The following is a 53,607-nucleotide window of genomic DNA, read 5'->3' as shown; positions in this document are numbered from 1 at the left end:
CAAAGGCAGGTATGGTGCGGTCATCATCGCCGTGCACAAGCAGAACAGGCGTCCGGTTGCTCCCGCCAGTCACTCTGAAGGGAGGAAGCAATCCTGCAAATGAGACCAGAGAACCCACCTGCCAGCGGCCGGAAGCGACAGCATCAAGTGATACGATGGCGCCCTGCGAAACGCCGACAAACGCCACGCGGTCTAATGAATTCTCAAACCCTTCCCTCGTGATGATCTCGGTCACCGTCGCGTCGAAGGCCTTTCGCGCTCGGCAGATCCTGTCCGGAGCGAGTGGGTCGCCGTGAATGCTGAACCATTCACGGCCATACTGGTGACGGAACGGCGCGTCGGGCACTACCACCCGAGCCTCAGGCAGAGAGCTCTGATAGGAGCTTGCAAGAGGGATGAGTTGCGCCGAGGAGGCGCCGATGCCGTGGAAGAGCATTATGAGAGTCTTGTCGGCGTGCATGTGGACCCCAATGCAAGGTGAGAGAGTAGCCGAGGGCGCTCGACCCTTACGGGGAGCGCCCTCTCACCCCGGGCACAACCGTCGACGCACGACGAGGGGTCGATGCGGAAATTGTGCTTGCTCTAGGGCGGCATGATTTAGATGGTGCTTATGCAGCTTGACCGCAAGATCGCACACATGCGTCATTTGGTGGCTGCCATCCGGAGCGCGGGTAGTGAATCTGTCTCTGAACTGAGCCTCAGCACGCCATACCCAAAGTGGTAAAACGCATGACCGTACTCAAGAAAAGGCCTGCTGCCGAACGCAAGAATGACCGAAGTTAAGTCGGCGCCCTCAAAGAAAATGCGATGACATCTGATGGGGGCACAGGGGGCGAAGGCTCACCAGAAAATTGCATCAAGAATCCAGCGGATCGCGTGCTTTGGGCATCTACCTTCCCGACCCCTTATCACCTAGCAGTGTTGGAACTTGAGCAGGCCTCCGTCATTCAATTCGGACCACCGCTTGCCTGGGCACATCTGTGTTAGGCGTGAACGCAATAATTGCGCGGAGAGCCCCGTGAAGCAGAGCCCGCTGCACGTTACATTGCAGACCGAGGTTGCCAGTTGGTTTCATTCACTTGATCCAGTGCGGCCGGACGACATGATAGGACTGTGGAAAGGCGTCGGACTCTCCTCGGGACATCCACTCGACGGAGTGCTGGAGAACTTGCGCTGGTTTGGGAAGCGGTTTCACCCCGATCTGAGGGCGGACGCCCTGCTGTTCGAAGGAGAGCATAACCGGCTCGTTCCGGTCGATCCCAGATTCGTCCCTATCAGGCTCGTAAACAGGCTCGCTGCATTCGGCCGATCCACGCCTGCACGAAACCTGTTCTCGCACGTCAGGCCGCGGGTGCGCGCCCACGCAACGACAGCCACTTTGCGGCCTCTCAGCAACGCCGGTGTAACGACCGCCGCAATGATTTACGATCGGCAGCCGATCACCGACTACTTCCGACGGGTGAATGAACACGAGATTGCAGGGATGATGGTCGTCGAGAGCGATCCGCGCAGGTACTTTTTCCGGCTGACCAAGGCCGAGGCCGGAGCATGAAGAAACCTGTTCTCGAAACTCCGGACGGCCGCCACACCATCGTCAGAGGCCGTTTGTGGAGGAAGTCGAACCCGGATCTTCCGGAAGACGAGCAGAAGCGTCTCGTGTACGAGCTGATGGCTGCCCGCAGGGCAGTGCTATAGCACCTTCCATGCTCTTCCGGCCAGCCTTTCGCCACCGGGCTCAGGTGCTGCGCCTTTCTGAAGCGGCGGTCAGCTCCGCAGACTGTAAGAGACGCGTTCGTCGCAGCGGCGAGGGACGCCGCCCTTCTTCAGTGAGGGATGGAGCGCTCGCTCGCATTTAGCACGCTCGCATAGCTTGCCGGAAGATGTACGGGAACTTTAAATTGAAGAGGCTGTTAAAACCGAACTCGTGGCAATGAAGGAAGCTTTGACATGATCGACACAAAGACTCACGGCATCATCGACTACGTAACCGGCGCTCTCCTGATTATTGCGCCTTACCTCTTCGGATTTGCCAACGGCGGCGTACAGCAGTGGCTTCCGCAACTTCTGGGGGCCATGATAATTGTAATGAGCTTGATGACGAAGTACGAGCTCAGCGCCGCCAAGGTGATCCCGTTGAAGGCCCACCTCTCTGTTGACGTGCTGGGCGGTGTGCTCCTAGCGGCATCTCCTTGGCTTTTTGGCTTTGCCGACGCAGTCTGGTGGCCGCACCTGCTCGTAGGCCTGATGGAGATCGTTGTGGCGCTCATGACGAAACGAGATCGCCCGCAGCGGCTCTAACCGCAGCTCATATCAGGCGCCGGCTCCCTACGCGCAAAGCAGCTCACGACAACCTCCGTACGTCGTTCGCAGGACAGAGAGATGCCACGTCAAATTGAGTTCGCGGGGGCGCCGGCCGAATGCAAGCTGCTACTGGATAGGCTGCATGATCATCCAGGAATTGCTCGGATCACACTACACTCGGGTGCATCCAGAGTTCCGCAAGGAGACGTACTCATTATCGAGGCCGCCAATCAGGTGGCCGGTGAAATCCTGAATCTGTTTCGCGAATTGAACCTGCTCCATAGCGGCGCAGTGAGCATCAGTGAGCCGAACGCCACGATCCGAGCACAGGCGTCCCAGACCATCAGCGAGGAAGGTAACGACGCCATATGGGAAGAGACTGGTGCAATGATGCGTCAGGACACCAACCCCTCCTTTAACTTCATCGCGTTAATGGGCCTGTCTGGCGCGGTTGCCGCCTTCGGGATTGTCTCGGATACCATCCACATTGTCATTGGCGCGATGTTGATCGCGCCGGGCTTCGAGCCACTGTTGCGGGTGATTTTCGGGGTGCTGGGCGATCGCCACAGCGTGACGGCAGGCCTCAGGGCAAACGCTTACGGATACCTTGCACTCGCAGCTTCGGCCGCTGTCGCGACTCCTGTAGCGCTACTAGTAAGTGGCACAACGGTGGAGCAGTTGGCAGCCGGCCACTGGGCGAACTATTGGTCCAGGATCGATGCGAGCGGCACAGCTACATCCCTTGTTGCCGGCTTCGCAGGGTGGATCATCGTGTCCTCACGCATGAAGGTCCTCGGCACCGGTGTGATGGTAGCCTTGGCCTTGATCCCTGCCTTGGCGCTTGTCGGCATGGGGTTGGCGACAGGACTTCCGCATCTGGTTCTCGGCAGAGCGTCGCGGTGGACGGTGGAGGTGCTCTGCGTCTTGGCCGGAGGTGGCTTGATCATCCTGCTCAAGCGCAAGCTCTTTTTTCAGCCCGCTTCTGAGGGATGACGCTTCACATAGCCACATCAGGCCGCGGCTGCGATTGTTTCTGGTCTCGCCTCCCGTTGTTTCGGGAGTGGAGGCGAGTTGGTCATCGGATCTCGGGGTTCGGATCGTGAGCTTCAAGTCGCTGTGCCGGAGAGGCTGGAGAGGACGCCATCGTCGCCGCTCGTCCGTCGACGTTCTCGCCATCCTCCATCTGCTCCGGCAGCACTCCCTCGCGCACGACTCGCTCCAGGAACAACTTCGCCTGGCTGACCGCATCCGTGCGATTGACCTCTGCTTGTTCGCCGCTGAAGCGGACGGCTAAGACGGCGCCGCTGTCGAAGACGTATTCAACCGTATGCCCTGCCGTACCGCTTCCTTCGGCTATGGTCTGAATTCCGGTGATCTTCAGGTGTCTCCTGTATCCGCCGGCCAGTCAGCTTCGCGCTTATAATAGTTTGTTGTCGCCTTAGCTGAACTGACCATCGCTGCCGAATGTTTCGCGCGCTGAGCATTTTCCGAGATGGAGGGTCCGCTGCCGTACATTCCCTTTTGCCGTGGCTCAGCGCAGGAACCCACGGCGCTTCCAGCGGTTCGCATGGCCTTGGAGATCAAACTCATGCCCAGCACATCACACGACCCGACGCCCAACCCGGCTCAGATCAGAGATGACATCCAACGGGGGCTAACTGGCGACAAGCGACCTGGCTTCGATCCGGCCATGGCGCCACTCGAGACAGACTCAGAGGCTGGCGGTGTGCCGCTGTCGCCCGAGCAGATCGAGACCGCCACCACGACACAACGAAACCAGGGCTCCCGCCTGAAGTCCCGGAACTTCGATGTCGCGATGACCTCATCCTTCAATGGGACGCTCGAACGCAGACCTAGCCTCCCAGCCCTTCTCCCGCTTATCGCCGTCATCGTGATCGGCGCTGCAGTTCTGCTCGGGGCATTGCTACGATGATGCTCGGTTCCCTAAGTCACGTGATGGACACCCCTCGCCTCAAACCCAACCGGCCCGCCTCCTCCCCAATCGGCGCGGGACCCGCTGATGGCAGAAATCGAACATCATGAGCGGCGGGATCAGGTTGCGGCGGTCAGCCTCACATAATTCAAGCCGCCATATCGTCATAATCGGAGGTGGGTTCGGCGGACTAGCTTGCGAATCCTGTTCGTGGGCGCAGGTGTCTCCATGCAGGTTGGCCTGCCTTCCTGGCAGGCATTGACGGAGTATATGGCCGACGAACTGGAGCTGGATCGCGATCTTCTTTCGAAACCAGACGTCCACTATCAAACAGTGGCGGAATACTACCGCCTCAGGGGCGGAAACATGGACCTGCTCGGCCACTGGTTGCGAGACAATTGGAGCGCTTGCCAGGAGCAGGGTTGCTAGATCGGCTGCCCACGAACTGTTGGTGAGCCTCGATTTCCCATCATCTATACGACCAACTACGATCGGAACCTGGTGCCATGTCTGCCTGAGGCGATACAGCAGAAGCCGGATATTCATGTCGGACATGCTGTAGCCGATGAACAGAACGGTCTTTCCCAGCGCATCGGCGCGGAACCTGACGTCGAGTGGCGTCTCGAAGGATAGGCGCTCGAAATGATCGGATTCGGCGAGGACGAGAGAGGCCGGATCGTCCAGGTCCCCGTGAAACCTGATGATCTGCGTCACCCCCTCCGACACCTCCGTCAGATCCCGCGCATTGGTAATCTTCGCGTATGGCTTGCCGTGATGTTCGAAAGCTGCTTCCAGGTCAGGCTTCGCCGAGGATCGGCCTCCGTCCTTCATCTTCATGCCGCGAGGGAACGAGGTGCAGGAGGCCGTATTGAGGCATTGGGGAATATCGGTTCTGCGTGACGAAACAGAGGAGCCTGGTCGTGCATTGATCAATTTCCTGAGCGGCCTCGCCTCAGAAGTTGCCCTGCTGGATGCAGCGAGAAAGGAACCTTTGAATGATTGAAGGGGAACGGGAAATCTGGCTCTGCCTCTCCGGAGGCAATGCGCTCGGCGCCTACCACGCCGGCGCTTACGAGTCTCTGGCCGCTGCGGGAGTGACACCGACGCGCATCGCAGGAGCATCGATTGGTGCGATCGTGGGAGCCCTCATCGCTGGCAACGCACCGGAAAATCGTGTTGGCCGGTTACGCCAATTTTGGGACAGGGCAGCGCAACAGCAGACAGTGCTGCCTCTCTTCAGCTTCCTGACACCCCGTATGGGCGAGTGGTTGTCGTTGTTGCAGACGATCGCCTATGGGCGGACGGGCCTGTTTCGCAGGATCCTGCCGAACCTGCTGCCCCTCTTGCCTGGCACCCACTCCCCTCCATACCTCTTCGACACGTCCCCGCTACGCAAGACGCTGTCGGACCTCATTGACTTCGGCCGCTTGTCCAACGGCCCCGTGCGACTTCTTGCTTCCGCAGTCGACATGGAAACGGGCGAGGACGTCACCTTCGACAGCCATGCGGGCGGAATCGAGGTTGATCACCTCCTCGCGAGTGCTGCCTTCCCCATTGCATTTCCACCGGTCAGGATCGGTGAACGTATTTATGTCGATGCCGGCGTCTCCGCAAATCTGCCGATCGAGCCACTATGCGAGGGCAGCAGTCCGAAAGATGTTCTTTGCGTCGCTCTTGACCTTGTGACAGCGCATGGCAAAGCTCCACGCTCCCTGGATGATGCCGTAGGACGCGCGCATGATCTGATCTTTGCGTCACAGAGCCGACATGCCCTGCAAAGAGTGATGCGCTCGAAAACATCGGCTTCGTCTGGCGGGATCACCATCGTCTATCTCTCCTATGACGGTAGCGGTCAGGAGATCGGCGGCAAATCGCTGGAGTTCTCCACACACTCCATCCGACGACGGTGGGCCGCCGGGAAAGCAGATATGCAAAAGGCGCTAGCCTCACTCGCGGATCTACCGACGTCGCCGGGCTGTTCGATCCACCATTTGCGCGGAGGCAGCCTGCAGCTACGGGATTGAGGAGCGGCGCGCCTGGTCGAGCAGCTCGACGTACGGAGGAACCGGCAGCGGGCGCACAAACATTCTGCGTCCGCTGCCGGTTGTGGATCAGCAAGAGCTCCCGTGAAGTCTCAGCCGATCATGCTCGTGATGCCCTTGAGCATGCGAGATGGCTCTGGACGCCGGTGACGCCGACGATCGACGCTCCGCGAGCCATCGGGTCATCGCCGCTGCGGGCGTACTTCTTGTGGATAGCTAGAAGCTCTTTCTGGCCGTCTCTACTGCCTTCTTCAACTCGCCTCGGTGGGATCGGCCATGGACGATCGTCCGGCGCCCTTCCCGAGCGTATCGCTCGGCATAGCCCTGACTCTGGCGAGCATCCTGGTTCTTGTCTCCTTCCTGCACTTTCTGGCCCGTTCGATCGTCTCGGAGACGGTCATCAAGCGCCTGGGGCTCGAGATCTCGGACATGCTATCCGAGCTCCACGGACCCGCAGAGGATCGTAACCATGATCCGGAGCAGTTCCTCCCCCAGGGCTTCCACCAGCGCGCCCACTTCTTCGGGCCGCGCGTGGACGGCTTCGTCCAGAGCATCGGCCTCGACAGGTTGGCTGCGATCGCCCCGCGCAGAGACATCTTCATCGCCTTTTCGTTCCGGCCCGGCGACTATGTCATCACGGATGGAGGGGGAATCGGCATCTTCCCGGCCTCCCGCTGGTCGAAAGATCTTCAAGAACAGGCCTGTCAGGCAGTGGTTGTTGGATCCAGGCGAACGTCCACGCAGGATCCGGAGTTCGCCATCCGCCACCTCGTTGAGATGGCGGTTCGAGCGCTGTCGCCGGGCATAAAACGATCCCACACGCAGTCGCCGTCCTGGCGCAGTTATCCGCAGCCCTGGCCCACCTCATGCGACGGGCCCTCCCATCGTCGGTCCTAACTGGACCGGCAGGAGAACCGCGCCTCGTGCTGCCCCGCCCCACCCACGACACACTCGTCGGAGCGGCCTTCAATCAGATCCGCCAGAACGCGGGGGGAAGCCTTTTGTCATCATGCACCTGATCGAAGCCATTGAGCGCATCGCAGACCATGCTCAGCTTCCACAACAATGCGATCTTTTGGACCAGCATCTGTCGGCCGCCGTCGAGGCTACCGGTAATGTCGGCACTCTCGATCAGGAGACCCTGGATTCTAGAGCCGAAGCCGCACGTGCAGCAATCGCAAATGCGAGGGCGCGAATGTTACAAAGTCGCGAGCTTGAGGTCTAGCCAGCACGACGCTGCGGCCTCAGCAGCAGGTACAAGAAAGAGATAAGGAGCATCTGGGAACTCGGGAGCGCCAGTCTTGTTCGCTAGCTGCAAAACGAAGGAGGACCTAGCTTTGGCCAACAAGACACTCGACGACCTCTTTTACGAAACACTCCGGGACGTCTATTACGCAGAACGGAAAATCATCAGCGGGCTGCGCAAGATGGCGCGGGGCGCGCAGGACGAGCAGCTCAAGGCTGCATTTGAGAAGCACCGGGAGGAGACGGAAGAGCAGGTTGAACGTCTGCAGCAAGTGTTCGAGCTTCTCGGCAAGCGCGCGCGTGGCAAGACCTGTCCTGCCATCGAGGGCATCATCGACGAAGCTGAAGAGATCATGGAAGAGTTCAAAGGTTCGCCTGCCCTGGATGCCGGCCTTCTCGCGGCAGCCCAGGCTGTCGAGCATTACGAGATCAGCCGCTATGGCACTCTCAAGAGCTGGGCAACCCAATTGGGTATGGATGATGCAGCGAAGCTGCTGGAGACGACGCTGAACGAAGAGACGAAGACCGACGAGTTGTTGACGCAGTTGGCGGAACAGACGCTCAACGCAGCCGCACAACAGGCCGCGGGCTGAGCTGGCCGGCAACTGCAGACCGGCGTCGGTATGTGCTGGACGCCGGCCTCTTGCCCAAGCTCAATGGATCTAGTCCGCGGAAGAAGGCGCGCCGTCACCCAAGATCAAGCGGCGATATTCCGCTTCCGGCACACCGTAAGCATCTCCGGCGATCTGTCGGAGACTGGCGCGATCACGAACGATGACGAGGCTGCGTTCCGCCTTGATGCAATGCATTCCTTCCAGAACGTGCAAGGCGTCCGTGACACTTGGGCGACGCACTCCCAGCATCAAGGAGAAGAACTCGTGTGTCAGCGGCAGCTCATCGCCCGCCCTATCCTGCGCCATCAAGATCCAACGCGCGAGCCGCTGCTCCACCGTGTGTTTTGCATCCGCGATCGCGGTTGCCGCAATCTGCAACATAAAGACATGAATGTAGAAGAGAAGTGTGCGCCTTAGCGGGAAGCATGCATCCATAGCGGCCTGAAGCTCAGAAGACGGAATTCGCAGTGCCTGCCCGTCAATCTGCATGAAGGCGCCATGCGGCGTCACATCAACGCCAAGTGCCACCGACGCTCCTGAGAAGCCTTCGCGCCCGACACATCCTACCTCAAGACGTTTTCCAGAGGTGGTGGCGATCTCGGACGACAGCCCCGCCTCGAGGAAATAAACATAGGGCACAGGTAGATACGACTCAAACAGAACGTCGCCGCGCTTCAGTTCGATCCTCTCGAGATGAGCCGAGAGCGTCTCCATCTCCTCGGCAGCAAGCCGCTGCAGTAGAACATTGCTCGTCTTCATGGTCATTCACTGTCCCTGCCTGTCGGGTGGAGCTAGGGCGCTTCGGATGCAGGGCGACCGGCTTTCCTATGCTTTCGGGTCGAGCACCGATTTCAACGGAAGAGTGTCGACAAGAGTGGCTTGTTCATCCTTGATCTCAATGGTATCTCCATCAATCGGTTCACCATTAAGAAGGCGCGCCGCAAGAAGTTCGCGGGCTGCGAGGACTGCTTCTTTATGCGCCTGTTCGGGTGATGCGAGTTCCACCCCTTCGGGATCCATGGCAATCTCTTCACCGCGCCGGATGTGAAAATAATATCTTGGCATCTGCCTCCCCTTCAACGACTATAGAACTGCAACGCCCACTGTAAAGCTTCGATCGGCTGTGAGATCGGAGCGGCAGATCCCCACGGAACACCTACCACGCACTGGCAGCATCCTCAGCACGACCTCCTGACCCTGCTGCTGAACGTGCGTCAGGTCATGTGCCAGCTAGCTTCCTCGTAACGAGCGGTGCCGTCGCCTTCAGCAGCGGGAATACCGACCTGCGCCATAAAGGCCTGATGCATTGTCACAAACAGATGCTTCCAATGGTTGGACGAGCCACGATCCAAGGTCGGCGACGCTGCCAGAGTGATGCCACCAGTCGCACCGCCCGATCCTCATCGGGATGAAACCGTCTCGCCAGACGCAGCAGATCCTCCCTGATACCCTCTCGCCCCGAGGTGGTTCTTCTCGAGTTGGCGTCGGATGGCGCTTCCAATCGCTTGATGATCACCTCCGCTGTGTCGTCGCTTAACAACTCGGTACAGACGAGCGTTGCAGTAGGATACCGGACGGAACGCAGCTATTCGATGGCCGGCAATGCCAACACCGGAATCGATCAGAAGACACCACATCATTTCGAACCGGTCTCCCTCAGCCGGCGCAGCACTTCTCCTAGAGCCGTCGTCAGCAGGACGCCCGCGGCCAACACCCCTAGGCTGTGCCAGATCACCTCGAAGCCTCCAAGCGCAATGAGCAAGGCTGTGGCGGCGGCAGAAGGATACTGCCTTCAGTGGAATCTGGCTCCTCGGGTTCGGCCAATTGTGGCTCTCGTCACTGGCGTCGCGGTACCAGCGGTAGAAGGCTTCGTAAAGCGTCAGGCCCGCCTTTAACTGTTCCAGATCATCCATCAACATGCGCGACAATCCAAGGATGCAGCCAGCAGACCAGCGGCCTCCGGAGCAAGCTGCGGCCGAGCGGTTTCGGCACCGGCATGATCCTGGCCAGATGAAGCAGGGGCTCCGACGTCAGGCAAAACTCCTCGACCATCACGTCGAAGAAGGGACACTGAAGATGGTAGTTACCATCCTGCTGCGCTCGGCTGACGCGGTTCAGGTGTACTTGCTTTAAGATGCGTCAGGTCAAAGATGAATTTGATGCCGCTGCTGGGAAAGGGTTCCGCTAGCTGATCTGCAAATCGCCTTACTCGTTAGCGTGATGGGCGGCAGAAACCTAGTTCAAGTCGAACATTTCCCCGCCAGAGCACCCTCCACGGCCTTTAGAAGGCGTTTCTCCTCGTAGGGCTTGTCGAGTACGTCATCGAACATGTCAGGATGTGCTCGACCAATGCTTGCCTGTGCGCCACTGACCAGAATGATGGGAATGGCAGACAGCTCCTCATCAGCCCGCAATGCCTGCGCGAGTTCCAGCCCTGTCATCAGCGGCATCATGAAGTCGGTGATCACGAGGTCCGGGCGTTTCTCCTTGACGAGAGACAGTGCCGCTTGGCCATGTGGCGCCGCTTCCACTTCATGGCCAGCATCTTCCAGCATTATGGTCAACACTTCAGCTATCAGGAATTCATCTTCGGCAATCACGATCAAGGCCATGTCAGATGCTCTCCGTTCCTAGACATGACATGGTCACGTTGCAAGGGGTGTCGCCATTCCTGTAGTGGCGTTGACGACTGGTGGGAGCGGAACATCGATCCTTATACCCGTGTTCCCGAAGCTGACTTCATAGATCGCTGGATCGAAGGCACTGTCTCGGACCTTCAGGACTGACAGCGCTTTCTTGTAGCGAGACCTGGTCTCGATGTGGCGCAGCATGACAAGATTATCGATCAGGCTGGAGAGTTCCGATCCTGGTGCCGTCAGCGTCGGACCGAACAGATCGCGTAGTTCCCAGGTCGCTATGGTCGTGACCTCAAGCGCCCGCAGTTCATTAGTCAGAGCAGAGAAGTATTCTGTCATGCGCGGCTGATGTACGGCTGCACGTTGAAAGCCTCCCAGGCCGTCAAGAAAAAGCCTCTTTACCTTGCGCCGCCTAACCGCCTGAAGAAGCTGGTGCCCCAGCTTGTCCAGCAGGTTCTCAGTCATGGGCTCCCAGATGAATTCCAGATCACCGGCCTCAATAGGGCTGTCGATGTCTACTCCCAGCGCTCTGGCCTTCGCCCTTAGACGCGCTGGGGTCTCGTAGAAACCAAAATGCAGTGCCGGTTCATCCTTGCTCGCCTTGGCAAGGAAGCTGAGGCCGATAGCGGTCTTGCCTGCTCCAGAAGGCCCGAACACCAAGGTTACAGAACTTGCCGGTAACCCGCCGCCCAGCAGGTCATCCAGCCCTCCGACACCTGAAGCTACTGCCGCCGACGAAGGTCCATCTTGGACAGACGGGCTTCGCAGAGCCGCTTCAAGGCGAGGGTAGGCAGTCAAGCCGGATGATGTGATTTCGAACTGATGGACCCCTCCAAGCGCCGCACTGCCCCTGGATTTCTTCACCTGAAGACGCCTAACTGAACGTACGCCAGGAACTTCCTCGTGGAGTTCGATCACCCCATCAACCATCGTGTGTTCCGGGCTGTCGTCCGCAAACCGGGTGCTGGTCAGGAAGAGGACGCTGCATCCAACGAACGCGGCCTGGCTTTGGATTTCGGCAACAAAGGTCTTCACATCCAGCGGCGAGTCTGCCCTGTCTCTGGCATTCAACAGTCCGTCGAATACCAGCAGCGTCGCCCCTTGTCGGGCAATCTCCTTGCGCACCAGTTCAACAACTGCCGAAAGACCGTCGTCACGAAGCGTCTGAAACACGCTCACATAGGATATGGTCACTCCGAGTTGACTGCGGTCGAAGAAATCGAGCGTCCCCAGCACCTGGAACAGCCGATCATGGGTCTCCGCCAGCAAGGTTATGTACAGGACTTTGCGTCCTTCTCTGACGTTTGAGAACGCCACCTGGTTGGCCAGGATGGTCTTCCCCGCTCCCGGCTGCCCCTGAACGATATAGGACGCGCCTTCGACGAAGCCGCCACCCAATATCTGATCAAGACCCTCTATGCCGCTGATGATCCTCGGAAGAGATTGTGTCACGTTGATTTCCCGCCTGTTCCCGCACTACACTAGGGTGGCGAGCCTGTTTTGCAACGGTCCCGCCTATCTTTCCCCCAGCGCCTGATTTATGTACTGCTTATTCACTCATTCAGCGAAGAGGGCCCAGACCAATGACATCTTCGCGCAGCATCCGTGATGCGAGCACGGTCTCTCCTAACGAGACGGGCGGCAGACGCGTCTCTGGTGCAAGCGCCCTCGCTATCGCGCCTTACGACCCTAAGGAACTGCTGGCGTCAATCGTTCAGTCCTCTCAAGACGCCATCATCAGCAAAACGATCAACGGTATTATCACGAGCTGGAACCGTGGAGCCGAGCAGCTCTTCGGTTATCAGGCTGAAGAGGTGGTTGGAAAGCCGATCACGATCCTTATTCCTGAAGATCGACTGGATGAAGAACCTGCCATTCTTGCAAAGCTCCGCGCTGGGCAGAAGGTTGATCACTTCGATACGATACGTCGGCGGAAGGATGGCTCGCTCATCGACATCTCACTCACGATCTCCCCGGTAAGAGACACCGACGGCACCATAGTCGGTGCTTCCAAGATCGCTCGCGACGTCTCCTCCAGGAAGAGGGAAGAGGAGCGGCAACGCATGATTCTGGGAGAAATGCACCACCGGGTGAAGAACCTGTTCGCTCTCACCAGCGGCTTGATCACGATCGCATCGAAATCCGCCGCATCGCCAGCCGAGCTGGCCGCTTCGATGAGAGAACGGCTTGCGGCACTGGCTGCTGCGCACGATCTGACTATGACCAGCCTCGATGATCCACAAGAGCACGCCCAGAGCACCACCCTGCTTCAACTGCTGGAAAAGGTCGTGGCTCCGTACCAGGACGAATTCCGCCAGCGCATTTCTTTGGCTGGCCCTGATTTCCCTGTAGCACAGACACATACCACCAAGGTTGCGCTTTTATTCCATGAATTGGCAACCAATGCCGCAAAGTATGGCGCTTTCTCCGTGCCGGAAGGCAAGGTAGCCATCACAACGGGGGCCGTTGAGGATCATGTCATTCTTGTCTGGGAGGAGACGGGCGTGCCTGCCATCGATGGACCCAGGGCCTCGCCGGGCTTCGGCACAAGATTGATCGAGTCTATCGCCAGAGGTTTCCCTGCAACCGTCAAGAGGGACTGGGGATCGAATGGCTTGTCCATTACATTCGAGGTCAGTGTACTTAGCCTTCAGTCGGGAACCGATTAATCGCGACAAGCTGCTCGACGGGCGACCCCACAGAATGCGCAGCCGCTGCTTGCGCGATAGCATCTAGCGCCTGAGCCCCTGAATCTATTGTCGAGGCGGAGAACACAAATGCTCGCTCCTGACAGCGGACCAAGGGTGGAGCATTTGAAGCAATAGTTTATGATCGCATGTCTAGTTTAGCGTAGGAAGACTGCCACCACCAGTCTTCCACGCTCCGCGAACACTTTAAACCCTATCGGCCACCTAGCCATCGGCACCTTCAGACCGTCTTTTCCCTCGGTCCAAGTGAAACGACCTTCGCGTTCAGCTTCAGGCTCTCCAATATCGTATTTCCAAGGGCTTCTTCGTTGAACGGCTTCTGCACCTTCGGGTACTGCGACACCTCCGCGGACACATCTGCGTATCCAGTGGCGACAATGATCGGCACCTCGGGCGATTTCACCCTAATCGCCGCCGCCAGTTGCGCCCCTGACATCCCTGGCATCGCGTAATCAGTCACCACGCAATCCAGCTTCTCGGCGGCGTGAACAACCTCCAGTGCCTGGAGCGGCGACGTCGTAGCCACGACGTCCGCACCCATCTCCTCAAGCATCGACTGCGTGTTCCATAGGACGAGCGCATCGTCGTCGACCACCAGAACCCGGCATCCCTTTAAAAGCGAGGTCCGGTCCTTTGCGGGAGGGGATGCGCCGACGTCATGGGCGGCCAAGTCCTCCTCCGCGACGGGCAACCAGACCTCCATCGTCGTGCCCTGCCCTTTCTGGCTGTGAATGACAAGTGTTCCGCCGGATTGTTCGGCAAAGCCGGCCACCATAGACAATCCCAGCCCAGTGCCTTTCCCGACGCCTTTGGTGGTGAAGAACGGCTCTTGCGCCCGCAGAAGGGTCTGCTCGTCCATCCCCTCCCCTGTATCGACGACTTTCAAACACACATAATTTCGAGACCTCAAGACCGCCGGTGGGTTTGATTCCTGATCTGCGGAGATCGTAATCGCGCCCTCGCCTGCCATCGCATCGCGCGCGTTGACCACAAGGTTAAGCAACGCCATCTCCAACTGGTTCGGATCGGCTTTGACTTGCGAGAGCGAAAGGGGAAATTCCGTCCGGATGGTCATCCTCGGACCAAGCGAGCGCTCCAGCAGTTCCTGCATTCCCTTTACAAGGGCGGGGATCTCCAAGGCACGAGGTTCAAGGTTTTGACGGCGAGAGAATGACAACATCCGCTCAGTCAATGCAGCGCCTCGCTTGGCTCCCTCCATCGCGTTGTCAACAAGACGTTGCATTCGTTCGTCTGGCGGCATGCGCTTCTTCAGCATCCCAAGACTGCCTATGATCACCGCAAGAAGATTGTTGAAGTCATGTGCAATACCGCCAGTCAACTGGCCAACGGCTTCCATCTTCTGTGACTGCCGGAGAGCGGCTTCGGTGCGCTTACGCTCCGTAACGTCCACCAGACCGCCAACGGCCCATTTGAATGCTCCATCAGGAGCGCGTTCGACCGTCGAGGTGGATAGGACGTCAAGGAATCGACCGTCCTTGGTGACGAAGCGATATTCCTTCTCCCGGAGTTCACCCTCCGCCACGAGGTGCGGCCAATCTTGCTGAACGCGCCGGCGTGCCGATTCCTCCGCCATGAAGTTGATCAGCGGCCGCCCCAGAACGTCATCCCGGCCATACCCCATGAGCGCCAGCCACTCGTCGCTCACCTCCTCGATGTGTCCCTGCTCGTCCAGCGCATGCAGTGGAAGCGGCGTCCTCCTGTACAATGAGCGGAACTGCTCCTCGCTCGCCTTCAATGCGCGTGCCTCGTTTTCAACCAGAACGGCAAACCGCCGATCGAAAATGGCAGCGACGATCGCCGACAGAAGGATCAGGAAAGTGATTGCGGCGACCGAAAGCGCGAGAGCACTCTGACTTACGAAGGAACTGGGGTCGGACCCGGCAAGCATCTCATGTGCGCCGAACGAGGCTGCCTGCATACCTGCAAAATGCATTCCTGATACGGCCAAGCCCATGCAGCACGCGGCGACGCCCTTTTCAATGAAGCGCGTGCTACGAAAGGCAAGCCACAGAGCCGCGATAGCTGCTCCGATGGCAATGAAGATCGAGACGGAAACCCAGACGGCGTCATAGCTCAAGGTCGCCTGCATCCGCATGGCCGCCATTCCAGTGTAATGCATCACCAGAATTCCGCTTCCCATGAACAGGCCACTTAGGACGAGACGCATTGCCCCCGTATGCGGGCGACTGACAACCGCGAAACCACCTCCGGTCACAACTATTGCCACCACCAGGGAGACGCCGGTCAGCGCAGGATCATAGGCGATCTCCATCCCCGGCAGCAGGTAGGCGAGCATCGCGACGAAGTGCATAGACCAGATTCCGCCGCCCATGCAGACGGCGGCAGTTGCCAGCCAGGCAGAAGACGCCGCCGAGGACGTGGAGGCTTTCACCCGCGTTGCAAGGTCGAGCGCGGTGTAGGACGCCGCTACTGCGATCAGGATGGAAAGCACCACCAGGAGGAGATCATGTGTGCCTGCCATTCAATTCTCCAGCTAAGGGGCCTCTAGAAGAATTAGCAGACACTTGGATATCACTCCACTGGCAAGGCTAAATCCTCCAGCGCGGTGGCCGCCAATCCTGCAGACCAACCTGGCTTCATTCCGGTTCCGTTGAGGAGGATTTCAGAAGGATCAAGGGGACCGCCGCGAGGATGACCAGGACGATCACGGTCGACAAGATGGCAGTGGCCTCCAATCCTAGTCCCGCTAATACGCCGATCCCTGCCGTCGCCCAGATATTGGCAGCCGTCGTAAGCCCTTCGACCTGACGTCTGGCTGCCCGCACCATGATCGCACCGGCGCCGAGGAAGCCGATGCCTTGCACGATGCCCTGCAGTACCCGCGACAGATCTGCGATCTCCATGCCGCTCTGCAACGGACCTATGACGAACAGGGCCGCACCGACGGCCACGAGCATATGGGTCCGCACGCCGGCGCTTCTCCCCTTGCGCTCACGCTCGTAGCCCAGGGTTCCCCCGAGCACTGCGGCGACGACGAGTCGTACGGTGATGAGAGTTATGGTGGACGCATCTGGAACGTCCGAAAACTCTTCAACGAGCGTCGACCAGATTTCCTCTCCCACGGCGGCGTCCTCGTGTCATTGCAATTTTGGCCATCAGATTGACGTGCGATATTCAAACTGCGCCGACAATTTCAAGATGAAGGCTGTCGCGAGGTCCCCCCACATAAAAACCGCCAAGCCGGCGGCAAGACCGAAAGCCGGATCGGCGCGGCCGACGTCGTGGACAAATTGCAAGCGGACGAGGAGAAGCGGCTGGGCTTCAAGTGCGAGGGCAACGATCTGCTGTCAGTGTCGCGTCAAGATACGGTTTTCAGCAGATCGTGAGACGTCTGGTGTTTGCCAACCCCTTGAACCGATACGTTGGTTACCCAGATGAGGCGTAACCCGCTGGTCCGGGCCCCTCTGGCGAAGCTTTCGGCGCTATCGAGATGTCGGACCGTTCCGACAATAAGCCGAATCCGAGGAGTTCTTCTTGATTTCCGACATCGCCGCTTGGTTGTTTACTCTGTTCGTACTAGATCCCGTCCACGCCGAAGTGCGCGAGAGGTTGGAGAGAGCGCGCCTGCCGGTTGAGGCGGTCCAGCAGTCCCAGCAGTGTCTCTCTACGCACGGTCCTCGGCTTATCCAGCAGGCGGGAGAGGATCCGGTCTGGGCTGTCGGCACCGCCATCGGCGTCGCAACGGGCTTGAGATCGCCCGCACAGCTTCTGGACATAAACGACCCCAACTGCCAGATCCTCACGGAGCTTCTTGCGAACGAGGGCGGAGAGACGTTGGAGGGCTGATACATGGCGGCCCGCGAGGGGCATGTAAGATGCTCCGGCGGCGTTGCCCCCTTGACGCTCCGTAGGCTCGCCGGGGAAGACCACGGGCGCAACGGTCTGACGTTATGCTGCTCCTGTCGCTGCCTGGATGATCCCAATACCTGGTCCCTTCGGGCTGGTGTTCGGATCCGCCTTGACCATTGTCGCCCTTCAGTTCGCCTTCGGCGTCCGCCGCCTCTGTCTCCCGTCGCTGTTCGCAACCGCTGTATCTCCGCCCAAGCCTTCGAGTCGCTGCAACATCATGCTTCTCCAATGGTCGGGAAAGGCGAGCGTCTTGTGCGGCCAGGACGGATGAGAGGGCTGACGCCACAAAGATTACCCGTTTTTCTCGCCCGGGGTCTGTCCAATGGTGGGAGGTCATCGCCGTAACTGGCAGACGCCTCTTCCGACGCTCCAGACCAAGACGCCTCGCCTTGGTCTCCTCCTCCGTTCCCTTGCGCGCCTCGGCCCGCTTCTGCGTTCCTCAGGCTCGCGCCATCTCGCAGCTTCTGAAGCCGCGACATGAGAAACTGAGACGAAAGGTCGATCGGGTAGAAATAGGATCCATTAGCCACCCATTGCACGTGGCAGGCGCTTCGTAATCCCTTCAGTCGGTCGGATATTTGTCCGCACCCGAACCAAAAGGGCACGCAAGGCATTCGATGCGACCGCGAGATGATGGTGGAAATCGCCCGAGAGCGCTGAGCAGGACGCCGGCGCTATACCTTTGCCTCCGGCGACTTGCTACCCGAAGCTGATGTTCCGGCCCGAAACCGTATCGCCTGCCCATCAGCCCAGGAGCGGGCATGGGCTTCGAAGGCAAACTGCCGCTCAACCACTGCACCCTTCTCAACAAACCGGACTATAAATTGACCGTCATGCTCAACCACGTCCACTGGATGTTCCCGCATCATAGCACTCCCCCCAGAAGCCGAGCGTGACGTTTGCCGAGCTATACTTTCGTCTTAGATAATATGACCATTTTCCAGCCTCCTGGGATAGTGCAAGATCTCGCATCGATAGGCTCGCAGGCAAGAGGAAGGACGCCCTTGCTGCGATGCAGTCTCTGAACGGGCAACCTTCTGCTGTAGCCAGAGTCGTTTTGCAGCGCCTACAATTTGCACTTTCCGGGCACTGACAAGTGTCCGGGAAGCGCCTCCCAGAACAAATAGAGGCCAAAGGCCTATCTCAAAGTGATCGCGGTCGATCCTGATGACCCGCTCGCGCACTCGCCAGGGGCGCGGCCTGAGACACTCAGCATTTTCGCCGGCTGCGACCGACGTGCCGTGCCAGCAGATTCGCATCCCATTTCCGTAGCCGCCGACGCCCGCCCTCACCCGTTCACGCCGCTCCCGCCCTCTTTGCGCCGCGGCTGCTGCCACGGCCATCTCCCCTCGATTTCAACTTCCAGCGAGAAGCTGAGGAAGGTGCGGATCAGCACGATGCCGGCCAGCACGATCAGGCTGTCGAGGGTAGGTTCGATGGCGACCGTGTTGATGATGTCGGCGGCGACCAGGAGCTCGAGGCCGAGCAGGATGGCGCGCCCCAGGGTCGAGCGCAGTTCGTGGTAGACGCCCTCGCGCCTGCGGTGGCGCAGGAAGTTGATGCCGGCGACGATCGTGCCGACGACGATGACGAGAACGCCGACGGCCTCGATCGCGCGGGTCGTCACATGCAGGGCTTCGGAAAAGAGTGCGTCCATGAAAATACCTTTCGCTCCTATCTGAACGGGAGAGGCGACGATCGGTTTCCGGCCGATGCTTGAGAGCGGAGAGCCCATGGCGCCCAACCCTTTGCGGTTGCCGGATGCGCGGCGGGCGCCACCTTGCCCCTCGCGCTTATCAACGCAGACGCGACGGCTCTGGCTTCCCGGCTGCCTTACCACCGGCTTCCTCGGGCTGGACGTTGCCTGGATCTCGTTCCTCAACGAATATGCCGGCAGCGAAACGAGGCGGCCAACCTGCACCACTGGGCCGTTTATGCGCTTTACGTGCTGTTTTCGGCTGCGGCGCTATCGATGGCCTGGTCGCTTTTGCGGGGGGAACATCGGACGGCGATGCGGATGCGTCTGCTGGCGCTCATCTGGATCCTGCTCGGGCCGATCTATTACCTCTGGTATCCGCCGCCAATTCTTGGCGCTGTCGAGCGGGTGCTGGCGCTGCTGATGATCGGCGGCCACTTCGCGCTGGTGGCACAGGCGCTGCGTCACCGCGCTGCTGCGACTTAGGCCACACCCGTCTCGCAGATATTCCACGCACGAAAAGAGGCGGCTGACACCGTCAGCCGCCTCGGATGTTTGAGATCTAGGGCTGCCTTAGCGGCCGCCGAGGGTCACGGTCTGGTCGTCAGAGAGTTCCGGATATTGGCCAGTCTGGAAGTTCGACATGCCGTCGATCCGCTGCTCCGTGACGTCCGGTGCCAGCAGAGTTTCCTGGTCGCTCACATAGAGTGCCGAGAGCGGCACTGCTGCCCGGTTTTCGCCGAGGCCGAGGAAACCGCCGGACGTGACAACAGCATAGAGACGGTCGTTGATCGTGACCACATCCTCGATGTCACCGAGATTGTTGCCGTTGGCGCCGACGATATCGTAGTCCTTGATGTCGGCGACAGTCAGCGGAACTTCGCGCGTGGCGTTTGCGCCGACAGCGGTATCTGCACCCTCACGGGCCTCCCGCGGCGCAATCGCTGCAGTATTCTGTTCGTCCACTTCGGGGTTGGCTTCGGTGTTGTTCTGAGCCTGGCGCATCTCAGCGTTCTGGTTTTCACCTTCGGCCTGATTGGCGGCCTGCTCCTCGAAGCGAACATTCGGCTCGCCTTCCGCCCGGTTGACGCGAACCTGCGCTTCTTCCGCGCTATAGCGAACGTTGGCCTGCTGCTCGGAGTCCTGAATGCGAACAACCGGCTGACCGGAACGCTGAACCTGCACATTGGCCTGCTCACCGTCCTGCTGCTGGCGGCGCACCTGCGGCTGGCTCTCGCTGACCTGAACCTGCGGCTGCCCCTGCTCGACTTCAACCTGCGGCTGAGCCTGACTGACGTTTACGTCCGGCTGCGGCATGCGCACAGTGATCTCCGGCTGCGGTATGTCGACCGTCACGGTCGGCGCCGGCTGGTGAACGATGATTTCCGGCTGACCCTGCTCCACAGCGACGCGCGGATTGGGCTGGCGTACTGTCACGTCCGGCTCGGGAACCTCGACGCGGATCGCGGCTTCGTCTTCGACGACCACGTCAGCGTCACTCTGGCCCTGGTGGCTCATATTAGCCATCTGCTGCTCGACGCGGTCGAGTGCCTGCTCGGCCTGGTCCGGGTTCTGCTGTGCGAGCGCCTGTTCAGCCTGCTGCAGCGGCTGGCGGATCTGGGTGGTGTTCTGGTGGTTCTGCTGCTCGCCGAGCTGGCGTCGCGCTTCGCGAACAGCCTCGCGGGCGGCTTCATAGTCATTATTGTCAAGCGCCCGCATGGCGGCCTGGATGTGCTGCTGCACCTGCGACATGCCCTGTGCGTTCTGCCGCTGCTGCATGGCGTTATTGTTCTGCGTATTGGCGCCCGTTGATTGCTGTGCGAGCGCGCTCGCAGGCATAAGTGCGGTACCCGCCATAAGGGCGGCGACGTAGATCATCTTCATGGACGTTGCCTCTCTCTGTGCTTTGATTGTTCGTGTCCGTGCCGGTTCAACTTCGACCCGTGGCCGCGCCGTGCACACCCTGTCAAAGCGCTGGCGGCGCCAACAGTTCCCAAAAAAACCATAATTCTTGTCCGGATCTTCAACAGCATCATCAATGGCTTCTTCATCAATCCCCATGTGGTACATGAGGATTGTGCGACGTCGCCCGCATGGTGGCTGCGTCATCTATGCCGTCATTTGGAAATGGGCCTGCGCGGCACGTTTTGGGGGGGGACGCTGGGGCTGCCCGCGGGCGGCGGCCGCAGCGTCTCAGCCCGTCTTCGTGGTCGCCAGGAGCATGGCGGCCATGAAGGCAATGGCGATACTGGCCCAGACGAGCACCGCGGGCAGGGAAAACAGAAGCGGCAAAGCCAGCATCACCACCGCGAAGCCCGCATCGAACGCCAGATGCGCCGGCATGGTAAGCATCGGCTTCCAGCCCAACTCATAATCGGTCGCCAAGGCGTAGACGATGGCAAACAGGCCAAGCAGCAGGAATGCATAAAAGCCGGCGCCGTTTGCGCCGGTAATGAAAGCGAGCAGGATCATGCCGGCACCGACCGTGTAATCGGCAATTCCATGGATGAGCGTCGGCACGAAGCGCATAATCGTTCTCTCCCTCGGACCTGCGTCCAACCGCAGGAGGTCGTCAGGGTTCCAGCTTCGACAACGACGCCATCCGCCGCCATCCGAAAAGGGCCCGCGCCCCGCTGGCATCCGATCTCGCCATAGCCTTATAGCACTTAGGGGCTGGAAGGTTGTCAGCGGCGGAACGGGATGACGCTTGCTTCGGCCTCAAGAACCTGCACGGCAGCGGCCAATGCCTGGCGCAGGTCTTGCGCCGAAAAAGGCTTGGCGACGAGGGGCACGCCGACATCGGTGCCCTTCTCGATTTCTTCGCTATAGCCGGTCATCAGCACCATGCCGAGCCGGGGATAATGCCGGCGCACCCGATCGCGCAGCTCGAAACCGCTCATGCCCGGCATCATCACGTCGCTCAGCACCAGATCGATATCGCCGCGCTCGGCCAGCAGCGACAGCGCCCCATGCCCGGAGCTTGCAGTCACCGCCGCAATCCCCAACTCTTCGACCGCAAGCCGTGCTGCAGCCAGCGAGGCGGGCGTGTCGTCCACCACCAGGACGCGGCGCGGCAGGCGCGTCGCAGGCATTTCCCCGCTGTGTCTCGTTTCCGCCACGCCCTCAGCGCGCGGCAGATAGATGGTGATTGCGGTACCCCTACCCTCCAGGCTGTCTGCCGCGACCGCTCCGCCGGACCGCTCCGCAAAACTGTAGACCTGGGTCAGCCCAAGCCCGGAGGCGGCATCCCCCTTCGTGGTGAAGAAGGGCTCGAATACCCGGTCGACGATCTGGCGCGGGATGCCATCGCCCTGGTCCGTCACGCAGATCGCAACCCCCGCCCCCTTCAGCCCAGCCGCCTCGCCTGAAAGGCTCTCGACGTTGCGGGCAGTGACGGAGATGGTGCCGGGCACGGGCATGGCTTCGCGCGCATTGGTGACGATGTTGATCAGTGCTGCATCGAGTGCGCCCGGATCGACATTGACCGGCCAGAGATTGCGCGGCAGCACCAGCTCCAGGAGATTGTTGTCGCTGGCGGCCTTGGCAAGGAGGTCGCGCAGTACCACCGTGCGGTCCTGCAGCAGGACGGTTTCGGCGCCGCGGTTGGAGCGCCGCGAGAAGGAAAGAAGCCGCTGCGTCATGCCGCGGCCGCGATCCACTGCGTCAATCATCAGCTGCAGGATCTGGTCGACCCGCTTCTCGTCGTGCCGCCGGCGGCGGATGCTTTCCACGCCAGACTGGAACACCATCAGGAGATTGTTGAAGTCGTGCGCGACGCCACCGGTCAGCTTTCCGAGCGCATCCATGCGCTGCCAGTTCGCCACCGCCATGTCCTGCCGGCGCCGGGCCTCCAGCTCGCGGCGGAACAGCAGCAGGGCAAGGCTGAACAGCACGATCGTCGCCAGCATTACCACCGCCAGCAGCTCGTAGCCGCGCAGCGTGAGCGCATCGTATTCGGCGCGCGGCGTGCCGACATTGACGCTCCAGGGCAGTCCCCGGATCGGGCTCTCCCATACCCTCAAGGCGTTGTCCCCCGCAACCACAACGTCACGGGGGCCTTCCAGGTGTGCCGCCGACGCCAGCGACGACGATGCGCCGCCGATCAGCGCAGGATCGCCTGCCGTCGAAGAAAGCAGCGTTCCGTCGGCCCCTTCGATCCAGCCGGCCCAGGTGGCCGGCAGCCCGTTGGTGTGGAGGACGTCGGCGAGCGCCTGTGCCCGGATGACGACCGTCAAACCGAAGATGGTTTCGCCGCCGCGGCTGACCGGCACGCGCACGGGGAACGCAGCCATGCCGCCCGGTCCGCGCACCACGCTGCCGATCGACGGCTTACCGCTTTCGAAGAGCCGCCGGTTGCTCTCCTGTTCCACCACGACAGTTGTGTCAGGCGGAGCAGGCTCGGAAAGAACGATACGGCCGTCAGCATCCGTCACCCGCACGATTTCCCACATCGGCATGCGGGCCCGCAACCGCGCTGCTAGTTCGCGAAATGCCGGTTCCTGCGCCGGCGGGTCGAGACGGGGGCTTTCCGAAAGGATCGTCAACAGCTGGACCTGGGCCTCCAGTTCCCGCGAGATCGCGGCCGCCGCCCGCTGGCTGCGTTCACGCAGAACGTCGTCCAGAGCCTTCTTCTGCGACTGGATGAGGTAACTTCCCGCGATGCCGATCATGACGGCAAGCGGGATGAGCGCGGCAAGCAACAGCAGAAGCACGGAGCGCTTCAGCGTAGTGTAAGATCCGTCGCCTCTGGCTCTCTGCATCTGGTTCAGACTCGACTTCTTCAATGTCTTCTGAACTAGAGCGCTCAACTCGTCAGACAACAGGATAAACCTGAATGCCAGAAGACCAACACCAAAAAAGGGGGGCGCAGCGCACCCCTTTCGTCAACCCTCTTGCGAATGTATCACATCCGCTGTGCCGTCGTGTCCATCCAGCTGCGGTGCCGCTGCTCGTCGGCCAGCGCTTTTTCGAAGAAGGCTTTGGATTTCGGCACCGCATCCTGATGGTTGGACGCGCGCTCATAGGCGGTGACGGTGTCGTCCTCGTTGGTCTTCATCGCCTTCAGGACGGACTTGTCGCCCATCATGTCCGCCATGGCGATCTTGCCGGTGGTGAGCATCTGCTTCATGTCGCCTTCGGTCGGAGCATCGATGCCGAGCTCGCCTGCCATCTCGTTCAACACGTCGAGATGCTGGAGATGATCCTGACGGAAGGACTCCACCTGACTGCTGAGCGCCTTGTCGTCCAGCCGGTTGATCGTCTCTTCGTAGGCGGCGATGGCGTCGCGCTCGAGATAGATCAGGTTGGTGACGAGCTTGTCGATGCTGGATTCATTTCCAACCGTGGTAACCATGTCTCTGCTCCTTGTTGCTTGGACACGAGCACCAAACCAACACTTGGCGTCAGTGTTCCAGATCGCTGGCACTCTGCGCCAGACATCGCGGCACTCTGCGCCAGACAAGGAGAGCCTGAAACGAAAATGCCTCCCCCTGCGCCAGCGCGCAGAGGGAGGCATTCTTAGAATAACACAGCCTTAGAAGTGGTAGTTCAGGCCGGCCTTGATGGTGTGGTCGCTGACGTTGGTCTCGGTCGTACCGGTGCCCGTGCTGAAGCTGCGGACGTCACCGGTGCGGGTGTAGTTGTATTCGACCCGGCCGGAGATCTGCTCGTTGAACTTCTGCTCCACGCCGGCGCCGACCAACCAGCCGGGCTTCCAGCCGTCCGGACCTTCCGCCGAGCTGGTGTCGCGCAGGCTGGTCATCGTGCCGCCTGCGGTGCCGTAGATCAGCGTGTCACCGAGCGGTGCGCCGACCTTTGCCTTCGCCGCCAGGCGATAACGCTCGCGCAGTTCGCCGCCGGGAACGTCGACTTCGGTGTCGCCCATATGGGAGAGCTCTAGCTCGCCACCTACGACCGCGCCGCCCATTTCGGCATTGTAACCACCCTGGATGCCGGCCATGAATTCCTTGTCACCGGAAAACGGGCTGCTGTGCTCGGATGAGGTTCCGGCGTGGATACCGGCATAGGCGCCGTTCCAGCCGCCGGACGCAGCAGCAGGCGCCTCATAGCTCGGCGCGGGTTCCGAGTAGGTCAGGTCGGCAGCGCCGGCCGGTGCGGCGAATGCGGCAAAAACTGCCAGGGCGATGGGCATCTTGTTCATGGTCTTACTCCGTACAGAACCCGCTATATGATGCGGGCAATTACTCGATACACTTGCGTACGCGGCGGCGACCGCCCCACTAGCCCTACATGGCCAGCCGCCGAGAAGCTTCCGTCAACTTGCCCCAAAGTGATAAAGGTTCTCTTAACTTTCCGCTCCTCGGCTCGCTTTCAGGGGGATCCGGCGGTCACGAAAACGAGAGCGTGCGCCGCAGTTGCCTGCCACATTAAGGGTAGAGACGCACACCGCCCGAGACTGCTTTCGTGGCGCAGCAGCGGCTCACCCTTCGCCGGGGCACGTCAAGATTAGGAGGGAGCGTGGAACGTCCTGCCCCACCCTCATTTTCGTGATCCTCGGGCTTGACCCGAGGATCCAAAACCAAGCCTTCCCGTTTCGAAGGATATGTCGGCCAACTTGTGGACCCCGCAGTCGACTGAGCTGGTTAGCTTGTGCGTAAATCCTCTGGTCAAGCCCGAGGATGACGAAGGAGAGTTTTTTCTGCCTCGCTCCTCCCGAGGCAACCACCCCAAAACCGCACCCCCACCCACACATGTCAAACACTTCGCCCCTCGAGATTCACCTCCCGCGCACGGCCCCCATACGTCCCCGTCCCACCGCGGATACACCAGGAGGCGTCCTGACGAGGCGGGGCCGGGCTGGTGGTGGAGCAGTCTGTCTTATCGTCACCCTCGGGTCTGCCCCGAGGTCAAGAGGGAAGTGTGTCTGTTGTCATCGTCGTGCTAATGCAGTGAGACCCGAGGACAAGGGAGGAGTCTGTGTTGCTGTCAGGTCGTGCCAGAGCCCTCGCCCTTCGAAGGTTGCTTCGCTCCCACCTCAGGGTTAGGGCTGCAACGGCGGAGCGCTGCATTAGCTCGCCCTAATCCTGAGGTGCGCACGCGCGAGCGTGGGCCTCGGTGTATCAGGGCGGCCATTTCGCGCGCTCCTGCCGGAAGGCCAAAAATCAGCCGCGACGGGCGCGGATGTGCAGGAAGATGGGTGCTATGCGGGTATCGGCGACGACCGGCTCGGCAGCGGCGAATCTTCGGACGCCATCGGTTCGCCGAAGGCTTCAATCGCAAGCCCCGCCCCAACAACCATGGAAACCCATGTGGAGAGCGTACGGTGAAACCGTGGGATTTCAAACGGCCTTACCCCCGCCCGCTCTTCCGCGGGATGGCCGAGAAGATCCAGCGCCCGATACGTCCTTGCGTTTCGTCGAAGTAATCAGCCACTTCGACAGCGACCGCCTCTCCCAACTGGTTGCGGATGTTGCGACGCGTGGGTGGGACGAAGCACGGATGCAGGATGGAAAACTGCAGAAAGCCGCCCCGCTTCAGAACACGCGCCAGCTGCTTCAGCACTGCCGCCTGGTCCGCCATGTCCATCATGGACATGAAAGCGACTACGAGGTCGAATTCACCGTCAGCGAACGGAAGCGTGACACCATCACCAATCACGTAATCAATCCCCGGCCGGATCGAGCACTTCCGTTTCCGGGCGTGCCGCAGCAAGGTTGGCGCGATGTCCAGGCCGGTCATCCGCGCCCCAAGCCTGGCTACCTTGCGAGTGTTGGTGCCTTCGCCGCAGCAAGGTCCAGGCCCTTCAGGCCAGCTACCGGCGGCAGCATCGAGAGGAAGGCTGGCGTATTGAGCGCATCCCGGTAGCGGTCGAAACCGGCGCGGGAACAGTGCGCCCAGGCATCGGCATTCGCCTCCCAGTGGGCGGCAACAGTCTTGGCATCCATCGATCATCTTCCCCAGATCGTGAAAAAGGCCGGCTTCCATACCGGCCTTCCATGCCATTCTTGCATGCTTCCGCCCCAGCCCGCGCAGCGAACTAGCCGCGCAACGGATCGCGGAGGATTCTCCTCCCTACTGCAGGAAGCGCGGCACTGGCGATGCAGTCGCAAATCCGTTGGCGTCCTGCGGCGCGGCTACCGCTGCCTCTCCCCCATCCAGGCCAGTGGCGACGACCGAAACGCGGAACTGGCCGTCGAGCTCGCGGTCGAAGATTGCGCCGACTACGATGTCGGCATCGTCCATGACTTCGTCACGGATGCGGCTTGCAGCCTCGTCCACCTCGAACAGCGTCATGTCGGAGCCGCCGGAGATCGAGATCAGCACGCCCTTGGCACCCTTCATCGAGATCTCGTCGAGCAGGGGGTTGGCGATGGCCGCCTCGGCCGCGACAAGTGCGCGGCCGTCGCCGGATGCCTCGCCGGTCCCCATCATCGCCCGGCCCATGCCCTTCATCACCGATTTGACGTCGGCGAAGTCGAGATTGATGAGCCCTTCCTTGACGATCAGGTCGGTGATGCAGCCGACGCCGGAAAAGAGAACGCGGTCGGCCGTCATGAAGGCATCGGCGAAGGTGGTCTTGGCATCGGCGATGCGAAAGAGGTTCTGGTTCGGGATGACGATCACGGTATCGGCCGCGCGGCGCAGTTCCTCGATGCCGGCTTCGGCGGTCTTCATGCGGCGGTTGCCTTCGAAGGTGAAGGGCTTGGTCACCACGCCAACCGTCAGGATGCCGGCATTGCGCGCGGCTTGCGCGATGACCGGCGCTGCTCCCGTCCCCGTGCCGCCGCCCATGCCAGCCGTGACAAAGCACATGTGGCAGCCGGCGAGATGGTCCATGATTTCGTCGATCGATTCTTCCGCCGCTGCCCGACCGATTTCCGGCAGCGAGCCGGCACCCAGGCCTTCGGTGACGGTGGTGCCGAGCTGGATGCGGCGCGTGGCCTTCGACGTCGCCAGCACCTGCGCGTCGGTATTGGCGGCAATGAACTCAACGCCCTCCAACTCCTCAGCGATCATGTTGTTGATGGCATTGCCGCCGCCGCCGCCGACCCCAACCACGGTGATCTTCGGCCGCATTTCCGTGATCGTGTGCTTCTTGTCTTCCGACATGGAGATGGTCCCTCTGCGCAAAAGTCTGGACGGATGCCGCCCCTGGCATCGCCGAATCGGCCGCCAGATTAGGCCCTCAACAAGGCAGAGGCGGGGCAAAAGGACAAGATGCGGCCCCATTCCCACAAGCTTTTGCCGACCAGCAACTGCTGGTAACGCGCGCGCGGCTGAACGGGCAATAGCATCAGCATCCGCGAAGAATAACCTGCGTCCGAGAAAGAAAAAGCCCTGCCGAGGGGAGCGGCAGGGCAAGGACTGGAGGTCAATTATTGTTATCCGGCGACAGCAGGGGAGAATGTCGCCGGTTGTTTATATTAGATATGAACTCTATCCTGATCGCGCCAGTACCTCAGGCGCATCCGCGGAGCGATTTTGAAGGCGATGAATGGCGCAATGACCAACGAGATCGCGATCCACGCCGGAAGAAGAAATCTCACATAATGCTCAACTGCAGGAATTGAGAGAATCGCGATTGCACCGACACCAAAGACGACTGCATTCACCATCAACGAGGCAATTACGGTCAGATAGGTTTCGGTCCTAATCTTCTCCATCTCGAGGCGTCCTTGTTGTTTCGTTGCGATAAAAACCCGCGAAACGCGATCCGGTTCCACTTTTCCTTAACCGACGAGTGCTAGGCACGGGGGATCGACCAAGCATGACCGAGGCAGGCCGTGGCAGCAGCGTCTTTCCGCTTCAAGCATTACGATCTCAAGGGACAGCGCGCCGGCACCGTCATCGAGGTCACCCTGAACGCGGTCAACAACGTGCGCCTGATGACGGCCGGAAACTTCCAACGCTTCAAGGAACTGCTCGACTTCACATATGTCGGCGGCGTCGCCAAGAGATCGCCGGTTCGCCTCGTGGTGCCGGAAGACGGGCACTGGCATCTGATCGTCGACATGGAGGGCCACAACGGCATGGCCGATTCTGCCGTCAAGGTCACGCCGCCACCTGCAGCGCAGCGCCGCGCGTCCTAGGGTTCGCCGCGCTCATTGCGCAGCTTCACCCACCAATCCAGCCTCTTGCGGATCTCTCGCTCGAACCCGCGTTCCGGCGGATCATAAAAGACCTGCCGGCCCATCTTTTCGGGGAAGTAGTTCTGGCCGGAAAAGGCGTCCGGCTCGTCATGGTCGTAACGATAGCCGTCGCCGTAGCCTTCACCCTTCATCAGCTTGGTCGGCGCATTCAGGATATGCTTGGGCGGCAGCAACGAGCCGTTCTCCCTTGCCGCCCGCATCGCCGCCTTGAAGGCGGTATAGACGCCGTTGGACTTTGGCGCCGTGGCGAGATAGACGCAGGCCTGCGCCAGCGCCAGTTCGCCTTCCGGGGAGCCGAGATAGTCATAGGCATCCTTGGCCGCATTGCAGATCACCAGCGCCTGGGGATCAGCGAGCCCGATGTCCTCCACCGCCATGCGCACCAGCCGCCGCCCGAGGTAAAGCGGGTCTTCGCCCGCATCGAACATGCGTGCGAGATAGTAAAGCGCGGCATCCGGATCCGAACCGCGGACGGACTTGTGGAGCGCCGAGATGAGGTTGTAGTGGCCGTCCTGGCCTTTGTCGTAGACCGGCGCCCGCCGCTGCACGATCTGCGTCAGGCCTTCGGTGTCGAATACCTCCCCTGCCCTTGCTGCGCGCCAGACCTCTTCTGCCAAAGTCAGCACGGCACGTCCGTCACCATCGGCCATGCGGATCAGGCTGGCGCGGGCATCGGCGTCAAGCGGCAACGGCCGCTCTTCGGTCTCTTCGGCGCGCTTCAGCAGCTCCTCGAGGCTTGCCTCGTCATGCGGCTTGAAGGTCAGCACCCGCGCCCGCGACAAGAGAGCGGCGTTCAGCTCGAAGCTTGGGTTTTCGGTGGTTGCGCCGACGAGGATGACAGTGCCGTCTTCCATTACCGGCAGGAAGCTATCCTGCTGGGCGCGGTTGAAGCGGTGGATTTCGTCGACGAAGAGCAGCGTCTGGCGACCGTCCATGCGGCGTAGCCGGGCGGTCTCGAAAACCTTTTTCAAGTCCGCCACGCCGGAAAAGATCGCCGAGATCTGCTCGAACACCAGCCCCGCCTCGCCCGAAAGCAACCGTGCTACCGTCGTCTTGCCGGTGCCGGGCGGGCCCCAGAAGATCATCGATCCCAGAGAACCGGAAGCGATCATCCGGCGCAGGATGCCTTCCTCGCCGGTCAGGTGCTCCTGTCCGGTCACCTCACCCAGCGACTTCGGCCGGAGGCGGTCGGCGAGAGGCCGCCGGTTGGCGATCTCCTCCGGCACCTTCGGCGCAAAGAGATCGCCGCTCATCGGAAGAACTGCCGGATGCGCTGGCCGTCCCGCTCGATCTCGACGCGCCAGAAGCCTGGATCGTCATCCAGCATGGCTTCCATGGTCTTTGTCGAGTCCACGGCGATCCCGTTCAAGGAGATGACGATGTCCTTCGGCTGGAAGCCGAGGCGGCCGGCCGGCGAGCCGCGGCTGACGTCGACGACAACGACGCCAGCCTTGTCTGCCGGCATGCGCAGCTCGGTGGCAAGGCGTGGCGAGAGGTTGGCGACCCTCAGGCCTGCGAAAGGATTCCGGCCTTCGATGAGACGCTCGTCACGCGCCGGCTTTTCCGGCGCGACGTCGAGCGCGATCGTCAGCTGCCGCGTCCCCTCGCTCTGCTGCACCGTCAGCACCGCCTCATGGCCGAGGCCGGCGGTGGTCAGTCGGTAGCCGAGGGCATCCGGATGCTCCACCTCAATCCCGTTGACGGCAACGATGACTTCACCAGGCTCCAGTCCGGCAGCGGCAGCCGGCCCCCCGTCGACGACGCCGACCACGAGTGCACCGCGCGCCGCCTTAAGCCCCAGCGCCTCGGCGACGTCGGAGGTGACCGGCTCGAAGCTTGCGCCGATATAGGGCCGCTCGAAGGTCTTGTCGCCCTTCTCCGCTGCCGCCAGGAAGACCTTCACGAGATTGGCCGGGATGGCGAAACCGATCCCGTTCGATCCGCCGCCGCGGGAGAAGATCGCCGTGTTGATGCCGATCAGTTCGCCGTTCATATTCATCAGCGCGCCGCCGGAATTGCCCGGATTGATTGAGGCATCCGTCTGGATGAAGAAGCCGAAGTCACCGGGGGTCACCTGGTTACGGGCGAGGCCCGACACGATGCCGCTCGTCACCGTCTGCCCGACGCCGAAAGGGTTGCCGACCGCCAGCACCAAATCACCGACCTCCACGGCATCGGAATCGCCGATCGGCAGAACCGGGAAGTTCTCGCTCGCCGCAATCTTCAGCACCGCCAGATCGAGGCTCTCGTCCTTAAGAAGGACCTCAGAGGCGAATTCCCGGCCATCGGCGAGCGCGATCTTGATATCGTCGGCGCCTTCGATCACGTGGTTGTTGGTGACGATCAGCCCGCCCGCCGAGACGATCACACCCGAGCCAAGGGACGACTGCTTTTCCGTGCGGTTCGGCATGCGCTGACCGAAGAACTGCTCGAAGAAGGGGTCGCCAGCAAAGGGGCTCAGCCGCTGCACGACACGTTCAGCATAGACGTTGACGACGGCACCGGCTGTCTGTTTGACCAGCGGCGCGAAGGACAGCTGCACCTCTGCCTGGCTTCGCGGTACCGCCTTTTGCTCCTGGGCATAGGCCGCCATTGGCTGCAGGAAAAGAAGGGCGAAGAGGGCCGCCGAGATGCTTTTGACACTGCCGAGCATGTGATTCCTCATTGCGAAATGTGGTGCAGATTTGTAGCGCCGCAGGCTAGAAAGGAAAGGTGGCTGAACAAGGATGAAAAAGCCGCAGGTGGATGGGACGGTACAACCGCCAGTCCAAGGCAGAAAGGCAGCCACAGGTGTGGGTCAGAACAGCAAAGGTTTGGGCCGGCCAGCTGAAGCGCGATGTGGTTGCGCTCTGGCTTGCGGCGCGGGACCCGTGGGTGCCACGGTACGCAAAGGCGCTCGCGGGAATGGTCGCCGCCTATGCGCTCTCGCCGATCGATCTGATCCCGGATTTCGTCCCGATTCTCGGCTACCTCGACGACCTGGTGGTCGTGCCGCTTGGCATTCTGCTTGCCGTGCGCCTTGTTCCACCCTCTGTCATGGCGGATCTGCGCCGCGCCGCAGACAGCCGGCAGCGGTCGCAGAGCCTTACCGGTATGCTTGCCATCCTCGCCATCTGGATCATCTGCCTTATCTTCGTCGGCCTCTGGTTTTTGCAGCGCACGAAAGCGCCCTGAAGCAGGACTGTGTTGATGACCAAACTGTTTCCCATCCTTGCCCTTCTCGCAATGCCCCTCGCCAATCCTGCACAAGCGGCGAGCTTCGACTGCGAAAAGGCCGATCTCGCCGCAGACGAACAGGCGATCTGCGACAACCGCGACATCAACGACGCCGATGTGAAGATGGTGGCGACCTTCGACCTGCTCTCGGGACTGCTGGCCATGGGCGCGCGCGGCAGCATGCAGGACGGGCAGATCGCCTGGCTCGACAGGCGCCAGGCCTGCGGCGACGATCTCGCCTGCCTGCGTTCCGCCTATAGGAGCGGCAAAAGGAGCTGACGGACATCTCCAACGGCCTGCCCCGGCCGCTGTGATTTTGTCCCTAAGCAACGCCGAAGCCAAGGATGGTTGAGACCCGTTCCATCACCTGTAGGGTGACTTCTTCCGCAGCTTGCCCGATTGGTTCGACATGACGTGCTTCAACCGTCGCGATTTTCGCCGGACGGACTACCGATGGAGGAGGCCAACCCGCCGCAAGGTAATCTACGATTGCGACGTCATCCGTCCAACTTCGGTTCTCTGCAGACGTGATCATGACCGCCAAAGCAGAGCTCCCTCTGGACCAACAGCGCGGTCGAACGACGAGTGCGGGTCGCCGTTGTCGCGTATCCCGATCCGTGTAAGGGAACGGCACCCGGATGATGGTGCCTTGGTCAAAGATCGGCTTTAAACCTTGCGATCAGCGTCGCTACCCCATTGTTCGAAGGCGGCGAATGGTTAATCGGGAGGCCGAGTAGCCCGTGAGACGACTACCCGGCCATCGACCTTGAGCGTTTAGACGAGCTTATCTCCCTCTCGCAGCTTCAGCGCCGTTCGCACCGCTTGAGGGACCGTCGCCTGAGAATTGCTCGTGAGCCGGCTTGTGATCATCGTTGCTTCCATCGGGATGGAGTGTAAGAAATCCCCATACGCTTTCAATAGTCGATGCCGGAAAGGCTCCCCCTACTCCGGCAGGATCCGCACCGCGCCCTTATCGGCGCTGGCGGCGAAGGCCGCGTAGGCCTTTAGCGCCGTGGTGACGTTGCGGCGGCGTGGAGCGACAGGCGCCCATCCGTGCTTTTCCTGTTCCGTCCGGCGATGGGCCAGTTCGGCATCGGAAACGAGCAGGTTGATCGTCCGGTTGGGGATGTCGATCTCGATCATGTCGCCTTCGCGGACGAGGCCGATTGCGCCGCCATTGGCGGCTTCCGGCGAGCAGTGGCCGATAGAGAGGCCCGAGGTCCCGCCCGAAAAGCGGCCGTCGGTGACGAGCGCGCAGGCCTTGCCGAGGCCTTTCGACTTCAGGTAGCTCGTCGGATAGAGCATTTCCTGCATGCCAGGGCCGCCCTTCGGGCCCTCGTAGCGGATGACGACGACGTCGCCGGCGACGATCTCGTTGTTGAGGATCGCCTTGACGGATGCATCCTGGCTCTCGAAGACGCGAGCCGGGCCGGTGAACTTCAGGATCGACTCGTCGACGCCAGCCGTCTTCACGATGCAGCCATCAAGCGCAATGTTGCCGTATAGAACCGCCAGCCCGCCGTCCTTGGAGAACGGGTTCTTGACCGAGCGGATGACGCCCTTTTCGCTGTCGGTATCGAGTTCATCCCAGCGCGACGACTGCGAGAAGGCAACCTGCGTCGGGACGCCGCCCGGTGCCGCCTTGTAGAAATTGCGAACAGTCTCGCTGTTGGTGCGGGTGATGTCCCAGCGGTCGATGGCGTCGCCGAGGGTTTCCTCATGCACCGTCTTGCAGTCGCGGTTCAGCAAGCCGCCCCGGTCGAGTTCGCCGAGGATGCGCATGATGCCCCCGGCGCGATGGACGTCTTCCATGTGCACATCGCTCTTGGCAGGAGCGACCTTGGACAGGCATGGCACCTTGCGCGACAGGCGGTCGATGTCGTCGAGAGTGAAATCGACACCGCCCTCATAGGCCGCCGCGAGGATGTGCAGGACCGTGTTCGTTGAGCCGCCCATGGCGATGTCGAGGGCCATGGCGTTCTCGAAGGCTTCCTTGGTGGCGATCGAGCGCGGCAGGATGCTGTAGTCGTCCTGCTCGTAATGGCGGCGGGCAAGATCGACGATCAGGTGGCCCGCTTCGACGAAGAGGCGCTTGCGGTCTGCGTGGGTGGCGAGTGTCGAGCCGTTCCCCGGCAGCGACAGCCCGAGCGCCTCGGTCAAGCAGTTCATCGAATTGGCCGTGAACATGCCCGAGCATGAGCCGCAGGTCGGACAGGCGGCGCGTTCGATCGCCTGGACGTCGGCATCGGACATGGCTTCGTCGGCCGCAGCGACCATGGCATCGACGAGATCCAGCGCAACAGTCTTGCCTTGGAGGACAACCTTGCCGGCCTCCATCGGGCCGCCGGAAACGAAGACGGCGGGGATGTTGAGGCGCATGGCGGCCGAGAGCATGCCGGGGGTGATCTTGTCGCAGTTGGAGATGCATACCATGGCATCGGCGCAGTGCGCGTTGACCATGTATTCGACAGAGTCGGATATGATCTCGCGCGACGGCAACGAATAGAGCATACCGTCATGGCCCATGGCGATGCCATCGTCGACGGCGATCGTGTTGAATTCCTTCGCCACGCCGCCGGCTGCTTCGATTTCCCGAGCGACGAGTTGGCCGAGATCCTTGAGGTGCACGTGGCCCGGGACGAACTGCGTGAAGGAATTCACCACCGCGATGATCGGCTTGCCGAAATCGCTGTCCTTCATGCCGGTCGCGCGCCACAGGCCGCGCGCGCCTGCCATGTTGCGGCCGTGGGTCGTGGTTCTGGAACGATAAGCGGGCATGGTCTCTTCCTCGGTCTTGTTCTTCGGGTCGCCGCGGCGCGCCGCTTATCCCCGGTTTTGAAGCTTTCCTACCTCAATATAGGCACGCGGTCACTATCACCGAACGGCAAAACGGTACTCTGCGGTACGCCTCACGCAGATGTGCCCGACAAATACCCGAGAGCACTGTGAAACCAGACGAGCGCGCGTTACGTATAGGGTTAGAAAGCCCCTCCCGAGGAGACCGCCATGCCTGTCTATCGCCCGCCCCACATTGCCGCGTCGGAGATCACTCCGCGGCAGGTCTACATGTCGCGCAGGAAGTTCATCGGAACGGCGGCGGCGGGCGCATTCCTGGCCGGAGCAGGCTCCGCCCTCGCCGCGCCGCTGACGGCGTCGCCAAGCCGATTCTCGACCGACGAAAAGCTTACACCGAAGGAAGCGGTGACCAGCTACAACAATTTCTACGAATTCGGCACCGCCAAGAGCGATCCTGCTGAGAGGTCCGGCCAATTCGACCCCCTTCCCTGGTCTGTCAAGGTCGACGGCCTGGTGGGCAAACCGAGGGAGTTCGGTATCGAGGAACTGATGAAGATGCCGCTCGAAGACCGTGTCTATCGGCTGCGCTGCGTGGAGGGCTGGTCGATGGTGATCCCGTGGATCGGCTTTCCACTTGCTGCCCTGCTCGACCAAGTCGAACCGCTCGGTAGCGCCAAGTACGTCTCCTTCGAGACGGTCGTCCGCCCGGAGGAGATGCCTGGCCAGACGGGGTTTTTCCAGCCGCTGGAATGGCCCTATGTCGAGGGCCTTCGCCTCGATGAGGCCCGCCACCCGCTGACGATCCTCTCTGTCGGCCTTTACGGTGAGACGCTGCCGAACCAGAACGGAGCGCCCATCCGGCTCATCGTGCCGTGGAAGTACGGCTTCAAGAGCATCAAGTCCATCGTCAAGATCTCGCTGGTGGAAGAGCAGCCGGAGACGACCTGGAAGAATTCCAATGCACGGGAATACGGCTTCTATTCCAACGTAAACCCCGAGGTCGATCACCCGCGCTGGAGCCAGGCTACCGAACAGCGGATCGGCGAAGGCGGCTTCTTCTCCGTCGCGAACCGGCCGACGCTCAAGTTCAACGGATATGCGGACGAGGTCGCGGGTCTCTATGACGGCATGGACCTCAAGGCAAACTTCTGATGACCGTCATTCCATCGCTGTCACGCAGGCTGCACGGGCCGAGCATCTGGGCGCTCTATGTGATCGGGCTCTGTCCTGCAGCCTGGTACTTCTACCAGGGTGCGACGGGCGGACTTGGGGTCAACCCCGTCAAGACCTTCGAGCACCTGCTGGGCATCTGGGCGCTCCGCTTCCTGATCGCGACCCTTGCGATCACGCCGCTGCGCGACATCGTAGGCGTCAACTGGCTGCGCTATCGCCGCGCCCTAGGGCTTCTCGCCTTCTACTACGTGGTGATGCACTTCTCAGTGTGGCTGATCCTCGATCGCGGGCTGGAGGTCAGTTCCATTGCCGGCGACATCGTCAAGCGCCCCTATATCACCATCGGCATAGTCTGCCTCGTCTCGCTCGTGCCGCTCGCCGTGACATCGAACAACTGGTCGATCCGCCGCCTGGGGCCGCGCTGGAGCAAGCTGCACCAGCTGATTTACCCGGTGGCGCTGGGCGGGGCCTTACATTACCTGCTGGCGGTCAAGTCCGTGACATTCCAACCCTTCGTCCACATCGGCCTGGTCGCCGTGCTGCTCGCCTACCGGCCGTTGCGCAAGCCGTTCCTCGCTTGGAAGCGCGGCGGCAATCCGCGGGTAGCGCGTGCGGGGCGGTAGCCGTCCGCTCGCCCTCGGATAGAAGAACAGGCTTTTCCAAACGAAGGCCGCTTTTGCACCTTTTGCGTCCCTCAAGCTATCGATCGGTAATACCGGCGCGGCCGCGACGGCTCGTGAGCGCCGCCATCGATCAGAAACAGGAATACCCATGCTCCAGGCACTCTACGACAGGACGATGCGGCTGGCTGCGAAGCCGCACGCAGAATATGCGCTGGGCGGATCTCGTTTGCCGAGAGCTCCTTCTTTCCGATTCCGCCGGATGCGCTCCTGATCCCCATGTTCCTGTCGGGGCGAGACAAGGCGTGGCCCTTGCTTTCATCAGCACCGTCGCCTCGGTCCTCGGCGCCGTTATCGCTATCTGATTGGCGCTTCCTCTTCGAGCAGATCGCACGGCCGATCCTCGAGATCTACGGCTATGCCGGCAAGTTCGATGAGTTTGCGCTCCGCTACAACGCCTGGGGCGCGTGGATCGTGCTGATCGCGGGGCTGACGCCCTCCCCCTTCAAGATCATCACCATCGCGAGCGGGGCAACGAGCCTCAACCTCGCGACCTTCGTGACCTTCAGCATCATTGCTCGCGGCGGGCGCTTCTATGCGGTAGCGGGCCCGCTCGATCTGATCGGACCGCCGGACACAGAGTTCATCGAGAAGCGGCTCGGCCTTGTGTTTACCCGCGGCCTTGCCGCACTTCTCGGAGGATTCATCGCCGTGCGCTTCCTGTTTTAACCGGCGACGGACGCTTCTATAAAACTCCGAAAAATCATTGGACTCAGACCGCCCGCATTAGGCCGCCGTCGACCTTGAGGTTCTGGCCCGTGATGTAGCCCGCCCCTTCCGACGCGAGGAAGGCAACGGTTGCAGCGATCTCCTCGCTCTTCCCGTAACGCTTCATGGGCACGCTTCCGCGCCGTTCCTCCGTCGCCGGCAGGCTGTCGATCCAGCCGGGCAGGACGTTGTTCATCCGGACGTTATCGGCTGCATACTCGTCCGCAAAGATCTTCGTGTAGGCTGACAGCCCGGCGCGGAACACGGCGGACGTCGGGAACATCGCGCTCGGCTCGAAGGCCCACGCGGTGGAGATGTTGACGATGCTGCCCGACTTCTGCGCCCGCATGATGGGAGCGACAAGTCTAACGGAGCGGATCACGTTCATCAGGTAGACGTCGAGGCCCGTGTGCCACTGCTCGTCCGTGATTTCGACGATCGGTGCCCTGGGACCATGACCAGCGCTGTTGACAAGGACGTCCACGCGCGACCACTGCTTCATCACTGTGTCCACCAGCCGCTTCAGGTCGTCGTTGGACTGGTTCGAGCCGGTTACGCCGATGCCGCCGAGCTCCTGAGCCAAGGCTTCTCCCTTGCCGGAGGAGGAAAGGATTGCGACCTTGAAGCCATCCGCTGCGAGCCGTCTGGCGGAAGCCGCTCCCACACCGCTGCCACCCGCTGTGACAATTGCTACCTTCTCCATCCACTCGATCCTTCTCGATACTAGGTCAAGGTGAGGAGTAGCTTGAGCGAAAACCGGTCGCAACTGCGTGCACCGGCGTCGAGGGTGTGGGAGTGGCGAATGCACCAAAAAGATAGGGCCGGGCGTTTCCACCCGGCCTTTTCAAAAGCACATCCCAAAGGATGGTTATGCAGCTTCGGCAGCGTCTGCCTCGGCAGCAACGCGAGCCTTGTCGGCTGCGCCCTTGGCGTCAACGTCGCGCTCGACGAACTCGATGACGGCCATGGCGGCGTTGTCGCCCTGCCGGTAACCGGCCTTCATGATGCGCAGGTAGCCGCCGTTGCGGGTGGCATAGCGCGTTGCGATCGCGTCGAACAGTTTGCGGACGGCGTCCTGGTCCTGGATCTGCGAGATCGCCTGACGACGAGCGTGCAGGTCGCCGCGCTTCCCGAGGGTGACGAGCTTCTCGACGATCGGACGCAGGTCCTTCGCCTTCGGCAGGGTGGTGACGATCTGCTCATGGGTGATGAGCGAGGCAGCCATGTTGGCGAACATCGCCTTGCGATGGCTTGCGGTGCGGCTGAGCTTGCGGCCTGCTTTTGCGTGGCGCATTTTGGTTCTCCTTCACTTGCAGGCATTCGCCTGCAGTCTGATTAGCTAGTACTGGTCTTCGTAACGCTTTGCGAGATCTTCGATGTTTTCCGGCGGCCAGGCGGGAACTTCCATACCAAGATGGAGGCCCATGGACGCGAGAACTTCCTTGATCTCGTTGAGCGACTTGCGACCGAAATTCGGAGTGCGCAGCATTTCCGCCTCGGTCTTCTGGATGAGGTCGCCGATGTAGACGATGTTATCGTTCTTCAGGCAGTTCGCCGAACGGACCGAAAGCTCCAGTTCGTCGACCTTCTTGAGGAGCGCCGGGTTGAATGCCAGTTCGGTGACGGCTTCTTCCTCGACATCCTTCTGCGGCTCATCGAAGTTGACGAATACGCCGAGCTGGTCCTGGAGGATGCGAGCGGCAAATGCCACGGCATCTTCACCGGTGACCGAGCCATCGGTCTCGATGGTCATGGACAGCTTGTCGTAGTCGAGAACCTGGCCTTCACGGGTGTTTTCCACCTTGTAGGAGACCTTCTTGACCGGCGAATAGAGGCTGTCGACCGGAATGAGGCCGATTGGCGCATCTTCGGCACGGTTACGCTCCGCCGGTACATAGCCCTTGCCGTTGTTGACCGTGAACTCCATGCGGATTTCCGCGCCCTCGTCGAGGGTGCAAATCACGTGGTCGGGGTTCAGGATCTCGATGTCGCCGACCGTCTGGATGTCACCAGCGGTCACAGCACCGGGGCCTTGCTTGCGCACGACCATGCGCTTTGCGTCGTCGCCATCCATCTTGATGGCGATTTCCTTGATGTTGAGCACGATGTCCGTCACATCTTCCCGAACGCCGGGGATGGAGGAGAACTCGTGCAGAACGCCGTCGATCTGAACGGCGGTGACAGCAGCACCGCGCAGCGACGACAGAAGCACGCGACGCAGGGCGTTGCCGAGCGTCAGACCGAAGCCCCGCTCAAGCGGCTCTGCAACCAGCGTTGCCTTCGTGCGGCCGGACGAGGTGAACTCCACCTTATTCGGCTTGATCAGTTCCTGCCAGTTCTTCTGGATCATGTTTTAAACCTTCCGTTCGTTGCCACCATCCAATCGTGGCAACCGAGCATGAGAAGCACCGAGTGAGACATTGCCCTTCGGCGGTACGGCAAAACCGCCAGACTTCGCGGGCGAAGTAAGGCGGCATTACGCGAGTTCAATGCGAGCGACCCGACGGCCGGCGCATCCGACAATCAGACGCGGCGCTTCTTGCGCGGACGGCAGCCGTTGTGCGGGATCGGCGTGACGTCGCGGATCGACGTGATCATGAAGCCGGCAGCCTGGAGCGCGCGCAGAGCCGACTCACGGCCAGAACCCGGACCGCAGACTTCCACTTCGAGCGACTTCATGCCGTGCTCCTGAGCCTTCTTGGCGCAGTCTTCGGCCGCAATCTGGGCAGCGAACGGGGTCGACTTACGCGAACCCTTGAAGCCCTTGGCACCAGCAGACGACCAGGCAATCGCATTGCCCTGCGCATCGGTGATGGTGATCATCGTGTTGTTGAAGGTCGAGTTGACGTGGGCAACGCCCGACGTGATGTTCTTGCGTTCGCGACGGCGGACGCGGGTGGCTTCCTTGGCCATGGTCTTCCTTTCGTTGATCTCGTCACCGCCGTAATTCCAGCGGCTCCACCGGAGTTGAGCTTGCGCCCCTCTCCAAACTCAAAAAGAGGCCAGCGACGAAGCGCCAGCCTCCCTCACCCGGAGATCCGGGTAATTACTTCTTCTTACCGGCGATTGCCTTTGCCGGACCCTTGCGGGTGCGGGCATTGGTGTGCGTGCGCTGACCGCGGACCGGGAGGCCACGGCGATGGCGCAGGCCGCGGTAGCAGCCAAGATCCATCAGGCGCTTGATGTTCATTGCAGTCTCGCGACGCAGGTCACCTTCGACCTGGTAATCGCGGTCGATGGTTTCGCGGATCTGCAGGACTTCAGCATCGGTGAGCTGATGAACGCGACGATCAGCCGGGATACCGACCTTCTCGACGATTTCCTGAGCGAATTTCGGGCCGATCCCGTGAATATACGTCAACGCGATAACGACGCGCTTCGCAGTCGGGATGTTGACGCCAGCGATACGTGCCACGCCTATTCTCCTTGCGTTCCAGTTGCCATCCGGCAAGTGGTACTTCTTCCATGAGAGCAGCCGCGAACCGGCCGCCAGTTCAAATCTTATCCGCAACAAGTCAAACGACCGGATCCGGTTTCCCTCAGCGGGACGTCCGCACCGATCGCATTGATGTCGCGAGTTGGCGCGGTGTTAGCGGAATCGGTTAAAAAAAGCAACCGGCCCCACCAAGATTCTTTAGAGTGACCGCTGCTCAGAGCGCAGCGAGCACCTTCTCGATTTCCGCCGTGACGGCATCCATATCAGCCATGCCATCAACCGACTTCAGCTTGCCCTTGGCATAGTAGTAGCCAGTGAGCGGCGCCGTGCTCTTGTAGTAGGCCCTCAGACGGTCAGCGTAGACGTCCGCATTGTCGTCCTTGCGCACCGGCTGACCGGCGGCGTGCGCTTCTTCGGCACGGCGCAGGATACGCCCGACCATGGCCGAATCATCGACGACCAATTCGATCGCGACGTCCAGAGACTGTCCCTTGCCTCGAAGCATGGCATCGACGGCATCCGCCTGCGCCAAGGTCCGAGGATAACCGTCCAGGATGAACCCACGCGCACAGTCCGGTGCATCGATGCGTTCAGAGACGATTGCGTTTACGATATCATCGGAGACCAGTTGGCCGGCATCCATGACTTCCTTGGCGCGCCTGCCGACGTCGGTCTGAGCCGCCACGGCCGCACGCAGCATGTCGCCGGTGGAGAGCTGCGGTATCCCGTGCTTCTCCACGATCCGCTGGGCTTGGGTCCCCTTCCCCGCGCCCGGCGGTCCCAAAAGTATCAGTCTCATCGTCCCCTCTTTCCTCCACGCAATTTCGACTTCTTGATCAGTCCCTCGTACTGCTGGGCGATCAGGTGTCCTTGGATCTGCGCAACGGTGTCGAGCGTAACACTGACCACGATCAAAAGCGAAGTACCACCAAGGGCTAATGGCACGCCCGTGCGGGCGATCAGAAGCTCCGGCAGGATGCAGACGAAGACAAGATAGATCGCGCCGATGACCGTGATGCGGGTCAGCACGTAGTCGATGTATTCGGCAGTGCGCTCGCCCGGGCGGATGCCGGGGATGAAGCCGCCGTGCTTCTTCAGGTTGTCGGCCGTGTCCTTCGGATTGAACACAATTGCCGTATAGAAGAAGGCGAAGAACGCGATCAGCAGGCCGTAAAGCACCATGAACGCCGGCTGGCCGTGGCCGAGTGCAGCAATGATGGTCGTTGCCCAGCCCGGCAGATCGGAATTACCCGCGAAACCTGCAGCCGTCGCTGGCAGAAGCAGGAGCGACGAGGCGAAGATTGCCGGGATGACGCCAGCCGTGTTCAGCTTCAGCGGCAGGTGCGACGTATCGCCCTGGAACATGCGGTTGCCAACCTGGCGCTTCGGATACTGGATCAGAAGACGCCGCTGCGCACGCTCAACGAAAACGATCAGGGTGATGACGCCAATTGCGACCAAGATCACGGCCAAGATGAGTGCCGTCGAGAGAGCGCCGGTACGTCCGAGCTCGAGCGTCCCGGCAAGCGCCGTCGGAAGCCCTGCGGCGATCCCAGCGAAGATGATCAGCGAGATACCGTTGCCGATGCCGCGCGCGGTGATCTGTTCGCCGAGCCACATCAGGAACATCGTACCGCCGAGCAGGGTGACAACGGTAGAAATGCGGAAGAACCAGCCCGGATCGACCACGAGGCCGTTACCGCTCTCGAGGCCCGCCGCAATGCCGTAGGCCTGCAGGGTGCCGAGCAGAACCGTGCCGTAGCGCGTGTACTGGTTGATGACCTTGCGGCCCTGTTCGCCTTCCTTCTTCAGTGCCTCAAGCGACGGCACGACGGAGGTCATCAGCTGCACGATGATTGATGCGGAGATGTACGGCATGATGCCAAGTGCGAAGATCGCCATGCGCTCGACGGCGCCACCGGCAAACATGTTGAAGAGGCCGAGAATACCGCCGGCCTGGCCGCGGAAGGCTTGGGCATAGGCTTCAGGGTTCAGGCCCGGAAGCGGGATGTGCGTCCCCAGCCGGTAGACAAGGAGCGCCGCCAGCGTGAACCACAGCCGCTTCTTGAGATCCTCCGCCTTGGCGAAGGTCGAAAAATTGAGGTTGGAGGCAAGTTGTTCCGCTGCAGAAGCCATGCATTTCTCCGCCTGACCCATTTCCGGCGGCGGGATGAGCCGGGCCCGGAAAGCAGTCTACATTCAGTTTCTGAAAACGGGCGGGGATCGCGAATGCAATCGGTGCCTCACCCTGTTTTCCGTATGTTCCGGAAAGCGCGACCGTGCGATCGGTCCCGGAATCGTGAGGCTCACATATGGGAGCAAAATCGCCCGGTGTGAAGCACGCCGGGCGATTCAGAAGTGATTACTCGGCAGCAGCAGCTTCCGGAAGCTTGATCGACCCACCGGCCTTCTCGATCTTCTCGACGGCCGCCTTGGAAGCGCCGGCGGCTTCGATCGTAACCTTGGCCTTCAGCTCGCCGTCAGACAGGACGCGAACGCCATCCCTCGGGCGACGGATAACGCCGGCAGCCTTGAGGGCAGCAGCATCGATCGTGGCCTTCGCATCGAGCTTCTTGGCATCGATCGCAGCCTGGATACGGCCGAGCGAAACGGTGACGAAGTCGGAAGCGAAGATGTTGTTGAAGCCGCGCTTCGGCAGGCGACGATAGATCGGCATCTGGCCGCCTTCGAAGCCGTTGATGGCAACGCCCGAACGAGCCTTCTGACCCTTCACGCCGCGACCGCCGGTCTTGCCCTTGCCAGAGCCGATACCGCGACCAACGCGCTTGCGATCCTTTACGGCGCCTTCGTTGTCTTTGATTTCATTCAGTTTCATGATGACTTCCCCCGTCTCACTTCTCGTCGACGACGCGAACGAGATGCTGGACAGCACGGATCATGCCGCGAACCGAAGGGGTGTCCTCCAGGGTGCGGACCCGGTGCATCTTGTTGAGCCCGAGACCGATCAGCGTCTGGCGCTGAACAGCGGGGCGGCGGATGGGGCTACCGATCTGCTCGACCGTAACCGTCTTCTTGGCGTCTGCCTGGGTAGCTTTCTTGGCCATGATCGCTTTCCTTATTCTTCCGCAGAGTTACCGGAAGCGGCGCGGCGAGCCTGGAGCGTTGCATACTTGATGCCACGCTGAGCTGCGACGTCCTTCGGATGAACCTGGTGCTTCAGGGCGTCGAAGGTTGCGCGAACCATGTTGTAAGGGTTCGACGAGCCCGTGGACTTGGCAACGACGTCGTGGACGCCGAGCGTTTCGAACACGGCGCGCATCGGACCACCGGCGATGATGCCGGTACCAGCCTTGGCGGCACGCAGGAGAACCTTGCCGGCGCCGTGGCGACCGTTGACGTCGTGATGCAGTGTACGGCCATCACGCAGCGGCACGAAAATCAGGTCGCGCTTTGCGGATTCCGTTGCCTTGCGGATTGCTTCAGGGACTTCGCGAGCCTTGCCATGACCGAAGCCGACGCGGCCCTTCTGATCGCCAACGACGACGAGAGCAGCAAAGCCGAAACGACGGCCGCCCTTAACCACCTTGGCGACGCGGTTGATCGCGACCAGCTTGTCGACGAATTCGCTGTCGCGTTCCTCGCGGTTCTGGCGGTCGTCGCGAGAACCTCTTCTTTCTTGTGCCATTGTCCTGTTCCTTTTTCTTTTCCGGGTGCAATCGGCAGATTACAGTTCGATCCGAAACGAGGATCGGATGCGGTAAAACCGCAGTTTACCCGGATCCCCTTTCACTGGAGACCCGGGCAAATTCTTAGAAGCTGAGACCGCCTTCGCGGGCAGCGTCTGCGAGGGCCTTGATGCGGCCGTGGTAGATGAAGGCGCCGCGATCGAACACGACTTCCTTCACGCCAGCCTTCGTTGCCCGCTCAGCAACCAGCTTGCCGACGGCAGCAGCTGCTGCAACGTCCGCGCCGGTCTTCAGCGTGGAACGCAGATCCGCGTCGAGCGTGGAGGCGGCAGCAAGCGTGCGGCCGGCCACGTCGTCGATGACCTGGACATAGATGTTCTTCGACGAGCGATGAACCGACAGGCGCGGACGGCCGTTGGCGACCGCCTTAATCTGGCGGCGCACGCGGCTCGCGCGCTTTGCAAGTGCTTCTTTCCTGCTAGCCATTTCGCGTGATCCTTACTTCTTCTTGCCTTCCTTGCGGACGATCCGTTCCTCGGCGTACTTGACGCCCTTGCCCTTGTAGGGCTCCGGACCGCGGTATTCGCGGATTTCCGCGGCAACCTGACCGACCTGCTGCTTGTTGATGCCGGTGACGACGATTTCCGTCGGCTTCGGCACGGCAATCGAAATACCCTGCGGCGGTTCGTAGACAACGTCGTGGCTGAAACCGAGGGCCAGCTGCAGGTTCTTGCCCTGCATGGCGGCGCGGTAACCAACGCCGTTAATCTCGAGCTTGCGCTCAAAACCGTCCTTCACGCCGCGGAAGATGTTCTCAATCATCGTGCGAGACATACCCCACTTGGAGCGGGCATCCTTGCTGTCGTTGATCGGGGTCACCGATACGGCGTTATCATTGAATTCGACTTTCACTTCGTCATTGGCGACGAAGAAAAGCTCGCCCTTCGGGCCCTTGGCAGTCACTTTCTGGCCATCAACCGTGGCCGTAACTCCAGCAGGAACCGGAACGGGCTTCTTACCGATACGAGACATTGTTTTATCCTGTCTGTTCGCTATGGAGATCCCTGCCCTGTCTTAGAAGACGGAGCAAAGAACCTCGCCACCAACGTTCTGTTCGCGAGCCTGGTGATCGGCCATCACGCCCTTCGGAGTCGAAAGGATGGTGATGCCGAGGCCGTTCGCGACCTGCGGAATGGACTTTACCGAGACATAAACCCGGCGGCCCGGCTTGGACACGCGGCCGATCTCACGGATCACCGACGCGCCTTCGTAGTACTTCAGTTCGATTTCGATCTCGGACTTGCCGTTACCGTAATCGGTCTGGGTGTAACCGCGGATGTAGCCTTCAGCCTGCAGAACGTCGAGAACGCGAGCGCGCAGCTTAGAAGCAGGTGTCGTGACGCTCGACTTGCGGCGAGAGGCACCATTGCGGATACGGGTGAGCATATCGCCCAGAGGATCAGTCATGGTCATAGAACCGTCTCCTTACCAGCTCGACTTGACGACGCCCGGCACCTTGCCGAGGTTGCCCAGCTCACGAAGCGCGATACGCGACATCTTGAGCTTGCGGTAGAATGCGCGCGGGCGGCCCGTGACTTCGCACCGGTTGCGGATGCGGGTCTTGGAGCCATCGCGCGGCAGCGAGGCGAGCTTCAGGGTTGCCTGGAACCGCTCTTCGATGGGCAGTTCCTGGTTCATGATGGTTGCCTTCAGAGCGGCGCGCTTGGCAGCCTGGTTGGCAACGGTCTTGCGGCGGCGCTTGTTCTTTTCAACTGCGCTGGTCTTCGCCATATCGGAGTTCCTTTTCTACGCTCGTCGTTACGGTTACTGACGGAACGGGAAGTTGAACTCTTTCAGAAGAGCCCGAGCTTCGTCGTCGGTCTTGGCCGTCGTGCAAACGATGATGTCCATGCCCCACATCTGATCAACCTTGTCGTAGTTGATCTCAGGGAACACGATGTGTTCCTTGATGCCCATGGCGAAGTTGCCACGGCCGTCAAAGCTCTTCGGATTCAAGCCGCGGAAGTCACGAACGCGCGGAAGCGCGATGTTGACCAGGCGGTCGAGGAATTCATACATGCGGGCGCCGCGCAGCGTTACCTTTGCGCCGATCGGCATGCCTTCGCGGACCTTGAAGCCAGCGATGGAGTTGCGAGCCCGGGTGATGACCGGCTTCTGACCGGCGATCGCCGCAAGGTCGCCAGCAGCAACAGTAGGCTTCTTGGAGTCGGCAGTCGCCTCGCCCACGCCCATGTTGATGACGATCTTGTCGAGCTTCGGGATCATCATTTCGTTCGCGTAGGAGAACTGCTCCTTCAGCGCACCGCGGATGCGGGAAACGTATTCCGTCTTGAGCCGCGGCTCGTACTTTGCCTCAGCCATCGATCACATCTCCCGTACGCTTGGCAACTCGCACCTTCTTTCCATCGACGACGGAGAAGCCAACGCGGGTCGGCTTGCCGTCCTTCGCGACGACCGCGATGTTCGACAGATGGATGGATGCTTCCTTGTTGATGATGCCGGCTTCCTGCGTCTGAGTCTGACGCTGGTGGCGCTTCACCATGTTGACGCCGCGGACGACCGCACGGTCTTCCTTCGGCAGAACTTGGAGAACTTCACCGGTGCGGCCCTTGTCCTTACCGGTCAGCACGACGACGTTGTCGCCCTTCTTAATCTTCTGCATGGATCCCGCTCCTTACAGTACTTCTGGAGCCAGCGAGATGATCTTCATGTGGTTCTTGGCGCGAAGTTCACGCGGAACCGGTCCGAAGATACGGGTGCCGATCGGCTCTTTCTTGTTGTCGATGAGGACCGCTGCGTTGTTGTCGAAGCGGATGACGCTGCCGTCGGCGCGACGGATGTCCTTGGCGGTACGCACAACAACCGCCTTCATCACGTCGCCCTTCTTCACGCGGCCGCGCGGGATAGCTTCCTTGATCGAAACGACGATGACGTCGCCGATCGAAGCGTACTTGCGCTTGGAGCCGCCCAGCACCTTGATGCACATGACACGACGTGCGCCGGAATTATCCGCCACGTCGAGGTTTGTTTGCATCTGAATCATGTCAGGTCGCCTTTTTCTAATGACCGGAACGACCGGGCGCGCGAACGCCCCGATCCGGCTTATGGACAGAATTTCATTGTGCGCGGGATGGATCTTGCCAAGGTGGTTTCCTCTAGAGGACCTTCCCTGCGCTCAAAGCAAAAGAACGCTCGTTGCCGAGCGTCCTGCGCCGATGGCGTGCTTCATACAGGAATCTGCGCCAGAAGCAAGGCCCAGGCGCAAATCTCTGAAATCAAGCCTGGGCGGCAATCACCGTCCAGCACTTGTCCTTGGAAATCGGTGCGCATTCCTGGATGGAAACGACATCACCGATCTTGTACTGGTTGTTTTCGTCATGCGCCTTGTACTTCTTGGAACGGCGGACCGTCTTCTGAAGCAGCGGGTGCGCGAATCGGCGCTCGACACGGACAACAACGGTCTTCTCGTTCTTGTCAGAAACTACGACGCCCTGCAGAATGCGTTTCGGCATATTGTTCTTCCTTTAGGCCTTGGCTTCTGCCGCCTTCTGGCGGGCAATGGTTTTAACGCGAGCGATGTCCTTGCGAACTTCGTTGATACGCGAGGACTTCTCGAGCTGGCCCGTGGCCTTCTGGAAGCGCAGGTTGAACTGCTCCTTCTTGAGCTCTGCGAGCTTGTCCTTGAGCTGGTCGGCCGTGAGGCCGCGAACGTCTTCGGCTTTCATCGTGCCTTCTCCTTACTCTGCGATGCGCTGAACGAAGCGCGTCTTGACCGAGAGCTTGGCAGAGCCGAGACGGAGCGCCTCGCGGGCGACCTCCTCGGAAACACCGTCGATCTCGAACATCATGCGACCCGGCTTGACGCGGCACGCCCAGTATTCAACCGAGCCCTTGCCCTTACCCATACGAACTTCGGTCGGCTTTGCCGTGACCGGAACGTCGGGGAATACGCGGATCCAAACACGGCCGGCACGCTTCATGTAACGCGTGATCGCGCGGCGGGCCGCTTCGATCTCGCGCGCGTTGACGCGGTTGGGCTCCTGAGCCTTCAGGCCGAATTCGCCGAAGGCCAGCTCGTAACCGCCCTTAGCAACACCCTTGATGCGTCCCTTGAACTGCTTGCGGAACTTTGTACGCTTTGGCTGCAACATTTTCTTACTTCTCCGAGCTTATCTTTCGCCAGCGCTAATCAAGCGTTTTCGCGTTCGCGGCGGCGATCGCCACGGTCGCCACGTTCACGGCTTGCCGGACCCTGGGCATCGCCCTCGAGCGCACGGCGCTCGGAAGCCATCGGATCGTGCTCAAGGATTTCACCCTTGAAGATCCAAACCTTAATGCCGCAGATACCGAATGCGGTTTCGGCTTCAGCCGTACCGTAGTCGATGTCGGCGCGCAGGGTGTGAAGCGGCACGCGGCCTTCGCGATACCATTCCGTACGGGCGATTTCCGCACCGCCGAGACGGCCGGCGCAGGTGATCTTGATGCCTTCCGCGCCAAGACGCATGGCCGACTGAACGGCCCGCTTCATCGCACGGCGGAAAGCCACGCGGCGCTCGAGCTGCTGGGCGATCGACTGGGCGACCAGCGTCGCGTCGACTTCCGGCTTGCGCACTTCAACGATGTTGAGGTGCGTTTCCGAAGAGGTCATCTCGGAAAGCTTCTTGCGGAGCTTCTCGATGTCGGCGCCCTTCTTGCCAATGATCAGGCCCGGACGCGCCGAGTGGATCGTGACGCGGCACTTCTTGTGCGGACGCTCGATGACCACCTTGGCGATACCGGCCTGCTTCAGCTCACGCATCAGGTACTGACGGATCTTCAGATCCTCATGCAGCAGCTGACCATATTCGGCGTTGTCGGCGAACCAGCGGCTATCCCAGGTACGGTTGATGCCGAGGCGGAAGCCGATCGGATTGATTTTCTGGCCCATTATGCGGCCTCCCCTTTTTCCTCGACTTCACGAACCACGATCGTCAGGTGCGCGAAGGGCTTCTCGATGCGAGATGCCCGGCCGCGACCGCGAGCGTGGAAACGCTTCATGACGATCGATTTGCCGACGTATGCTTCCGATACGATCAGGCTATCGACGTCGAGGTCATGGTTGTTTTCGGCATTGGCGATTGCAGACTCGAGAGTCTTCTTCACCGTACCGGCGATGCGCTTGCGAGAGAACTCGAGGTCTGCGAGCGCGCGCTCAACCTTCTTGCCACGGATCATTGCGGCAACCAGGTTGAGCTTCTGCGGGCTGATGCGAAGCGTGCGCGCAACGGCCTGCGCCTCGTTGTCCTTCAGCCGGCGTTCGGTCTTAGCCTTCGCCATCGTTACTTCCTCTTCGCCTTCTTGTCCGCGCCGTGACCGTAGTAGGTACGGGTGGGAGCGAATTCACCGAACTTGTGTCCGACCATGTCTTCGTTGACGCTCACCGGCACGTGCTTGTTGCCGTTGTAGACGCCGAAGGTCAGTCCGACGAACTGCGGCAGGATGGTGGAGCGGCGGCTCCACATCTTGATTACTTCATTGCGGCCGCCTTCGCGCACCTTCTCAGCCTTCTTGAGAAGATAGCCGTCAACAAACGGGCCTTTCCATACTGAACGAGCCATTCCTGACTACCTCTCTTACTTCTTGCGCTGATGGCGCGAACGCATGATGAACTTGTCTGTCGACTTGTTCGAACGGGTCCGCTTGCCCTTGGTAGGCTTGCCCCATGGCGAAACCGGGTGACGGCCACCAGAGGTACGGCCTTCACCGCCGCCGTGCGGGTGGTCGACAGGGTTCATGACGACACCGCGGTTATGCGGAGTCTTACCACGCCAGCGGGTACGACCAGCCTTGCCGTCGTTGATGTTGCCGTGGTCCGGATTGGATACGGCGCCGACCGTTGCCAAGCAGGAGCCTGGAACGAGGCGCTGTTCGCCCGAGTTCAACCGCAGGATCGCCATACCGGCGTCGCGGCCGACGAGCTGGACGTAGGTGCCAGCCGAACGTGCGATCTGACCACCCTTGCCCGGCTTCATTTCGACGTTGTGAACGATGGAGCCGACCGGGATGAACTGCAGGGGCATGGTGTTGCCCGGCTTAACGTCCACGGCCTTGTTGGAGGCGATGACCTTGTCACCGGCAGCAAGGCGCTGCGGTGCCAAGATGTAGGCCAGTTCGCCGTCCTCGTACTTGACGAGAGCGATGAACGCGGTGCGGTTCGGGTCGTATTCCAGACGCTCGACCGTACCTTCAACGTCGAACTTGCGACGCTTGAAGTCGACCAGGCGGTAGGTACGCTTGTGACCGCCGCCGATGAAGCGGGCGGTGATGCGGCCAAGGTTGTTACGACCGCCGCTCTTGGAGAGGCCTTCCGTCAGCGCCTTGACCGGCTTGCCCTTGTGGAGACCGGACCGGTCGACGATGACCAGCTGGCGCTGGCTCGGAGACGTCGGATTGTAGCTTTTCAATGCCATTGTTCTGTTCCTCAGAGACCGGTGGAGACGTCGATCGACTGACCTTCAACGAGGGTCACGACTGCCTTCTTCACGTCCTTCTGCTTGCCGATGAAGCCGCGGAAACGCTTAACCTTGCCCTTGCGGACCAGCGTGTTGACGGCCTTGACCTTCACACCGAACAGCGCCTCGACGGCAGCCTTGATTTCCGGCTTGGAAGCATCCTTGGCAACGTTGAAAACAACCTGGTTCTGCTCAGATACCAGCGTCGACTTTTCGGTGATCGACGGAGAGACGATCACATCATAGTGGCGAAGATCGGTCACTTGAAACGCTCCTCTAGAGCTTCAACTGCGGCCTTCGACAGCACGAGCTTGCCGCGACGCAGGATGTCGTAAACATTGATGCCCTGAACCGGCAGAACATCGATGTTCGGGATGTTCTGGGCCGCGAGCTTGAAGTTGTTGTCGAGTTCAGCGCCACCAATGACGAGTGCATTGGTGAGACCGAGCGACGCGAACGAACCAATCAGCGACTTGGTCTTTGCTTCTGCAGCAACCAGGTTGTCGACGATGATGACGTCTTCAGCCTTGAACTTTGCCGACAGAGCATGACGCAGAGCGAGCGCACGAACCTTCTTGGGAAGATCGTGAGCATGGCTGCGGACGACCGGGCCGTGCGCCTTGCCACCGCCGCGGAACTGCGGTGCACGAGCCGAATGGTGACGAGCGCGGCCCGTACCCTTCTGCTTGTACATCTTAGCACCGGTGCGGGAGACTTCCGAACGGTTCTTAGTCTTGTGGGTGCCCTGCTGCTTCTTGGCGAGCTGCCAACGAACCATGCGGGCGATGATATCTTCGCGGGGGTCGAGGCCGAAGATCTCGTCCGAAAGGGAGACCTTGCCAGCGTCCTTGCCCTCGAGGGTCTTGACGTTGAATTCCATGTTCTTGGCTCCCTTACTTCGCAGCCGACTTGACGGCGTCGCGAACAACGATCCAAGCGCCCTTGGAGCCGGGGACGGCACCCTTGACGAGGATCAGGCCGCGGCCTTCGTCGGTGGAAACGACTTCGAGGTTCTGGGTGGTGACGCGCGTCTGGCCCATGTGACCAGCCATGCGCTTACCCTTCCAGACGCGGCCCGGATCCTGGTTGGAACCGGTCGAACCATGCGAACGGTGCGATACGGACACACCGTGCGTGGCACGCAGACCACCGAAGTTATGGCGCTTCATGGCGCCGGCGAAGCCCTTACCGATCGAGGTGCCGGTTACATCCACCAGCTGGCCAGCTTCAAAGTGCGAAGCCTTCAGCTCAGTGCCGACGTCGATCAAATTGTCTTCAGATACGCGAAACTCCACGAGCTTCGCCTTCGGCTCAACTTCAGCAACGGCAAAGTGGCCGCGCAGAGCCTTCGTCGTGTTCTTCACCTTGGCAGCACCGGCGCCCAGCTGAAGCGCCAGGTAACCGTTCTTTTCCATGGTGCGATGAGCAACGACCTGGCAGTTTTCAAGCCGCAGTACCGTCACCGGGATATGCTCGCCAGCGTCGTTGTAGACGCGGGTCATTCCCACCTTCTGTGCAATTACACCCGAACGCATCGGTTTAATCCTTCTCACTCCGCTCCAGACCGAAGTCTCAGAGCTTGATCTCAACATCGACACCTGCGGCGAGATCGAGCTTCATCAGCGCGTCTACCGTCTGCGGTGTCGGATCTACGATGTCGAGAAGGCGCTTATGGGTGCGCATCTCGAACTGCTCGCGGCTCTTCTTGTCGATGTGGGGTGACCGGTTAACCGTAAACTTCTCGATTCGGGTCGGAAGCGGAACGGGGCCCCGGACGCTAGCACCGGTGCGCTTCGCCGTCGACACGATCTCGCGCGTAGACGCGTCGAGAATACGGTGATCGAATGCCTTCAGGCGAATGCGGATATTTTGGCCGTTCATTCGACGTTATCCTTGTTGCTTGTTATCCCGCGTACCAACAGCGGGCACGCGTCGTTCTTTTCCTAAGGCGGGACCACCGGTTTCAAAGATCGAATGGGACACCGGGGACGGCATCCCTTTCCAGTCTTCGGGCCTTCCGACCCACCTTAATGTTGATTGCAGTTCCCTGCCCCATTCGAAGCAGGGGCAAATCGCGCTCGCGCGCCATTTGCTACATTTTCATGTCATAAGCAAGCCGCGATGAGCGCCTTGCTTAAAGAAATCAGCGAACGGGGACGCAGACCAGGTCTGCGCCCCCGTCAAAGCATTACTCGATGATCGAGGCGACGATGCCGGCGCCGACGGTGCGGCCGCCTTCGCGGATCGCGAAGCGCAGCTTTTCT

General features: G+C 60.8%; 67 protein-coding genes and 5 pseudogenes (1 of these 72 only partly in view). 20 read left to right on the top strand and 52 right to left on the bottom strand.

All coding sequences use genetic code 11. The features are described from left to right. Nucleotides 1-460 carry the 5' portion of an alpha/beta hydrolase gene (locus tag MUU54_RS18005; protein ID WP_247245399.1) on the bottom strand. The gene continues 173 nt to the left of window position 1, outside the view, so only the first 460 of its 633 coding nucleotides appear in the window; it begins with the start codon at nucleotides 458-460; its stop codon lies beyond the left edge, outside the window. A 558-nt stretch (nucleotides 461-1,018) separates the two neighbouring features. On the opposite strand from MUU54_RS18005, the gene MUU54_RS18000 reads away from it, so the two are divergent. From MUU54_RS18000 to MUU54_RS17985, 4 genes are all read left to right on the top strand, one after another. Beyond that, nucleotides 1,019-1,552 (top strand): GXWXG domain-containing protein, encoded by a 534-nt coding sequence (locus MUU54_RS18000; RefSeq protein ID WP_247245398.1) that lies wholly within the window; start codon nucleotides 1,019-1,021, stop codon nucleotides 1,550-1,552. Further along, nucleotides 1,549-1,695 (top strand): hypothetical protein, encoded by a 147-nt coding sequence (locus MUU54_RS17995; protein ID WP_247245477.1) that lies wholly within the window; start codon nucleotides 1,549-1,551, stop codon nucleotides 1,693-1,695. Before MUU54_RS18000 ends, MUU54_RS17995 begins: the two co-directional genes overlap by 4 nt. Before the next feature lie 252 nt (nucleotides 1,696-1,947). Then, the gene (locus MUU54_RS17990) at nucleotides 1,948-2,298 is read left to right on the top strand and encodes an SPW repeat domain-containing protein (RefSeq protein ID WP_247245397.1); all 351 of its coding nucleotides are present in this window, start codon (nucleotides 1,948-1,950) and stop codon (nucleotides 2,296-2,298) included. Between the two features lie 81 nt (nucleotides 2,299-2,379). Then, nucleotides 2,380-3,294 (top strand): TIGR00271 membrane domain-containing protein, encoded by a 915-nt coding sequence (locus MUU54_RS17985; RefSeq protein WP_247245396.1) that lies wholly within the window; start codon nucleotides 2,380-2,382, stop codon nucleotides 3,292-3,294. An 82-nt stretch (nucleotides 3,295-3,376) separates the two neighbouring features. On the opposite strand, the gene MUU54_RS24635 is transcribed toward MUU54_RS17985, so the two are convergent. Beyond that, on the bottom strand, nucleotides 3,377-3,511 hold the full coding sequence (locus MUU54_RS24635) for a hypothetical protein (protein WP_281433381.1): 135 nt from the start codon (nucleotides 3,509-3,511) through the stop codon (nucleotides 3,377-3,379). Between the two features lie 378 nt (nucleotides 3,512-3,889). Here MUU54_RS24635 and MUU54_RS17980 point away from each other — a divergent pair, with 378 nt between their 5' ends. Beyond that, on the top strand, nucleotides 3,890-4,234 hold the full coding sequence (locus MUU54_RS17980; RefSeq protein WP_247245395.1) for a hypothetical protein: 345 nt from the start codon (nucleotides 3,890-3,892) through the stop codon (nucleotides 4,232-4,234). A 498-nt stretch (nucleotides 4,235-4,732) separates the two neighbouring features. Here the strand turns inward: MUU54_RS17980 and MUU54_RS25050 are convergent. Then, a pseudogene (locus tag MUU54_RS25050) lies at nucleotides 4,733-5,032 on the bottom strand (SIR2 family protein); the annotation flags it as partial. A gap of 197 nt (nucleotides 5,033-5,229) precedes the next feature. Here MUU54_RS25050 and MUU54_RS17970 point away from each other — a divergent pair. From MUU54_RS17970 to MUU54_RS17955, 5 genes and pseudogenes are all read left to right on the top strand, one after another. Further along, complete coding sequence (locus MUU54_RS17970; RefSeq protein ID WP_247245394.1) at nucleotides 5,230-6,258, top strand: patatin-like phospholipase family protein; 1,029 nt, start codon at nucleotides 5,230-5,232, stop codon at nucleotides 6,256-6,258. Nucleotides 6,259-6,522: 264 nt separating this feature from the next. Then, a pseudogene (locus tag MUU54_RS17965) lies at nucleotides 6,523-7,173 on the top strand (DUF2254 family protein); the annotation flags it as partial. Further along, a complete protein-coding gene (locus tag MUU54_RS25045) occupies nucleotides 7,143-7,295 on the top strand; it encodes a hypothetical protein (protein WP_354532424.1) in 153 nt (50 codons plus the stop codon). The pseudogene MUU54_RS17965 and the gene MUU54_RS25045, both read left to right, overlap by 31 nt. Beyond that, nucleotides 7,286-7,501: a hypothetical protein gene (locus tag MUU54_RS17960; RefSeq protein ID WP_247245392.1), complete on the top strand. Its 216-nt coding sequence runs from the start codon at nucleotides 7,286-7,288 to the stop codon at nucleotides 7,499-7,501. The genes MUU54_RS25045 and MUU54_RS17960 overlap by 10 nt, the downstream gene beginning before the upstream one ends. A gap of 112 nt (nucleotides 7,502-7,613) precedes the next feature. Continuing rightward, complete coding sequence (locus tag MUU54_RS17955) at nucleotides 7,614-8,114, top strand: YciE/YciF ferroxidase family protein (protein WP_247245391.1); 501 nt, start codon at nucleotides 7,614-7,616, stop codon at nucleotides 8,112-8,114. A 69-nt stretch (nucleotides 8,115-8,183) separates the two neighbouring features. Here the strand turns inward: MUU54_RS17955 and MUU54_RS17950 are convergent, their stop codons facing one another. The 5 genes and pseudogenes from MUU54_RS17950 to MUU54_RS24840 all read right to left on the bottom strand — a co-directional run bounded on the left by MUU54_RS17950 (nucleotide 8,184) and on the right by MUU54_RS24840 (nucleotide 12,223). Beyond that, complete coding sequence (locus tag MUU54_RS17950; protein ID WP_247245390.1) at nucleotides 8,184-8,900, bottom strand: Crp/Fnr family transcriptional regulator; 717 nt, start codon at nucleotides 8,898-8,900, stop codon at nucleotides 8,184-8,186. Between the two features lie 60 nt (nucleotides 8,901-8,960). Then, nucleotides 8,961-9,200, bottom strand: coding sequence for a DUF6894 family protein (locus MUU54_RS17945; protein WP_247245389.1), 240 nt, complete (start codon nucleotides 9,198-9,200; stop codon nucleotides 8,961-8,963). 743 nt (nucleotides 9,201-9,943) lie between these two features. Further along, nucleotides 9,944-10,196 (bottom strand): annotated as a pseudogene (locus MUU54_RS17940) (chromate resistance protein ChrB domain-containing protein); the annotation flags it as partial. A gap of 179 nt (nucleotides 10,197-10,375) precedes the next feature. Further along, nucleotides 10,376-10,747, bottom strand: coding sequence for a response regulator (locus tag MUU54_RS17935; RefSeq protein ID WP_247245388.1), 372 nt, complete (start codon nucleotides 10,745-10,747; stop codon nucleotides 10,376-10,378). Between the two features lie 33 nt (nucleotides 10,748-10,780). Then, nucleotides 10,781-12,223: a DUF7125 family protein gene (locus tag MUU54_RS24840; protein ID WP_247245387.1), complete on the bottom strand. Its 1,443-nt coding sequence runs from the start codon at nucleotides 12,221-12,223 to the stop codon at nucleotides 10,781-10,783. 131 nt (nucleotides 12,224-12,354) lie between these two features. On the opposite strand from MUU54_RS24840, the gene MUU54_RS17925 reads away from it, so the two are divergent. After that, a complete protein-coding gene (locus MUU54_RS17925; RefSeq protein ID WP_247245386.1) occupies nucleotides 12,355-13,440 on the top strand; it encodes a PAS domain S-box protein in 1,086 nt (361 codons plus the stop codon). Between the two features lie 259 nt (nucleotides 13,441-13,699). Here MUU54_RS17925 and MUU54_RS17920 read toward each other — a convergent pair whose 3' ends face one another. Further along, complete coding sequence (locus tag MUU54_RS17920) at nucleotides 13,700-15,982, bottom strand: MHYT domain-containing protein (RefSeq protein ID WP_247245385.1); 2,283 nt, start codon at nucleotides 15,980-15,982, stop codon at nucleotides 13,700-13,702. Between the two features lie 115 nt (nucleotides 15,983-16,097). After that, entirely contained in the window at nucleotides 16,098-16,583 is a 486-nt protein-coding gene (locus MUU54_RS17915) for an MgtC/SapB family protein (protein ID WP_247245384.1), read from the bottom strand. 412 nt (nucleotides 16,584-16,995) lie between these two features. On the opposite strand from MUU54_RS17915, the gene MUU54_RS17910 reads away from it, so the two are divergent. Beyond that, nucleotides 16,996-17,307 carry a hypothetical protein gene (locus MUU54_RS17910; protein ID WP_247245383.1) on the top strand — a complete coding sequence of 104 codons (312 nt, stop codon included), beginning with the start codon at nucleotides 16,996-16,998 and terminating at the stop codon, nucleotides 17,305-17,307. A 127-nt stretch (nucleotides 17,308-17,434) separates the two neighbouring features. Then, entirely contained in the window at nucleotides 17,435-17,641 is a 207-nt protein-coding gene (locus MUU54_RS25040; RefSeq protein WP_354532422.1) for an exopolysaccharide biosynthesis protein, read from the top strand. 1,017 nt (nucleotides 17,642-18,658) lie between these two features. Here the strand turns inward: MUU54_RS25040 and MUU54_RS17905 are convergent. After that, the gene (locus MUU54_RS17905; protein WP_247245382.1) at nucleotides 18,659-19,027 is read right to left on the bottom strand and encodes a DUF1622 domain-containing protein; all 369 of its coding nucleotides are present in this window, start codon (nucleotides 19,025-19,027) and stop codon (nucleotides 18,659-18,661) included. Nucleotides 19,028-19,150: 123 nt separating this feature from the next. On the opposite strand from MUU54_RS17905, the gene MUU54_RS17900 reads away from it, so the two are divergent. Beyond that, a complete protein-coding gene (locus MUU54_RS17900; RefSeq protein WP_247245381.1) occupies nucleotides 19,151-19,552 on the top strand; it encodes a hypothetical protein in 402 nt (133 codons plus the stop codon). Nucleotides 19,553-19,639: 87 nt separating this feature from the next. Here MUU54_RS17900 and MUU54_RS17895 read toward each other — a convergent pair whose 3' ends face one another. From MUU54_RS17895 to MUU54_RS17860, 8 genes and pseudogenes are all read right to left on the bottom strand, one after another. Further along, on the bottom strand, nucleotides 19,640-20,950 hold the full coding sequence (locus tag MUU54_RS17895) for a PRC-barrel domain-containing protein (protein WP_247245380.1): 1,311 nt from the start codon (nucleotides 20,948-20,950) through the stop codon (nucleotides 19,640-19,642). Nucleotides 20,951-21,259: 309 nt separating this feature from the next. After that, nucleotides 21,260-21,595 carry a hypothetical protein gene (locus MUU54_RS17890; RefSeq protein ID WP_247245379.1) on the bottom strand — a complete coding sequence of 112 codons (336 nt, stop codon included), beginning with the start codon at nucleotides 21,593-21,595 and terminating at the stop codon, nucleotides 21,260-21,262. Between the two features lie 155 nt (nucleotides 21,596-21,750). Continuing rightward, on the bottom strand, nucleotides 21,751-23,826 hold the full coding sequence (locus tag MUU54_RS17885; protein WP_247245378.1) for an ATP-binding protein: 2,076 nt from the start codon (nucleotides 23,824-23,826) through the stop codon (nucleotides 21,751-21,753). 143 nt (nucleotides 23,827-23,969) lie between these two features. After that, a complete protein-coding gene (locus MUU54_RS17880; RefSeq protein ID WP_247245377.1) occupies nucleotides 23,970-24,419 on the bottom strand; it encodes a DUF892 family protein in 450 nt (149 codons plus the stop codon). Between the two features lie 180 nt (nucleotides 24,420-24,599). Beyond that, nucleotides 24,600-25,226 carry an outer membrane protein gene (locus MUU54_RS17875; protein ID WP_247245376.1) on the bottom strand — a complete coding sequence of 209 codons (627 nt, stop codon included), beginning with the start codon at nucleotides 25,224-25,226 and terminating at the stop codon, nucleotides 24,600-24,602. Nucleotides 25,227-26,187: 961 nt separating this feature from the next. Next, nucleotides 26,188-26,970, bottom strand: a pseudogene (locus MUU54_RS17870) (class I SAM-dependent methyltransferase). A gap of 127 nt (nucleotides 26,971-27,097) precedes the next feature. Further along, nucleotides 27,098-28,135: a cell division protein FtsZ gene (gene ftsZ / locus MUU54_RS17865; RefSeq protein WP_247245375.1), complete on the bottom strand. Its 1,038-nt coding sequence runs from the start codon at nucleotides 28,133-28,135 to the stop codon at nucleotides 27,098-27,100. Between the two features lie 314 nt (nucleotides 28,136-28,449). Beyond that, nucleotides 28,450-28,689, bottom strand: coding sequence for a hypothetical protein (locus MUU54_RS17860; protein ID WP_247245374.1), 240 nt, complete (start codon nucleotides 28,687-28,689; stop codon nucleotides 28,450-28,452). Nucleotides 28,690-28,809: 120 nt separating this feature from the next. Here MUU54_RS17860 and MUU54_RS17855 point away from each other — a divergent pair, with 120 nt between their 5' ends. Further along, nucleotides 28,810-29,115, top strand: a complete 306-nt coding sequence (locus MUU54_RS17855; protein WP_247245373.1) for a DUF1883 domain-containing protein — start codon at nucleotides 28,810-28,812, stop codon at nucleotides 29,113-29,115. On the opposite strand, the gene MUU54_RS17850 is transcribed toward MUU54_RS17855, so the two are convergent. After that, on the bottom strand, nucleotides 29,112-30,428 hold the full coding sequence (locus tag MUU54_RS17850) for a replication-associated recombination protein A (protein WP_247245372.1): 1,317 nt from the start codon (nucleotides 30,426-30,428) through the stop codon (nucleotides 29,112-29,114). The two genes, MUU54_RS17855 and MUU54_RS17850, sit on opposite strands and share 4 nt — an antisense overlap. After that, the gene (locus tag MUU54_RS17845; protein WP_247245371.1) at nucleotides 30,425-31,828 is read right to left on the bottom strand and encodes a DegQ family serine endoprotease; all 1,404 of its coding nucleotides are present in this window, start codon (nucleotides 31,826-31,828) and stop codon (nucleotides 30,425-30,427) included. Before MUU54_RS17845 ends, MUU54_RS17850 begins: the two co-directional genes overlap by 4 nt. A 137-nt stretch (nucleotides 31,829-31,965) precedes the next feature. On the opposite strand from MUU54_RS17845, the gene MUU54_RS17840 reads away from it, so the two are divergent. After that, on the top strand, nucleotides 31,966-32,349 hold the full coding sequence (locus MUU54_RS17840) for a YkvA family protein (protein ID WP_247245370.1): 384 nt from the start codon (nucleotides 31,966-31,968) through the stop codon (nucleotides 32,347-32,349). A gap of 15 nt (nucleotides 32,350-32,364) precedes the next feature. Then, nucleotides 32,365-32,705 (top strand): annotated as a pseudogene (locus tag MUU54_RS17835) (lysozyme inhibitor LprI family protein). Between the two features lie 8 nt (nucleotides 32,706-32,713). Here MUU54_RS17835 and MUU54_RS17830 read toward each other — a convergent pair. Beyond that, nucleotides 32,714-33,031 carry a type II toxin-antitoxin system PemK/MazF family toxin gene (locus tag MUU54_RS17830; protein WP_312038846.1) on the bottom strand — a complete coding sequence of 106 codons (318 nt, stop codon included), beginning with the start codon at nucleotides 33,029-33,031 and terminating at the stop codon, nucleotides 32,714-32,716. A gap of 302 nt (nucleotides 33,032-33,333) precedes the next feature. Then, nucleotides 33,334-35,169 (bottom strand): dihydroxy-acid dehydratase, encoded by a 1,836-nt coding sequence (gene ilvD / locus MUU54_RS17825; protein WP_247245368.1) that lies wholly within the window; start codon nucleotides 35,167-35,169, stop codon nucleotides 33,334-33,336. 228 nt (nucleotides 35,170-35,397) lie between these two features. On the opposite strand from ilvD, the gene msrP reads away from it, so the two are divergent. The 3 genes from msrP (at nucleotide 35,398) to MUU54_RS17810 (ending at nucleotide 37,709) form a co-directional block, all read left to right on the top strand. Next, nucleotides 35,398-36,339, top strand: coding sequence for a protein-methionine-sulfoxide reductase catalytic subunit MsrP (gene msrP, locus MUU54_RS17820; RefSeq protein WP_247245367.1), 942 nt, complete (start codon nucleotides 35,398-35,400; stop codon nucleotides 36,337-36,339). Then, nucleotides 36,339-36,983: a protein-methionine-sulfoxide reductase heme-binding subunit MsrQ gene (msrQ, locus tag MUU54_RS17815; RefSeq protein WP_247245366.1), complete on the top strand. Its 645-nt coding sequence runs from the start codon at nucleotides 36,339-36,341 to the stop codon at nucleotides 36,981-36,983. The genes msrP and msrQ overlap by 1 nt, the downstream gene beginning before the upstream one ends. 309 nt (nucleotides 36,984-37,292) lie before the next feature. Next, nucleotides 37,293-37,709: a YqaA family protein gene (locus tag MUU54_RS17810; RefSeq protein ID WP_312038843.1), complete on the top strand. Its 417-nt coding sequence runs from the start codon at nucleotides 37,293-37,295 to the stop codon at nucleotides 37,707-37,709. A gap of 43 nt (nucleotides 37,710-37,752) precedes the next feature. On the opposite strand, the gene MUU54_RS17805 is transcribed toward MUU54_RS17810, so the two are convergent. The 29 genes from MUU54_RS17805 to MUU54_RS17665 all read right to left on the bottom strand — a co-directional run. After that, a complete protein-coding gene (locus MUU54_RS17805) occupies nucleotides 37,753-38,451 on the bottom strand; it encodes an SDR family oxidoreductase (RefSeq protein WP_247245365.1) in 699 nt (232 codons plus the stop codon). A 165-nt stretch (nucleotides 38,452-38,616) separates the two neighbouring features. Beyond that, nucleotides 38,617-39,042: a 50S ribosomal protein L17 gene (gene rplQ, locus MUU54_RS17800; protein ID WP_247245364.1), complete on the bottom strand. Its 426-nt coding sequence runs from the start codon at nucleotides 39,040-39,042 to the stop codon at nucleotides 38,617-38,619. Nucleotides 39,043-39,087: 45 nt separating this feature from the next. After that, complete coding sequence (locus MUU54_RS17795; protein WP_247245363.1) at nucleotides 39,088-40,098, bottom strand: DNA-directed RNA polymerase subunit alpha; 1,011 nt, start codon at nucleotides 40,096-40,098, stop codon at nucleotides 39,088-39,090. Nucleotides 40,099-40,271: 173 nt separating this feature from the next. Next, a complete protein-coding gene (gene rpsK, locus MUU54_RS17790; RefSeq protein ID WP_007766864.1) occupies nucleotides 40,272-40,661 on the bottom strand; it encodes a 30S ribosomal protein S11 in 390 nt (129 codons plus the stop codon). Nucleotides 40,662-40,794: 133 nt separating this feature from the next. Then, complete coding sequence (gene rpsM / locus MUU54_RS17785) at nucleotides 40,795-41,163, bottom strand: 30S ribosomal protein S13 (RefSeq protein ID WP_165220109.1); 369 nt, start codon at nucleotides 41,161-41,163, stop codon at nucleotides 40,795-40,797. 235 nt (nucleotides 41,164-41,398) lie between these two features. Beyond that, entirely contained in the window at nucleotides 41,399-41,983 is a 585-nt protein-coding gene (locus MUU54_RS17780) for an adenylate kinase (protein WP_247245362.1), read from the bottom strand. Next, nucleotides 41,980-43,320: a preprotein translocase subunit SecY gene (gene secY / locus MUU54_RS17775; protein WP_247245361.1), complete on the bottom strand. Its 1,341-nt coding sequence runs from the start codon at nucleotides 43,318-43,320 to the stop codon at nucleotides 41,980-41,982. The genes MUU54_RS17780 and secY overlap by 4 nt, the downstream gene beginning before the upstream one ends. 226 nt (nucleotides 43,321-43,546) lie before the next feature. Beyond that, nucleotides 43,547-44,020 carry a 50S ribosomal protein L15 gene (rplO, locus tag MUU54_RS17770; protein ID WP_247245360.1) on the bottom strand — a complete coding sequence of 158 codons (474 nt, stop codon included), beginning with the start codon at nucleotides 44,018-44,020 and terminating at the stop codon, nucleotides 43,547-43,549. Between the two features lie 16 nt (nucleotides 44,021-44,036). Beyond that, nucleotides 44,037-44,249 carry a 50S ribosomal protein L30 gene (rpmD, locus tag MUU54_RS17765; RefSeq protein WP_247245359.1) on the bottom strand — a complete coding sequence of 71 codons (213 nt, stop codon included), beginning with the start codon at nucleotides 44,247-44,249 and terminating at the stop codon, nucleotides 44,037-44,039. Between the two features lie 11 nt (nucleotides 44,250-44,260). After that, complete coding sequence (gene rpsE / locus MUU54_RS17760; RefSeq protein WP_247245358.1) at nucleotides 44,261-44,830, bottom strand: 30S ribosomal protein S5; 570 nt, start codon at nucleotides 44,828-44,830, stop codon at nucleotides 44,261-44,263. 124 nt (nucleotides 44,831-44,954) lie between these two features. Continuing rightward, nucleotides 44,955-45,317 carry a 50S ribosomal protein L18 gene (rplR, locus tag MUU54_RS17755; protein ID WP_247245357.1) on the bottom strand — a complete coding sequence of 121 codons (363 nt, stop codon included), beginning with the start codon at nucleotides 45,315-45,317 and terminating at the stop codon, nucleotides 44,955-44,957. A gap of 12 nt (nucleotides 45,318-45,329) precedes the next feature. Then, entirely contained in the window at nucleotides 45,330-45,863 is a 534-nt protein-coding gene (gene rplF, locus MUU54_RS17750; RefSeq protein ID WP_247245356.1) for a 50S ribosomal protein L6, read from the bottom strand. Nucleotides 45,864-45,905: 42 nt separating this feature from the next. Then, nucleotides 45,906-46,304 (bottom strand): 30S ribosomal protein S8, encoded by a 399-nt coding sequence (gene rpsH, locus MUU54_RS17745; RefSeq protein WP_247245355.1) that lies wholly within the window; start codon nucleotides 46,302-46,304, stop codon nucleotides 45,906-45,908. 12 nt (nucleotides 46,305-46,316) lie between these two features. Further along, nucleotides 46,317-46,622 (bottom strand): 30S ribosomal protein S14, encoded by a 306-nt coding sequence (rpsN, locus tag MUU54_RS17740; protein WP_247245354.1) that lies wholly within the window; start codon nucleotides 46,620-46,622, stop codon nucleotides 46,317-46,319. Nucleotides 46,623-46,655: 33 nt separating this feature from the next. Next, on the bottom strand, nucleotides 46,656-47,213 hold the full coding sequence (gene rplE, locus MUU54_RS17735; RefSeq protein WP_247245353.1) for a 50S ribosomal protein L5: 558 nt from the start codon (nucleotides 47,211-47,213) through the stop codon (nucleotides 46,656-46,658). Beyond that, nucleotides 47,206-47,514, bottom strand: coding sequence for a 50S ribosomal protein L24 (gene rplX / locus MUU54_RS17730; RefSeq protein WP_247245352.1), 309 nt, complete (start codon nucleotides 47,512-47,514; stop codon nucleotides 47,206-47,208). The genes rplE and rplX overlap by 8 nt, the downstream gene beginning before the upstream one ends. 12 nt (nucleotides 47,515-47,526) lie before the next feature. Further along, nucleotides 47,527-47,895 carry a 50S ribosomal protein L14 gene (gene rplN, locus MUU54_RS17725; RefSeq protein WP_052638136.1) on the bottom strand — a complete coding sequence of 123 codons (369 nt, stop codon included), beginning with the start codon at nucleotides 47,893-47,895 and terminating at the stop codon, nucleotides 47,527-47,529. A gap of 232 nt (nucleotides 47,896-48,127) precedes the next feature. After that, entirely contained in the window at nucleotides 48,128-48,364 is a 237-nt protein-coding gene (rpsQ, locus tag MUU54_RS17720) for a 30S ribosomal protein S17 (RefSeq protein WP_247245351.1), read from the bottom strand. A gap of 12 nt (nucleotides 48,365-48,376) precedes the next feature. Then, nucleotides 48,377-48,577, bottom strand: a complete 201-nt coding sequence (rpmC, locus tag MUU54_RS17715; RefSeq protein ID WP_046792688.1) for a 50S ribosomal protein L29 — start codon at nucleotides 48,575-48,577, stop codon at nucleotides 48,377-48,379. A gap of 12 nt (nucleotides 48,578-48,589) precedes the next feature. Beyond that, complete coding sequence (gene rplP, locus MUU54_RS17710; RefSeq protein WP_247245350.1) at nucleotides 48,590-49,003, bottom strand: 50S ribosomal protein L16; 414 nt, start codon at nucleotides 49,001-49,003, stop codon at nucleotides 48,590-48,592. A 38-nt stretch (nucleotides 49,004-49,041) separates the two neighbouring features. Next, the gene (gene rpsC / locus MUU54_RS17705; protein WP_247245349.1) at nucleotides 49,042-49,779 is read right to left on the bottom strand and encodes a 30S ribosomal protein S3; all 738 of its coding nucleotides are present in this window, start codon (nucleotides 49,777-49,779) and stop codon (nucleotides 49,042-49,044) included. After that, a complete protein-coding gene (rplV, locus tag MUU54_RS17700; protein ID WP_247245348.1) occupies nucleotides 49,779-50,168 on the bottom strand; it encodes a 50S ribosomal protein L22 in 390 nt (129 codons plus the stop codon). The genes rpsC and rplV overlap by 1 nt, the downstream gene beginning before the upstream one ends. 2 nt (nucleotides 50,169-50,170) lie before the next feature. Beyond that, the gene (gene rpsS, locus MUU54_RS17695) at nucleotides 50,171-50,449 is read right to left on the bottom strand and encodes a 30S ribosomal protein S19 (protein WP_247245347.1); all 279 of its coding nucleotides are present in this window, start codon (nucleotides 50,447-50,449) and stop codon (nucleotides 50,171-50,173) included. Nucleotides 50,450-50,464: 15 nt separating this feature from the next. Beyond that, nucleotides 50,465-51,301: a 50S ribosomal protein L2 gene (gene rplB, locus MUU54_RS17690; protein ID WP_247245346.1), complete on the bottom strand. Its 837-nt coding sequence runs from the start codon at nucleotides 51,299-51,301 to the stop codon at nucleotides 50,465-50,467. A gap of 11 nt (nucleotides 51,302-51,312) precedes the next feature. Next, entirely contained in the window at nucleotides 51,313-51,606 is a 294-nt protein-coding gene (locus MUU54_RS17685) for a 50S ribosomal protein L23 (protein ID WP_247245345.1), read from the bottom strand. Then, the gene (gene rplD / locus MUU54_RS17680) at nucleotides 51,603-52,223 is read right to left on the bottom strand and encodes a 50S ribosomal protein L4 (protein WP_247245344.1); all 621 of its coding nucleotides are present in this window, start codon (nucleotides 52,221-52,223) and stop codon (nucleotides 51,603-51,605) included. Before rplD ends, MUU54_RS17685 begins: the two co-directional genes overlap by 4 nt. Before the next feature lie 13 nt (nucleotides 52,224-52,236). Beyond that, entirely contained in the window at nucleotides 52,237-52,878 is a 642-nt protein-coding gene (gene rplC / locus MUU54_RS17675) for a 50S ribosomal protein L3 (RefSeq protein WP_247245343.1), read from the bottom strand. Nucleotides 52,879-52,915: 37 nt separating this feature from the next. Then, complete coding sequence (gene rpsJ / locus MUU54_RS17670) at nucleotides 52,916-53,224, bottom strand: 30S ribosomal protein S10 (RefSeq protein WP_003547547.1); 309 nt, start codon at nucleotides 53,222-53,224, stop codon at nucleotides 52,916-52,918. Nucleotides 53,225-53,531: 307 nt separating this feature from the next. Continuing rightward, nucleotides 53,532-53,607, bottom strand: a 76-nt coding sequence (locus MUU54_RS17665) for an EF-Tu C-terminal domain-related protein (protein ID WP_144623229.1), incomplete at its 5' end; no start/stop codon positions are given.

This window comes from Pseudorhizobium tarimense (assembly GCF_022968135.1).
GTDB lineage: Bacteria > Pseudomonadota > Alphaproteobacteria > Rhizobiales > Rhizobiaceae > Neorhizobium > Neorhizobium tarimense.
This window is presented reverse-complemented; position numbering and strand designations above follow the sequence as displayed.

Coding starts and splice junctions, on each gene's coding strand:
- MUU54_RS17995 (WP_247245477.1), top strand. CDS start 1,549: ATGAAGAAACCTGTTCTCGAAACTCCGGACGGCCGCCACACCATCGTC.
- MUU54_RS17990 (WP_247245397.1), top strand. CDS start 1,948: ATGATCGACACAAAGACTCACGGCATCATCGACTACGTAACCGGCGCT.
- MUU54_RS17985 (WP_247245396.1), top strand. CDS start 2,380: ATGCCACGTCAAATTGAGTTCGCGGGGGCGCCGGCCGAATGCAAGCTG.
- MUU54_RS17980 (WP_247245395.1), top strand. CDS start 3,890: ATGCCCAGCACATCACACGACCCGACGCCCAACCCGGCTCAGATCAGA.
- MUU54_RS17970 (WP_247245394.1), top strand. CDS start 5,230: ATGATTGAAGGGGAACGGGAAATCTGGCTCTGCCTCTCCGGAGGCAAT.
- MUU54_RS25045 (WP_354532424.1), top strand. CDS start 7,143: ATGCGACGGGCCCTCCCATCGTCGGTCCTAACTGGACCGGCAGGAGAA.
- MUU54_RS17960 (WP_247245392.1), top strand. CDS start 7,286: ATGCACCTGATCGAAGCCATTGAGCGCATCGCAGACCATGCTCAGCTT.
- MUU54_RS17950 (WP_247245390.1), bottom strand. CDS start 8,900: ATGACCATGAAGACGAGCAATGTTCTACTGCAGCGGCTTGCTGCCGAG.
- MUU54_RS17945 (WP_247245389.1), bottom strand. CDS start 9,200: ATGCCAAGATATTATTTTCACATCCGGCGCGGTGAAGAGATTGCCATG.
- MUU54_RS17935 (WP_247245388.1), bottom strand. CDS start 10,747: ATGGCCTTGATCGTGATTGCCGAAGATGAATTCCTGATAGCTGAAGTG.
- MUU54_RS17925 (WP_247245386.1), top strand. CDS start 12,355: ATGACATCTTCGCGCAGCATCCGTGATGCGAGCACGGTCTCTCCTAAC.
- MUU54_RS17920 (WP_247245385.1), bottom strand. CDS start 15,982: ATGGCAGGCACACATGATCTCCTCCTGGTGGTGCTTTCCATCCTGATC.
- MUU54_RS25040 (WP_354532422.1), top strand. CDS start 17,435: ATGATCCCAATACCTGGTCCCTTCGGGCTGGTGTTCGGATCCGCCTTG.
- MUU54_RS17905 (WP_247245382.1), bottom strand. CDS start 19,027: ATGGACGCACTCTTTTCCGAAGCCCTGCATGTGACGACCCGCGCGATC.
- MUU54_RS17895 (WP_247245380.1), bottom strand. CDS start 20,950: ATGAAGATGATCTACGTCGCCGCCCTTATGGCGGGTACCGCACTTATG.
- MUU54_RS17890 (WP_247245379.1), bottom strand. CDS start 21,595: ATGCGCTTCGTGCCGACGCTCATCCATGGAATTGCCGATTACACGGTC.
- MUU54_RS17885 (WP_247245378.1), bottom strand. CDS start 23,826: ATGCAGAGAGCCAGAGGCGACGGATCTTACACTACGCTGAAGCGCTCC.
- MUU54_RS17880 (WP_247245377.1), bottom strand. CDS start 24,419: ATGGTTACCACGGTTGGAAATGAATCCAGCATCGACAAGCTCGTCACC.
- MUU54_RS17875 (WP_247245376.1), bottom strand. CDS start 25,226: ATGAACAAGATGCCCATCGCCCTGGCAGTTTTTGCCGCATTCGCCGCA.
- ftsZ (WP_247245375.1), bottom strand. CDS start 28,135: ATGTCGGAAGACAAGAAGCACACGATCACGGAAATGCGGCCGAAGATC.
- MUU54_RS17860 (WP_247245374.1), bottom strand. CDS start 28,689: ATGGAGAAGATTAGGACCGAAACCTATCTGACCGTAATTGCCTCGTTG.
- MUU54_RS17850 (WP_247245372.1), bottom strand. CDS start 30,428: ATGAGCGGCGATCTCTTTGCGCCGAAGGTGCCGGAGGAGATCGCCAAC.
- MUU54_RS17845 (WP_247245371.1), bottom strand. CDS start 31,828: ATGCTCGGCAGTGTCAAAAGCATCTCGGCGGCCCTCTTCGCCCTTCTT.
- ilvD (WP_247245368.1), bottom strand. CDS start 35,169: ATGCCCGCTTATCGTTCCAGAACCACGACCCACGGCCGCAACATGGCA.
- msrP (WP_247245367.1), top strand. CDS start 35,398: ATGCCTGTCTATCGCCCGCCCCACATTGCCGCGTCGGAGATCACTCCG.
- msrQ (WP_247245366.1), top strand. CDS start 36,339: ATGACCGTCATTCCATCGCTGTCACGCAGGCTGCACGGGCCGAGCATC.
- MUU54_RS17805 (WP_247245365.1), bottom strand. CDS start 38,451: ATGGAGAAGGTAGCAATTGTCACAGCGGGTGGCAGCGGTGTGGGAGCG.
- rplQ (WP_247245364.1), bottom strand. CDS start 39,042: ATGCGCCACGCAAAAGCAGGCCGCAAGCTCAGCCGCACCGCAAGCCAT.
- MUU54_RS17795 (WP_247245363.1), bottom strand. CDS start 40,098: ATGATCCAGAAGAACTGGCAGGAACTGATCAAGCCGAATAAGGTGGAG.
- rpsK (WP_007766864.1), bottom strand. CDS start 40,661: ATGGCCAAGGAAGCCACCCGCGTCCGCCGTCGCGAACGCAAGAACATC.
- MUU54_RS17780 (WP_247245362.1), bottom strand. CDS start 41,983: ATGAGACTGATACTTTTGGGACCGCCGGGCGCGGGGAAGGGGACCCAA.
- secY (WP_247245361.1), bottom strand. CDS start 43,320: ATGGCTTCTGCAGCGGAACAACTTGCCTCCAACCTCAATTTTTCGACC.
- rplO (WP_247245360.1), bottom strand. CDS start 44,020: ATGAAACTGAATGAAATCAAAGACAACGAAGGCGCCGTAAAGGATCGC.
- rpmD (WP_247245359.1), bottom strand. CDS start 44,249: ATGGCCAAGAAAGCTACCCAGGCAGACGCCAAGAAGACGGTTACGGTC.
- rpsE (WP_247245358.1), bottom strand. CDS start 44,830: ATGGCACAAGAAAGAAGAGGTTCTCGCGACGACCGCCAGAACCGCGAG.
- rplR (WP_247245357.1), bottom strand. CDS start 45,317: ATGGCTAGCAGGAAAGAAGCACTTGCAAAGCGCGCGAGCCGCGTGCGC.
- rplF (WP_247245356.1), bottom strand. CDS start 45,863: ATGTCTCGTATCGGTAAGAAGCCCGTTCCGGTTCCTGCTGGAGTTACG.
- rpsH (WP_247245355.1), bottom strand. CDS start 46,304: ATGACCATGACTGATCCTCTGGGCGATATGCTCACCCGTATCCGCAAT.
- rpsN (WP_247245354.1), bottom strand. CDS start 46,622: ATGGCGAAGACCAGCGCAGTTGAAAAGAACAAGCGCCGCCGCAAGACC.
- rplE (WP_247245353.1), bottom strand. CDS start 47,213: ATGGCTGAGGCAAAGTACGAGCCGCGGCTCAAGACGGAATACGTTTCC.
- rplX (WP_247245352.1), bottom strand. CDS start 47,514: ATGCAGAAGATTAAGAAGGGCGACAACGTCGTCGTGCTGACCGGTAAG.
- rplN (WP_052638136.1), bottom strand. CDS start 47,895: ATGATTCAGATGCAAACAAACCTCGACGTGGCGGATAATTCCGGCGCA.
- rpsQ (WP_247245351.1), bottom strand. CDS start 48,364: ATGCCGAAACGCATTCTGCAGGGCGTCGTAGTTTCTGACAAGAACGAG.
- rpmC (WP_046792688.1), bottom strand. CDS start 48,577: ATGAAAGCCGAAGACGTTCGCGGCCTCACGGCCGACCAGCTCAAGGAC.
- rplP (WP_247245350.1), bottom strand. CDS start 49,003: ATGTTGCAGCCAAAGCGTACAAAGTTCCGCAAGCAGTTCAAGGGACGC.
- rpsC (WP_247245349.1), bottom strand. CDS start 49,779: ATGGGCCAGAAAATCAATCCGATCGGCTTCCGCCTCGGCATCAACCGT.
- rplV (WP_247245348.1), bottom strand. CDS start 50,168: ATGGCGAAGGCTAAGACCGAACGCCGGCTGAAGGACAACGAGGCGCAG.
- rpsS (WP_247245347.1), bottom strand. CDS start 50,449: ATGGCTCGTTCAGTATGGAAAGGCCCGTTTGTTGACGGCTATCTTCTC.
- rplB (WP_247245346.1), bottom strand. CDS start 51,301: ATGGCATTGAAAAGCTACAATCCGACGTCTCCGAGCCAGCGCCAGCTG.
- rplD (WP_247245344.1), bottom strand. CDS start 52,223: ATGGAATTCAACGTCAAGACCCTCGAGGGCAAGGACGCTGGCAAGGTC.
- rplC (WP_247245343.1), bottom strand. CDS start 52,878: ATGCGTTCGGGTGTAATTGCACAGAAGGTGGGAATGACCCGCGTCTAC.
- rpsJ (WP_003547547.1), bottom strand. CDS start 53,224: ATGAACGGCCAAAATATCCGCATTCGCCTGAAGGCATTCGATCACCGT.